The 44,265-nt window shown below is 53.1% G+C and carries 42 protein-coding genes, 2 tRNA genes and 1 pseudogene; 18 read left to right on the forward strand and 27 right to left on the reverse strand.

Going from position 1 to position 44,265, the window contains the following annotated elements:
• The first annotated feature begins 120 nt into the window (after positions 1 to 120).
• Together HMPREF3050_RS00560 and HMPREF3050_RS00565 are read left to right on the forward strand one after the other, a co-directional pair.
• Positions 121 to 1,029, forward strand: a complete 909-nt coding sequence (locus HMPREF3050_RS00560) for a Dyp-type peroxidase (RefSeq protein ID WP_070773108.1) — start codon at positions 121 to 123, stop codon at positions 1,027 to 1,029.
• A gap of 158 nt (positions 1,030 to 1,187) precedes the next feature.
• Positions 1,188 to 3,413 (forward strand): DNA internalization-related competence protein ComEC/Rec2, encoded by a 2,226-nt coding sequence (locus tag HMPREF3050_RS00565; RefSeq protein WP_094113270.1) that lies wholly within the window; start codon positions 1,188 to 1,190, stop codon positions 3,411 to 3,413.
• A gap of 214 nt (positions 3,414 to 3,627) precedes the next feature.
• Here HMPREF3050_RS00565 and HMPREF3050_RS00570 read toward each other — a convergent pair whose 3' ends face one another.
• Together HMPREF3050_RS00570 and HMPREF3050_RS00575 are read right to left on the reverse strand one after the other, a co-directional pair.
• Positions 3,628 to 3,855, reverse strand: coding sequence for a branched-chain amino acid ABC transporter (locus tag HMPREF3050_RS00570; protein ID WP_070603489.1), 228 nt, complete (start codon positions 3,853 to 3,855; stop codon positions 3,628 to 3,630).
• Positions 3,856 to 3,937: 82 nt separating this feature from the next.
• On the reverse strand, positions 3,938 to 4,141 hold the full coding sequence (locus HMPREF3050_RS00575) for a cold-shock protein (protein ID WP_002217533.1): 204 nt from the start codon (positions 4,139 to 4,141) through the stop codon (positions 3,938 to 3,940).
• Positions 4,142 to 4,452: 311 nt separating this feature from the next.
• On the opposite strand from HMPREF3050_RS00575, the gene clpS reads away from it, so the two are divergent.
• Both clpS and clpA read left to right on the forward strand, forming a co-directional pair.
• Positions 4,453 to 4,764 carry an ATP-dependent Clp protease adapter ClpS gene (gene clpS, locus HMPREF3050_RS00580; RefSeq protein WP_003755322.1) on the forward strand — a complete coding sequence of 104 codons (312 nt, stop codon included), beginning with the start codon at positions 4,453 to 4,455 and terminating at the stop codon, positions 4,762 to 4,764.
• A 1-nt stretch (position 4,765) separates the two neighbouring features.
• Positions 4,766 to 7,051: an ATP-dependent Clp protease ATP-binding subunit ClpA gene (gene clpA, locus HMPREF3050_RS00585; RefSeq protein ID WP_009311929.1), complete on the forward strand. Its 2,286-nt coding sequence runs from the start codon at positions 4,766 to 4,768 to the stop codon at positions 7,049 to 7,051.
• A gap of 69 nt (positions 7,052 to 7,120) precedes the next feature.
• Here the strand turns inward: clpA and xerD are convergent, their stop codons facing one another.
• From xerD to HMPREF3050_RS14740, 11 genes and pseudogenes are all read right to left on the reverse strand, one after another.
• On the reverse strand, positions 7,121 to 7,996 hold the full coding sequence (gene xerD, locus HMPREF3050_RS00590) for a site-specific tyrosine recombinase XerD (protein ID WP_070773109.1): 876 nt from the start codon (positions 7,994 to 7,996) through the stop codon (positions 7,121 to 7,123).
• Between the two features lie 170 nt (positions 7,997 to 8,166).
• Positions 8,167 to 8,604, reverse strand: coding sequence for a peroxiredoxin (locus tag HMPREF3050_RS00595; RefSeq protein WP_003742666.1), 438 nt, complete (start codon positions 8,602 to 8,604; stop codon positions 8,167 to 8,169).
• A gap of 108 nt (positions 8,605 to 8,712) precedes the next feature.
• Positions 8,713 to 9,348, reverse strand: a complete 636-nt coding sequence (locus HMPREF3050_RS00600) for a deoxynucleoside kinase (protein WP_070773110.1) — start codon at positions 9,346 to 9,348, stop codon at positions 8,713 to 8,715.
• 221 nt (positions 9,349 to 9,569) lie between these two features.
• Entirely contained in the window at positions 9,570 to 10,064 is a 495-nt protein-coding gene (gene folK, locus HMPREF3050_RS00605) for a 2-amino-4-hydroxy-6-hydroxymethyldihydropteridine diphosphokinase (protein ID WP_070773111.1), read from the reverse strand.
• Between the two features lie 15 nt (positions 10,065 to 10,079).
• A complete protein-coding gene (locus HMPREF3050_RS00610; RefSeq protein ID WP_049226782.1) occupies positions 10,080 to 10,454 on the reverse strand; it encodes a SirB2 family protein in 375 nt (124 codons plus the stop codon).
• A gap of 52 nt (positions 10,455 to 10,506) precedes the next feature.
• Positions 10,507 to 11,076, reverse strand: a complete 570-nt coding sequence (locus HMPREF3050_RS00615) for a tRNA 5-(aminomethyl)-2-thiouridylate-methyltransferase MnmM (protein ID WP_070773112.1) — start codon at positions 11,074 to 11,076, stop codon at positions 10,507 to 10,509.
• Between the two features lie 81 nt (positions 11,077 to 11,157).
• Positions 11,158 to 11,448, reverse strand: coding sequence for an RNA chaperone Hfq (gene hfq, locus HMPREF3050_RS00620; RefSeq protein ID WP_003755341.1), 291 nt, complete (start codon positions 11,446 to 11,448; stop codon positions 11,158 to 11,160).
• A gap of 368 nt (positions 11,449 to 11,816) precedes the next feature.
• The gene (gene der, locus HMPREF3050_RS00625) at positions 11,817 to 13,274 is read right to left on the reverse strand and encodes a ribosome biogenesis GTPase Der (RefSeq protein WP_070773113.1); all 1,458 of its coding nucleotides are present in this window, start codon (positions 13,272 to 13,274) and stop codon (positions 11,817 to 11,819) included.
• Between the two features lie 845 nt (positions 13,275 to 14,119).
• Positions 14,120 to 14,749 carry a YfgM family protein gene (locus HMPREF3050_RS00630; RefSeq protein ID WP_003778117.1) on the reverse strand — a complete coding sequence of 210 codons (630 nt, stop codon included), beginning with the start codon at positions 14,747 to 14,749 and terminating at the stop codon, positions 14,120 to 14,122.
• Positions 14,750 to 16,045: a histidine--tRNA ligase gene (hisS, locus tag HMPREF3050_RS00635; RefSeq protein ID WP_070773114.1), complete on the reverse strand. Its 1,296-nt coding sequence runs from the start codon at positions 16,043 to 16,045 to the stop codon at positions 14,750 to 14,752.
• 288 nt (positions 16,046 to 16,333) lie between these two features.
• Positions 16,334 to 16,396 (reverse strand): annotated as a pseudogene (locus HMPREF3050_RS14740) (transposase); the annotation flags it as partial.
• A 42-nt stretch (positions 16,397 to 16,438) separates the two neighbouring features.
• On the opposite strand from HMPREF3050_RS14740, the gene trkA reads away from it, so the two are divergent.
• Both trkA and HMPREF3050_RS00645 read left to right on the forward strand, forming a co-directional pair.
• Positions 16,439 to 17,851, forward strand: a complete 1,413-nt coding sequence (gene trkA / locus HMPREF3050_RS00640; RefSeq protein WP_070773115.1) for a Trk system potassium transporter TrkA — start codon at positions 16,439 to 16,441, stop codon at positions 17,849 to 17,851.
• Between the two features lie 138 nt (positions 17,852 to 17,989).
• Positions 17,990 to 18,715, forward strand: coding sequence for an SIMPL domain-containing protein (locus HMPREF3050_RS00645; RefSeq protein WP_070773116.1), 726 nt, complete (start codon positions 17,990 to 17,992; stop codon positions 18,713 to 18,715).
• Positions 18,716 to 18,785: 70 nt separating this feature from the next.
• Here HMPREF3050_RS00645 and panC read toward each other — a convergent pair whose 3' ends face one another.
• The 4 genes from panC to HMPREF3050_RS00665 form a co-directional block, all read right to left on the reverse strand.
• Positions 18,786 to 19,622 carry a pantoate--beta-alanine ligase gene (gene panC, locus HMPREF3050_RS00650; RefSeq protein ID WP_070773117.1) on the reverse strand — a complete coding sequence of 279 codons (837 nt, stop codon included), beginning with the start codon at positions 19,620 to 19,622 and terminating at the stop codon, positions 18,786 to 18,788.
• 171 nt (positions 19,623 to 19,793) lie between these two features.
• Positions 19,794 to 20,582, reverse strand: a complete 789-nt coding sequence (panB, locus tag HMPREF3050_RS00655; RefSeq protein WP_039405907.1) for a 3-methyl-2-oxobutanoate hydroxymethyltransferase — start codon at positions 20,580 to 20,582, stop codon at positions 19,794 to 19,796.
• Between the two features lie 132 nt (positions 20,583 to 20,714).
• Positions 20,715 to 20,790: transfer RNA gene (locus HMPREF3050_RS00660), tRNA-Thr, on the reverse strand.
• A gap of 36 nt (positions 20,791 to 20,826) precedes the next feature.
• Positions 20,827 to 20,902 (reverse strand) — tRNA-Thr (locus tag HMPREF3050_RS00665).
• 242 nt (positions 20,903 to 21,144) lie between these two features.
• Here HMPREF3050_RS00665 and HMPREF3050_RS00670 point away from each other — a divergent pair.
• The 11 genes from HMPREF3050_RS00670 to HMPREF3050_RS00720 all read left to right on the forward strand — a co-directional run bounded on the left by HMPREF3050_RS00670 (position 21,145) and on the right by HMPREF3050_RS00720 (position 34,268).
• A complete protein-coding gene (locus HMPREF3050_RS00670; RefSeq protein ID WP_070773118.1) occupies positions 21,145 to 21,936 on the forward strand; it encodes a polyamine aminopropyltransferase in 792 nt (263 codons plus the stop codon).
• A gap of 103 nt (positions 21,937 to 22,039) precedes the next feature.
• A complete protein-coding gene (locus HMPREF3050_RS00675; RefSeq protein ID WP_009311957.1) occupies positions 22,040 to 22,684 on the forward strand; it encodes an alpha/beta hydrolase in 645 nt (214 codons plus the stop codon).
• A 183-nt stretch (positions 22,685 to 22,867) separates the two neighbouring features.
• Entirely contained in the window at positions 22,868 to 24,622 is a 1,755-nt protein-coding gene (locus tag HMPREF3050_RS00680) for a peptidoglycan DD-metalloendopeptidase family protein (RefSeq protein ID WP_070773119.1), read from the forward strand.
• A 400-nt stretch (positions 24,623 to 25,022) separates the two neighbouring features.
• Entirely contained in the window at positions 25,023 to 26,525 is a 1,503-nt protein-coding gene (locus HMPREF3050_RS00685; protein WP_003763010.1) for a S41 family peptidase, read from the forward strand.
• A gap of 93 nt (positions 26,526 to 26,618) precedes the next feature.
• Entirely contained in the window at positions 26,619 to 27,998 is a 1,380-nt protein-coding gene (gene radA / locus HMPREF3050_RS00690; protein WP_003740864.1) for a DNA repair protein RadA, read from the forward strand.
• Between the two features lie 125 nt (positions 27,999 to 28,123).
• The gene (locus tag HMPREF3050_RS00695; RefSeq protein WP_003762913.1) at positions 28,124 to 29,110 is read left to right on the forward strand and encodes a malate dehydrogenase; all 987 of its coding nucleotides are present in this window, start codon (positions 28,124 to 28,126) and stop codon (positions 29,108 to 29,110) included.
• A 66-nt stretch (positions 29,111 to 29,176) separates the two neighbouring features.
• Positions 29,177 to 30,349, forward strand: a complete 1,173-nt coding sequence (locus tag HMPREF3050_RS00700) for an NYN domain-containing protein (protein ID WP_070773120.1) — start codon at positions 29,177 to 29,179, stop codon at positions 30,347 to 30,349.
• Between the two features lie 152 nt (positions 30,350 to 30,501).
• A complete protein-coding gene (locus tag HMPREF3050_RS00705; RefSeq protein ID WP_070773121.1) occupies positions 30,502 to 30,855 on the forward strand; it encodes a DUF5713 family protein in 354 nt (117 codons plus the stop codon).
• An 85-nt stretch (positions 30,856 to 30,940) separates the two neighbouring features.
• The gene (locus HMPREF3050_RS00710; RefSeq protein WP_070773122.1) at positions 30,941 to 32,242 is read left to right on the forward strand and encodes a polyamine export protein PaeA; all 1,302 of its coding nucleotides are present in this window, start codon (positions 30,941 to 30,943) and stop codon (positions 32,240 to 32,242) included.
• Between the two features lie 53 nt (positions 32,243 to 32,295).
• The gene (locus HMPREF3050_RS00715) at positions 32,296 to 33,102 is read left to right on the forward strand and encodes an RNA ligase family protein (RefSeq protein ID WP_070773123.1); all 807 of its coding nucleotides are present in this window, start codon (positions 32,296 to 32,298) and stop codon (positions 33,100 to 33,102) included.
• 32 nt (positions 33,103 to 33,134) lie between these two features.
• Positions 33,135 to 34,268 (forward strand): AAA family ATPase, encoded by a 1,134-nt coding sequence (locus tag HMPREF3050_RS00720; protein WP_070773124.1) that lies wholly within the window; start codon positions 33,135 to 33,137, stop codon positions 34,266 to 34,268.
• 141 nt (positions 34,269 to 34,409) lie between these two features.
• Here the strand turns inward: HMPREF3050_RS00720 and brnQ are convergent, their stop codons facing one another.
• From brnQ to HMPREF3050_RS00745, 5 genes are all read right to left on the reverse strand, one after another.
• Positions 34,410 to 35,747, reverse strand: a complete 1,338-nt coding sequence (gene brnQ, locus HMPREF3050_RS00725) for a branched-chain amino acid transport system II carrier protein (protein ID WP_070773125.1) — start codon at positions 35,745 to 35,747, stop codon at positions 34,410 to 34,412.
• Positions 35,748 to 35,975: 228 nt separating this feature from the next.
• On the reverse strand, positions 35,976 to 36,863 hold the full coding sequence (locus HMPREF3050_RS00730; protein ID WP_003778081.1) for a segregation and condensation protein A: 888 nt from the start codon (positions 36,861 to 36,863) through the stop codon (positions 35,976 to 35,978).
• 105 nt (positions 36,864 to 36,968) lie between these two features.
• On the reverse strand, positions 36,969 to 37,427 hold the full coding sequence (locus HMPREF3050_RS00735) for a hypothetical protein (protein ID WP_003755393.1): 459 nt from the start codon (positions 37,425 to 37,427) through the stop codon (positions 36,969 to 36,971).
• A gap of 52 nt (positions 37,428 to 37,479) precedes the next feature.
• Complete coding sequence (locus tag HMPREF3050_RS00740) at positions 37,480 to 37,950, reverse strand: hypothetical protein (RefSeq protein WP_003741001.1); 471 nt, start codon at positions 37,948 to 37,950, stop codon at positions 37,480 to 37,482.
• Between the two features lies 1 nt (position 37,951).
• Positions 37,952 to 38,728 (reverse strand): tRNA threonylcarbamoyladenosine dehydratase, encoded by a 777-nt coding sequence (locus tag HMPREF3050_RS00745; RefSeq protein WP_070773126.1) that lies wholly within the window; start codon positions 38,726 to 38,728, stop codon positions 37,952 to 37,954.
• 192 nt (positions 38,729 to 38,920) lie between these two features.
• On the opposite strand from HMPREF3050_RS00745, the gene HMPREF3050_RS00750 reads away from it, so the two are divergent.
• On the forward strand, positions 38,921 to 39,385 hold the full coding sequence (locus HMPREF3050_RS00750) for a universal stress protein (protein ID WP_003755397.1): 465 nt from the start codon (positions 38,921 to 38,923) through the stop codon (positions 39,383 to 39,385).
• A gap of 152 nt (positions 39,386 to 39,537) precedes the next feature.
• Here HMPREF3050_RS00750 and HMPREF3050_RS00755 read toward each other — a convergent pair whose 3' ends face one another.
• The 5 genes from HMPREF3050_RS00755 to HMPREF3050_RS00775 all read right to left on the reverse strand — a co-directional run bounded on the left by HMPREF3050_RS00755 (position 39,538) and on the right by HMPREF3050_RS00775 (position 43,835).
• On the reverse strand, positions 39,538 to 40,020 hold the full coding sequence (locus tag HMPREF3050_RS00755; RefSeq protein ID WP_070773127.1) for an acyl-CoA thioesterase: 483 nt from the start codon (positions 40,018 to 40,020) through the stop codon (positions 39,538 to 39,540).
• Positions 40,021 to 40,149: 129 nt separating this feature from the next.
• A complete protein-coding gene (gene corA, locus HMPREF3050_RS00760; RefSeq protein WP_070514324.1) occupies positions 40,150 to 41,220 on the reverse strand; it encodes a magnesium/cobalt transporter CorA in 1,071 nt (356 codons plus the stop codon).
• Between the two features lie 208 nt (positions 41,221 to 41,428).
• On the reverse strand, positions 41,429 to 42,379 hold the full coding sequence (gene trxB, locus HMPREF3050_RS00765) for a thioredoxin-disulfide reductase (RefSeq protein ID WP_070773128.1): 951 nt from the start codon (positions 42,377 to 42,379) through the stop codon (positions 41,429 to 41,431).
• A gap of 272 nt (positions 42,380 to 42,651) precedes the next feature.
• A complete protein-coding gene (locus HMPREF3050_RS00770; RefSeq protein WP_003755407.1) occupies positions 42,652 to 43,206 on the reverse strand; it encodes a hypothetical protein in 555 nt (184 codons plus the stop codon).
• Between the two features lie 125 nt (positions 43,207 to 43,331).
• Entirely contained in the window at positions 43,332 to 43,835 is a 504-nt protein-coding gene (locus tag HMPREF3050_RS00775) for a hypothetical protein (RefSeq protein ID WP_049223289.1), read from the reverse strand.
• Between the last annotated feature and the right edge of the window lie 430 nt (positions 43,836 to 44,265).

The following is a 44,265-nucleotide window of genomic DNA, read 5'->3' on the forward strand; positions in this document are numbered from 1 at the left end:
CCTTGTCCTGATTTAAATTTAATCCACTATATCATATCCGCCCTTTCAGACGAGGTCGTCTGAAAACCTTAAATGCTATAATACCGCCTGAAAAATCCAATAAACCGAAAAGGAAAGACAATGAACCGCCCGCAAACCGCCATCATCCCCGATCACGCCCAAGCCGGCATATTCATCGAAGCCGACATCCGCGACGGTCGCTACGACGACATCAAAACCGCCTGCAAAACTTCGCTTGAAGCCTTGGCGAAGCTGAAAACCCGCTTTCCCAAAGATATTTTAGGCATGACCATCGCCTTCGGCAGCGAAGCATGGAAAGCGTTCGGACATGCAGAAGAAGGCAGCGAAATCAAGCCCTTCCCCGTGATGGGCAACGGTCTTGCACCCTCAACCCAACACGATATCTACATCCACATCCAAGCCTGCCGCCAAAAAGCCGCCTTCGCACTCGCCCAATCCGTCTTTGCCGCATTCGGCGACAGCATCAGCATCGCCACCGAAGAACACGGTCTGCGCCTGTATGAAGACCGCGGACTGGACGGCTTCGTCGATGGCACCGAAAACCCGCAAGGCGATGAAAACGTCCGCAATGTCGCCATTATTCCCGAAGGCCGACCCGATGCCGGCGGCAGCTACGTCCTGCTGCAAAAATACCTGCACGACCTGAAAAAATGGGATGCCGTCCCCGTTGCCGAACAAGAAGCCAGCGTCGGCCGCAGCAAAGAAACCAACGAAGAATTCAGCAAAGACGTTCGCCTGCCTGATTCGCATTTGGGCCGCGTCAACCTGAAAGAAAACGGCGTGGGTCTGAAAATCGTCCGCCGCAGCCTCCCCTTCGGCAAACTCAGCGGCGAACACGGCCTGATGTTCACCGCCTACTGCCACACCCTGCACAACATCGAAGTACAGCTTTTACATATGTTCGGCGATGCCGACGGCAAAACCGACCTGCTGCTCAAGCATCTTTCCACCGCCGTGTCCGGCGCATATTACTACGCCCCTTCGGTCGAGCGTTTGCAGAATTTGTAAAACCGCGTTGCCGATGTGAAATATTGAAGCCCTAAGACAAAAGGTCGTCTGAAAACTTGAGATTCAGGTTTTCAGACGACCTTTTTCATGACGTTTGTAGGAAATTCAATTATTATCCCCACCTAATTTCAAAACTAATAATAAAAAGGGAAACAGTTTTGCTGAAATATTATGGATTGCCGTTTTGGACAGTCGGCGTCATCGCCTCGTTCGCTTTGCCGTCCATACCGCATTGGGCTGCGTGGCTGGCGGCGGCATTGGTTTTGCTGGCGGCTTCGCGGCGGTTTGCGGTGGCGGGAATGATGCTGTGTGTCCTGCTCGGTGCGGCTTACGGCGTGTTTCGGACGGAAGCGGCTTTGTCGGCGCAATGGCCGCTGAACGGGGCTTCGGAGTCAGTGTTGACGGTTGAAGTCGCGGATATGCCGCGCGGCGACGGGCGGCGGGTGCAGTTTGCGGCGAAGGCGTGTACGGAGGATGGGCAGCAGTTTGATTTATTGCTGTCGGATTATCAGAAACGCGATTGGGCGGTGGGCAGCCGCTGGAAGGTGTCGGCACGGCTCAAGCCGGTTATCGGCGAAGTGAACCTGCGCGGGCTGAACCGCGAGGCTTGGGCGTTGGCAAACGGTTTGGATGGTGCGGGTACGCTGGGCAAAGGCAGGAGCTTGGTTCGCGAGGGCGGCGGTGTCGGCTTGGCGGTGTGGCGCGATGCGGTCAGCCGCCGTTGGCAGGCTGTCGGGGCGGACAGTCCGGATTTTTCGGACGGTATCGGTCTGATGCGGGCTTTGAGCATAGGCGAACAATCGGCGTTGAGACCCGAACTGTGGCAGGCGTTCCGACCTTTGGGCTTGACGCACTTGGTCAGTATTTCGGGGCTGCACGTTACGATGGTGGCAGTTTTGGCGGGTTGGCTGGTCAAACTGATTTTCAGACGACTGCCTTGGATACCGGCAAAACCGCGCGTGTGGATTTTGGCGGGCGGCGCGGCAGGGGCTTTGTTTTATGCGCTGCTGGCGGGTTTTTCTGTGCCGACGCAGCGAAGCGTCTTGATGTTGGCAGCGTTTGCCTGGGCTTGGTGGCGCGGCAGTCTGTCTTCGGGCTGGACGGCGTGGTGGCAGGCTTTGGCGGTGGTGTTGCTGCTCGATCCATTGGCAGTTTTGGGCGTGGGTACTTGGCTGTCGTTCGGCTTGGTTGCCGCCTTGATTTGGGCTTCGGCAGGTCGTCTGAAAGAACGCGGCTGGCGTTTGGCTGTACGCGGACAATGGGCGGCGACGGTGTTGTCGGTGGTATTGTTGGGCTATATTTTTGCGTCGTTGCCCATCATCAGCCCTTTGGTCAATGCGGCGATGATTCCTTGGTTTTCTTGGGTATTGACGCCTTTGGCGCTGCTGGGGTCGGTGTTGCCGTTCGCGCCTTTGCAATGGGCGGCGGCTGGTTTGGCGGAATACACTTTGCGCGGCTTGGTTTGGCTGGCGGAGGTGTCGCCTGAATTTGCCGTAGTCGCCGCGCCTGTGCCGCTGTTGATTTTGGCTTTTGCGGCAGCCTTGCTGTGGCTGTTGCCGCGCGGTCTGGGTTTGCGGCCTTGGGCGTGTTTGGTGTTGGCTGGATTTGTGTTTTACCGCCCCGACCGCTTGGACGACGGGTTGGCGCGAATTACCGTGATGGATGCGGGACAGGGTTTGTCGGTGTTGGTACAAACGCGCAACCGCAATCTGTTGTTTGACACGGGTACGGCGCAGGCGGCGCAAACGGGTATCGTGCCAAGCCTGAACGCCATGGGCGTGCGCCGTTTGGACACGCTGATTCTGTCGCATCACGACAGCGACCACGACGGCGGTTTGGACGCCGTTTCCGATATTGAAATCGGCGAAACGCTGGCGGGACAGCCTGAGTTTTATCCGACCGCAAAATTTTGCGCCGAAGCGCAATGGCAATGGGACGGCGTGGATTTCGAGTTATTGAGGTCGTCTGAAAACCCGGTCAGTGAAGACAATGACCGAAGCTGCGTCTTGCGCATCGTTTCCGACGGGCAGGCATTGCTGGTTACGGGCGATTTGGGCGTCAAAGGCGAAGCGGGGCTGGTAGAACGCTACGGCAGCTCACTGTATAGCCAGGTTTTGATATTGGGACACCACGGCAGCAATACGGCTTCATCCGGCGGTTTCCTCAACACAGTCGCGCCCAAATACGCCGTTGCCTCCAGCGGCTACGCCAATGCTTACAAACACCCCACTCCCGCTGTCCAAAACCGCGTCCGCGCACACGGCGCGACTTTGTTGCGGACGGATTTGTCGGGTGCATTGGTATTTGAGCTGGGCGGAGATGAAATCTTCAAAGGTCGTCTGAAAAAGGATAAGTTTTATTGGCAGAAAAAGCCGTTTGAGTAAATGTGTTCGCTGTATGGAAGAATTGGCTTTTCAGACGACCCCAAAGCCTCTATGCCGTAAAAATATAGTTATCCTTGCTTTATGTGAATCCAGTTGTGGATATATCGGATTAACAGTTGATACTAAAAGGAAAAATAAGACTGCCCAAAAAACAGGCAGGGGCGAAATAGAGATTTCAGACGACCTTCATCACGCGTTTGTGCATTATCCGTCTTCATTTACCGTCGCCCAAATGGCGGCGGTAAAACCGGTCAATATCCGCTATCGCTTTTTCATCATTCGGCCTCAAATCGATTTTCAAATCGGCAAGCCGTATCAGCATCAGGTCTTCTTGTTCCGCCACCGCGCAGCTGACTTCCTCGCTGCTGCGCAGATGCGCGATGAGTTCGTCCAACTGCCGCAGGGCGTTTTCGTAGGCGGCGTTTTGTTTGTCTTCTGCCATGTGGATTCCGTTTCTTATAGACAATAAAAAATGGCGGGGAATCAATCCCGCCATTATTCTACGGCATACGCCGCACGTTTAATTAAGCAGCCTGAATGTTAGCAGCTTGTTTGCCTTTAGGGCCGGTGGTTACGTCGAAAGACACGCGTTGGCCTTCTTTCAGGGTTTTGAAACCTTCCATGTTGATCGCTGAGAAGTGAGCGAACAGATCTTCGCCGCCTTCGTCAGGAGTGATGAAACCAAAACCTTTAGCGTCGTTAAACCATTTTACGATACCGGTTGCCATTAGAAACTTCCTATACTTAAAAATTAACAAAATCAGCAAAATAAGGCATACAGCAAACTTAAACGTTCAGCGTTTCTCCCTAGCTTTATATACTTGGTCGAGTGCCAGCTTCTGCTTAACCGTCTTTTTACATTTGTTAAGCCAAAACGTCAAGCCATACAAGGGAAAAAGTGCGAAAATGGCGGAAACCGACCAAAATACAACAGAAATCGAAATAAACCTTATAATCACTATATTTATAGATTCATTTGATATCAAACCTTTCACAAGGTCGTCTGAAAACAAACCCTCTTCCACAAAGCCAAAAAATTATGAACAACCCAAACACACATCACGAATCCGATACACTTTTAAGCGACCAAAAAACCGCCCCGCCGAAACGTTACGGCGTATTTTTGCTGAACGACGATTACACCACGATGGAATTTGTCGTCGAAATCCTGACCGAAATCTTCATGCTCGGACAGGAGCAGGCGGTGGCGGTAATGCTCTTGGTTCATCACGAAGGCAAAGGCTTGTGCGGCACTTACACACGGGACATCGCCCAAACCAAGCAGCAGCAGGTCATGCAGCGGGCAAAAGCCGAAGGGCATCCGCTGCAATGTATTGTCGAGGAGATTTAATATGCTTTCACCCGAATTGGAACAGATTTTGCAGCAGCTTTACCGCGAGGCGCGTAAGGCTCATTATGAATTTATCAGCCTCGAGCATCTGCTTTTGGTGTTAATCGAAGAAGACGCCTCCGTCCCCAACGTCCTCAAGCTCTGCGGCGCGGATTTGAAAGTGTTGTCCGAACAGCTCGCCGCCAGCGTTGCCGAAAATACCCCGCAGATTCCCGACCACCTTTTGGACACGGTCGAAACCCAGCCCACGCTCGGCTTCCAACGCGTCATCCAGCGGGCGATGGTGCATACCCAATCCGCAGGCAAAGGCTTGGTCGAGCCTTTGGACGTTTTGGTGGCGCTGATGAGCGAAACTGACAGCCATGCCGTCTATTTCCTCAAACTGCAATCGGTTACGCGTTTTGAAGTTTTGCGCTGCATTGCCCACGGCGCAACCGAAGACGACGAACACAAAGGCTTTTCAGACGACCCCGACAATGATTCAGACGACCCCGTCGAATCGAAAAGCGGCTCGTTGTCAGACTACACCGTCAACCTCAACGCCGAAGTCAAAGCCGGCCGCATCGACCCCTTAATCGGCAGAAAACACGAAATGGAACGGCTGGTACAAATCCTGTGCCGCCGCCGCAAAAACAATCCGCTTTTGGTCGGCGAAGCAGGCGTGGGCAAAACCGCGCTGGCAGAAGGCTTGGCGCATCAAATCGTCAACGGCGACATTCCCGACGCGCTCAAAGATGCCGAAGTGTACGCGCTGGATATGGGTTCGCTTTTGGCGGGTACGAAATACCGCGGCGACTTTGAAGCGCGGGTCAAATCCGTCTTGAAACAGCTCGAAAAAATCCCACACGCCATTTTGTTTATCGACGAAATCCACACCATCATCGGCGCGGGCAGCACCAGCGGCGGCACGATGGACGCGTCCAACCTGCTCAAACCCGCGCTGGCGAAAGGCTCGCTGCGCTGCATCGGCGCGACCACCTACGACGAATACCGTACCATTTTCGATAAAGACCACGCCTTAAGCCGCCGCTTCCAAAAAATCGACGTGGTCGAACCCACCGTCGCCGAAACCGTGCAAATCCTGCGCGGCTTGAAACCAATGTTCGAAGGCTTCCACCAAGTGCGCTACACGCAAGGCGCACTCGAAGCCGCCGCCGAACTCTCCGCCCGCTACATCAACGAGCGTTTCCTGCCCGACAAAGCCATCGACGTGATGGATGAAGCAGGCGCGGCGCAACGGATTTTGCCCAAATCCAAACAGAAAAAAGTCATCGGCAAAGCGCAAATCGAAACCGTCATCGCCAAAGTCGCGCGGATTCCCGAAAAAACCGTGTCGCACGACGACAAACAAGTGCTGCAATTCCTCGGCCGTGATTTGAAAAACATGGTTTACGGTCAGGAAAACGCCATCGACGCGCTGGTTGCCGCCGTCAAAATGTCGCGTTCCGGTCTCGCCCTGCCCGACAAACCCATAGGCAGCTTCCTCTTCTCCGGCCCGACCGGCGTCGGCAAAACCGAAGTCGCCAAACAGCTTGCCTACTCGATGGGCGTACCGCTGCAACGCTTCGACATGTCCGAATACATGGAGCCCCACGCCGTATCGCGCCTTATCGGTGCGCCGCCGGGCTACGTCGGCTTCGACCAAGGCGGCCTTTTGACCGAAGCCGCCAACAAACATCCGCACTGCGTATTGCTCTTGGACGAAATCGAAAAAGCCCACCCCGACATTTTCAACGTCCTCCTGCAAGTTATGGATGCAGGCAAACTGACCGACAACAACGGCAAGAGCGCGGATTTCCGCAACGTCATCCTGATCATGACCACCAACGCAGGCGCGGAAAGCCTCAGCCGCCCCAGCCTCGGCTTTACCGCCAAGCGCGAACGCGGCGACGAAATGCAGGCGATCAATAAACTCTTCACGCCCGAGTTCCGCAACCGCTTGGACGCGATTATCCCATTTGCGCCCTTGTCCGAACCCGTCATCGCCAAAGTCGTGGACAAATTCCTGCTCCAGCTCGAACACCAGCTCCTCGACAAAAAAGTCGAAGCCGAATTCACGCCGGCATTGCGCAAATATCTGGCGGAAAAAGGTTTCGACCCGCAAATGGGCGCGCGCCCGATGCACCGCCTGATTCAGGAAAAAATCCGCAAACCGCTCGCCGACGAACTCCTGTTCGGCAAACTCGCCGACGGCGGCTTCGTGCGGATAGACTGGGATGCGGCGAAAGAAGAAGCCGTGTTGAAATTCAAGAAAAACAAAGCCAAACCTGAAGCAGCCGCGGTTTGACGGATAAAGGCAAAAGGTCGTCTGAAAACGAGATTTCTGTTTTCAGACGACCTTTTTCAATGGAATCGTTTAATTCCGCGAATGGTGTTCGTCGACGATGTTTTTCAGTCGGATGTTGGCGACGTGGGTGTAGATTTGGGTGGTGTTGATGTTGGCGTGTCCGAGCATGAGCTGTACGGCGCGCAAATCGACGCCATGGTTGACGAGATGGGTGGCGAAAGCGTGGCGCAGGCCGTGCGGGCTGAGTGAGGTAATGCCGGCGGCGTCTGCATAATTTTTGACAATCATCCATGCGAGTTGGCGGGAGATGCCGCTGCGTTTTTGGCTGACGAAGACTTCGTCGCAGATTTTGTTTTTGAGCAGTAGCGGGCGCGATTCGGCGCAATAGCGTTCGACCCAGTAAACGGCTTCTTCGCCCATAGGCACGATGCGCAGTTTATCGCCTTTGCCTATGGTGCGGATGCAGCCGCGGTTGAGGTCGAGGTCGCCCAGTTGGAGCTTGACGGCTTCGGTTACGCGCAAACCTGTGGCGTACATGACTTCAAGCAGGGCTTTGTCGCGCAAGCCGTGCGGCGTGTCGGTATCGGGCGCGGCGAGCAGGTTTTCGATTTGCGCTTCGGTAATCAGGGTGGGCAGCTTTTGCGTCTGTTTCGGGGCTTTGAGGAAACGGGTCGGGTTGTCCGTCCGACGCTCGGTTTCTTCCATCCAGGCGTATAGGCGTTTGCAGGCAGACAGGGCGCGCGCCTGCGAGCTATGTTTTTCGTCCGCCGCATAGACGGCATCTGCCAAATCGGCGGCTTCGGCATCCAACCAAGTATGCCCGCCCGCTTCCAAACGCACGGCGATTTTTTCCAGATCACGGCGGTAGCCTTGCAAGGTGTTATGGCTGAGACGGTCTTGCAGCCACAGCGATTCGAGCAGTTTGTCTATGAGTTCGTCGGTCATGGGGTTTTACGGGCAGTCCGAAGATGGTGTGTATCGTGGATTTAATATGAATCAGGACAAGCCAACCCTGCCCTGACTGACATCTATTATAAAAGGTCGTCTGAAAATAGAAACCTGCTGGGCAGAGCCTGCCATGTTCGTTTTCAGACGACCTTTTGCTGCATTACGGTTTATCGGGACAGTGTTTCCAATACTTCCTGCGCGTGTCCGGCGACTTTGACTTTGCGCCATTCGTGGATGATTTCGCCGTTTGCGTCCAATACGAATGTGCTGCGTTCAATACCCAAAGACTCTTTGCCGTAGAGCTTTTTCAACTTGATCACGTCAAACATTTTACACACGGTTTCATCTTTGTCGCTCAACAATTCAAAATTGAAACCTTGTTTGGCGCAGAAATTCTGATGCGATTTCACGCCGTCGCGCGAGATGCCGACGACGGTATAGCCGAGTTCTTTGAATTGCGGCAAACGGGCGTTGAAATCCAAGCCTTCGGTGGTGCAGCCGGGCGTGCTGTCTTTGGGGTAGAAATAGACAATCAGCGGCAGATGTTCGGCAGAATCAAAGTCGTTGCCGCTGCTTGAGGGCAAAGTGAATCGGTATTGGGTCATGATGTCTCCTTTCAGACGACCTAAGACGGAAACGTAGAAGCGGGCAAGGAATAAAATGAATCCCCAACATAGCCGCTTCGGCGTTTCACCACAATCTTACAAACTGCGTCAGCCTTCGCTCAAATTCAGATAATTGCGCGTTCCCTGCAAATCGTTCAGCGCATTGAGCAACAGTTGGAAATGTTCGTCATTGCCTTGCAAGTCCAACTCGTCGGCATTGACGGTCAGCAGCGGGGAATTTTGATAAAGGTGGAAAAACTGGCTGTATCCCTCGTGTATCCGCCCCAAATAGCCTTCGGGGAAAAGATTGATGATGCCGTCGCCGCGTTTTTGCAGGCGTTTGCGGTTGCCGTCCACAGCGGTTTGCAGGTAGATCACCAAATCGGGCGCGGGATACTGCGGCAGGATTTTTTGTTTCAAATCGGCAAAGAGCTGCTGCTCGTCTTCATTCAACACGACCGGCGTGAAAATCCGGTCTTTTTCCAACAGGAAATCGGCGACCACCATGCCGCCTTGTGCGTATTCGTTTTTGATGATGTCCACGCTTTCGGCGCGGCGCATCAGGAAAAAAAGCTCGGTTGCCAAGCCGTGATGGGAGGCGTTGGCGTAAAACTTCATGAGGAAGGGGTTGTGTTCGGGGTTTTCCGCCAGCGACAGCGCGCTGAAATGTTCTGCAAGGCGGCGGCTCAAGGCGTTTTTCCCGCTGCCGATGGAGCCTTCGACGACAATATAACGGTAGTTCATGGTTTGATGGATGATTTTGTTTTGATATTTTGGAAAGGTGGCATTTTATCAGACCGACGGAGTTTGCCCAAACCTGCCGCCGTCCTTCTTGAAAGGTCGTCTGAAAAAGGAAACTGCCAAGCCATTTCCCTTTTCAGACGACCTCTTGAACCTAGTTGCTTCAAATATAAACTTTGACACGCGATTGAAGCAAACAGATGTTTTTATTTCACCGTCTTGCTTCAAACGGCTTCTAACAGGCGTATCCCTTCCTCGCCCAAAGCAGCCGCCAAATCCGCCGCCCGTCCGTGTCCGCTCAAAACAAAATCGGGCAGGATTTCAGCCAGCGGCTTCATCACAAAGCTGCGTTCGTGCGCGCGCGGATGCGGCAGGGTCAGATGCGGGTCGTTGCTGGAAATGCCGTCAAAATCGATGATGTCCAGATCCAATGTGCGCGGGGCGTTTCGGAACGTGCGTTCCCGCCCGAAATCCGCCTCGATACGGTTCAACACGGCAAGCAGCGAAACGCCGTCCAATGAAGTGCGGACGGAACAGACGGCGTTGACGAAATCAGGCTGATTGTCGTAGCCGACCGGCGCGGTTACATACAGCGAGGAAGTTTTTTCGATTTGAATCTGCGGATGCGCCTCTAACGCAGACAAGGCAGCGCGGACTTGGCGGGCAGGTTCGGCAAGGTTGCTGCCCAAGGCGATGACGGCAAAATGGGTTTGCGGCATTTTCAGACGACCTTTTTAAAACGGCAGCGTTTTGGTTTTGGCAAGATAGACGATGCAACCGACGCAAGCCATTGCCAAAACATAAACGGTATAAAACTTCGGCGAACGCGGACGGGCGCGCATCATGACCATGCCCAAGCCGATGTAAACCAGCAGCAGCAGGATTTTGCTGCCGAGCCAAGGCGCATTGAAAGGCGAAAAATGGGTAATCTTCATCAGCCACAAGCCGGTAAAGAGCAGCATGGTGTCGTTCAGGTGGGGAAGGGCTTTCCAGATGCCCGCCAAAGGTTTGTCGGGATGCCGCCAAAGCAGGAAGAAGCGGATATTGAACACCAAAATGGTGATGGTGACGAAAATCTGATGGCTGTATTTTACAAACAGATATTGCATAGCGGTCGCACGTTATTGTTTTTGAAAGAAGCGCCTATTCTACCCCAAACATTCATTCTTGACGTAACTTTTCAAACGCCAACAAATACGGCGGGCGGTTGCGGCGGTTGATAAAACCATAACGCAAAACGGCAAATTCATCCTGCAGCAGCTGCCGCGCCCAATCTTCGATTGCCTGCGCTTCATGCAGCCCCGCCTCATGCCCGGGATACAGGACGGCAACCGCCAGCCCGCCCGTTTTCAGCAGCGACAAGGCGGATGCCAACGCACGGATACTGGTTGCCGCTTCTGTCGTACAGCTTTTATCGCCGCCGGGCAGCCAGCCGAAATTGAATACCGCCGCGTCCAACGGTTCGCGGATGTGGGTGGCTAGATTTTCATGTCCGTCCAATATCAATTCCACCCTATCCGCCATGCCCGCTTCTTCCAAGCGCATTCGGGTGTTTGCCAATGCCTGCTCTTGAACGTCAAACGCCCACACTTTCCCACCGCTGCCGACCGAACGCGCCAGCATCAGCGTATCGTTGCCGTTTCCCGCCGTACCGTCCAAAGCGCGGGCATCGGGTTTTAAGGCTTGTTTGAGAAGCGAGTGTGCAAAAGGGAGGATGTTTTCGAGCTGCATAAAATTAAAGGTCGTCTGAAAATAAAAATACCTTACCGGCCAAGCGGTAAGGTATCAGAATCGATTAATGCGTTACATACATTATTCGGCAGGTTGTTGCACGGTCTCAACTTGAACCGGGGCAGCCGCGGCGGCTTGGGGTTTGTTCTCGTGTTGCAGGCTTACGGCACGGGCAGGAACAATTGTTGAGATGGCGTGTTTATAAACCATTTGGGTAACGGAAGTATTACGCAGCAGAACGACGTATTGGTCAAACGACTCGACTTGGCCTTGCAGTTTGATACCGTTGACCAGATAAATCGAAACCGGAACGTGCTCTTTACGCAACGCATTCAAAAAAGGATCTTGTAACATTTGTCCTTTAGCTGTCATATTCTAAGCTCCATTATTATGATTTTGAAATCGTTTTGAAAACGAACATGAGTCGGATTGTAGACCCGAACGAGAAAAATTACCAACTATTTTTCCGTAAGAATATGCAAACATCTATCAAACAACGGGCTTCTCAACGATTTTCTACCCCAATGTATTAAAAATTCATTTCAATACAAACAATTTTTGCAATCAGACATACGGCGGAGAATTTGGATTTTCAGACGACCTTGCCATCAAACAAAATCTTTTTATTACAAAATCTTAGCCAACCAACTCCAAAAAGGATTCACCTCCAACCGCCCTATTCGTCCCGACAGCAATCTAAAAGGGGCAAGCCTCGCGGTGTACCCCTTGTTCCGTCAGATTTATTTGCTGTGCTGTTTTTTCACGCTGACTTTGGTTTTCTTTTTAAAACGGTTTTTCTCTTCCTTGCGGCCCTCGCGTTTCTCGATGCGGTTGCTCAGGCTGACGCGGCGCAGCGGTTTTTTCTTCGGTTTGTCTTCCGCATTTTCATACGGGTTTTCCGAAACATTGTATTGAATCCGCAGCGGCGTGCCTTGCAGGTTGAAGGCTTTGCGGAACGTCTGGGTCAGGTAGCGCGTATAGCTGTCGGAAATCGCGTGCAGCGAATTGCCGTGTACCACAATCACGGGCGGGTTCATGCCGCCTTGGTGGGCATAACGCATTTTCGGGCGCACCAAACCTGCGCGCGGCGGCTGTTGGCGTTCGATGGCGCTTTGCAGGACACGGGTGATTTTCGGCGTCGGCATCTTAATCATGGCGGCGTTGTAGGCGGCCTGAATGCTGTCGAACAATCCGTCGATACCGCGTTCTTTCAATGCGGAAATGAAGTGGAACTTGGCAAAATCGAGGAAATACAGTTTGCGGGAAATGTCGCGTTTAATCTGCTCGCGCCGCTCTTCGCTGATACCGTCCCATTTATTGACGGCAACCACCAGCGCGCGCCCTGCTTCCAAGGCGAAACCGGCAATCGTGGCATCTTGGTCGGCGATGTCCTGCTGCGCGTCCAATACCAAAACGGCAACGTTTGCCGCCTCAACCGCCTGCATCGCTTTGATAACGGAGAACTTTTCCACAGCCTCATCGACTTTGCCGCGACGGCGCACGCCTGCGGTATCGATGATGGTAAACGGTTTGCCTTCGCGTTCAAAATCAATGTGGATGCTGTCGCGCGTCGTGCCTGCCATATCGAAGGCAATCACGCGCTCTTCACCGAGAATGGCGTTAACCAGCGTGGATTTGCCGACGTTCGGACGACCGATAACGGCAAAAACGGGATGTTTAACGTCGGCTTCTTCGGCTTCAGGGTCAGGGAATTTTTCTAAAATTTCTTCAATCAGGTAATACACACCGTCGCCGTGTGCGCCGGAAATAACGTGCGGTTCGCCCAATGCCAGCTCGTAAAACTCGGCGGCAAGCACGGCTCTGTTGCCGCCCTCGCCTTTGTTTACCGCCAGATAAACGGGGCGCGGGCTTTGGCGCAGACGGTCGGCGATGATTTTGTCTTGCGGGGTCAGACCTGTGCGGCCGTCCACCAAGAACACGACGGCGTCGGCTTCATCAACAGCCTGCAAAGTCTGCTTCGCCATTTCGTGCAAAATGCCGCTGTCCACAACCGGCTCAAAACCGCCGGTATCGATGACGAGATAAGGTTTGCTGCCGATTTTGCCGTGTCCGTAATGGCGGTCGCGGGTCAAGCCGGGCAGGTCATGCACAAGCGCGTCTTTGGTGCGCGTCAGGCGGTTGAACAAGGTGGATTTGCCGACGTTCGGGCGGCCGACAAGGGCGATGGTGGGTTTCATGATGGGGTCTTTCTGTGTCAAGTGTCGGTTCGGAAGCGAACCAGCAACACGAGCAGGTGTTTTCAAAACACGGTAGGTTAAAAAGGATAAGGGGTCGTCTGAAAAATAGATTCAACAGCAACAATGGCTTGAGCTGGAATATCCATCCTGTACAGCCATCTTCGACTTGGTGAACTTGTCTGCGTCCATCAACTTCAAATACGGTATGGCAAGTTTCATCCGGTCATAATTAATGGATTTTACACAATGAAAAAGATCATCTTAACATCACTATTCATTTTTCTCCCTGTGAATTTCGGGATTGGCTTATTGTTCGGCGTTTATCAAACAGACCAACCACTCAAAATCATAGTCTCATTAATTATCAGCACGCTCTTTTATATCGTACCTATGTATATTCTACTCAAACGCAAAGCCAAATAATCTGCCTTTTCAGACGACCTGTTCGGCGAATCTTGTCTCTGCATGATACGTCTTCAAACAAAAGGTCATCTGAAAATATAGTGGATGGAAATTGCAATGATACGGCGTTGCCAACGCCCTTATGTACTGTGGATTAACTTTAAACCAGTACGGCGTTGCCTCGCCTTAGCTCAAAGAGAACGATTCTCTAAGGTGCTGAAGTACCAAGTGAATCGGTTCCGTACTATCTGTACTGTCTGCGGCTTCGTCGCCTTGTCCTGATTTAGAGTTAATCCACTATATTATCTGTACACAGCGTGCGTTGCCGCCTTGTCTCATTTTTATTTTAATCTACTATATAAAATGGAACACAATTAAAACAGACAAGGCTTGCCGGAAAGATTCCGACAAGCCGCATACGTCTTTCAATTTTTCAGACGACCTTATTTTTGCGAATCCAGCTTCATTTGCAGCAATTCGCGTTCGATGGCGTCTTTAGGCAGCTTTTCCAAAGCCTGCTGATAACTTTGCGCGGCTTCTTTGGTTTTGTTTTGCGCGGCATAAACATCGCCTTTCGCTTCCAAAAGCAGCGGCTCGAAATCTGCTTCAACTTTCGTATTCAAGGCTGCAATCGCGGCATCGTATTTTTTCTGCTGCAACAGGACGATGCCCAAACGCTGCGCCGCCAATGCTTGAATCAGCGGGGCTTTTTGGTTTTTCAACACCCAGTTCAGATGACCTTCCGCCACGTCGTAACGGCGGGCATCATACTCGGTCGCAGCCGCCATCAGCGTCGCTTGCGCGGCGGCAATGGAGTCCGGATAATTTTGCTGGAGGTTGGTCAAATCGGCATTCACTTCGGCTTGCGAGGCTTTTGCCTGCATTTTATCGACGATTTTCGCCAATACTTCGGCAGCTTCCTGACTTTGCGAGGCTTTATGGCTCTTATACATGGTATAGCCCAAATAGCCCAACGCCGCCGCAATCAGCAGGGCAAACAGCCATCGGCCGGTACTTTTCCAAAAGTATTTAAAATTGTCTAATTCTTGTTGTTCTTCGAGATGGGCTGCCATTTATGCGTTCTTCCATTGTTGTAAAGTGTGGATTAAATCGTCGGCGGCGACGGTTTGCTGACCGTGTGCGCCGTTCATGTCTTTAAGCGTAACCGTACCGTTCGCCAATTCGTCTTGCGCAACAATCAGAGCAAAGCGCGCGCTGCTGTTGTCGGCTTTTTTCATTTGTGATTTCAGGCTTTGATAGCCGGAATGCTGCATCACGTTGAAACCTTGTGCGCGTAAGGCTTGCGCGTATTTCATCACTTGCAAATCCGCACCCTCGCCCTGATGCATGGCGTACACGTCAGGCGCGGCATTGACTTCCAGCGAACCGTATTCGCTAACCAGCAGCAGCAAACGCTCGATACCCATTGCAAAACCGATGGACGGCGCAGGCGTACCGCCAAGTTCTTCAATCAAACCGTCGTAACGGCCGCCGCCACACACCGTCGCCTGCGCGCCGAGTTTGTCAGTCGTCCATTCAAAAACGGTTTGGTTGTAATAATCCAAGCCTCGCACCAGTCGCGGGTTTTCGACGTATTGAATGCCCAAGCCTTCCAACATGGCTTTGAAACGGCTGTAATGATTGCGCGATTCCTCGCCCAGATAATCGGTCAGATGCGGCGCGGCATTGCAGATTTCCTGCAAATCGGGATTTTTGGAATCCAAAACGCGCAACGGATTGGTTTTCAGACGACGTTTGCTGTCTTCGTCCAATTTGTCTTCATAACGGGTCAGATATTCGACCAAAGCCGCACGGTGCGCCGCACGCTCTTCGCGGTTACCCAAGCTGTTGATTTCCAAAGTCAGGTAATCGCGGATACCCAGCTTGTCCCACAAATCCGCCGACATCGCGATGATTTCGGCGTCGATGTCCGGACCTTCAAAACCCAACGCCTCGATACCGACCTGATGAAACTGGCGGTAGCGTCCTTTTTGCGGACGCTCGCGGCGGAACATCGGCCCCATGTACCACAGCTTTTGCGGGCTGTTGTACAACAGATTGTGTTCGACCACCGCACGCAGGCAGGATGCCGTACCCTCCGGCCGCAGACTCAGGCTCAAAGAATCGTTGGAATCGGAAAAAGTGTACATTTCCTTACCGACCACATCGGTTTCTTCGCCGATGGAGCGGACAAACAAACCCGTCTGCTCGACAATCGGCGTACGGATTTGCTGATAACCATAAGCACGCGTCCAGCGGCCGACCACATCTTCAAATGCCTGCCAAAACGCAGCGGTCAGCTTGAAATCTTTTTGTTCGACGGGCAAAAGGTCGTTCATGCCTTTGACGGATTGGATTTTTTGTGCCATTTCAAATAGGGATACCGTAATCAAAATAGTCGGCAATTATAGCTGATTTTTAAGGAGTTGTGAGGTTTCGGCAATGAAGGATTTGGGCTAAAAGGTCGTCTGAAAACCGGTGCGGCGATTTTTCAGACGACCCCATATATTCCAAGCAGCCGAAATGCGGCAAGGATGGCATTGTAGCCTTTTTATTTTGTTTTATAGTGGATTCACTGTTAAACCAGTACAACGTTGCCTCGCCTTAGCTCAAAGAGAACGATTCTCTAAGGTGCTGAAGTACCAAGTGAATCGGTTCCGTACTATCTGTACTGTCTGCGGCTTCGTCGCCTTGTCCTGATTTAAATTTAATCCACTATATTATACAATCCCATCATCCTTACCCAACCCCCCGCCCAAACCGTGAAAATCCTCATCCTCGGCAGCGGACAGGTCGGCTCGACCGTCGCGCAAAACCTCGCCTCCGTTTCCAGCAACGACGTTACCGTTATCGACATCGACGAAAAAGCCCTGCAACACATCGGCAGCCGCCTCGACGTCCAAACCATACTCGGCAACGGCGCATCCCCGTTTATCCTCGAACAGGCGGGCGCGGCGGATTCCGACCTTCTGCTCGCCCTGACCCGCAGCGACGAAACCAACATCGTCGCCTGCAAAATCGCCGCCGATCTCTTTAATATCCCCAGCCGCATTGCCCGCGTGCGTTCCAGCGAATATCTGGAATACCCCTACCCTGAAAACGACGATACGGAAAACGGCAGCCTTACCGTCTTCGACATTACCGAAACCATCAGTCCCGAACAACTCGTTACCGAACAGCTCGTCGGGCTGCTCAGCTACACCAGTGCGTTGCAGGTATTGCGGTTTGCCGACGACAAAGTCCGCATGGTCATCGTACAGGCGCGTAAAGGCGGGCTGCTCGTCAACCGTGAAATTGCCGACATCAACCAACACCTCCCCGAAGGCGTGGACTGCCAAATCTGCGCCATATACCGCAACAACCGCCTCATCGTCCCCACGCCGCAAACCGTCATTATCGAAGGCGACGAGGTACTTTTTGCCGCCGACATCAGCAGCGTCAACATCATCATGCGCGAACTGCGTCCCAAAGAGGCGCGCACACGCCGCATCATGATTGCCGGCGGCGGCAACATCGGCTACCGCCTCGCCAAGCAGCTCGAATCCAAATACGACATTAAAATTGTCGAATACAACCCCCGCCGCGCCGAGTGGCTCGCCGAAAACCTCGACAACACCCTCGTCCTGCAAGGCAACGCCACCGACGAAACCCTGCTGGACGAAGAATACATCGACGAAATCGACGTATTCTGCGCCCTGACCAACGACGACGAAAACAACATCATGTCCAGCCTGTTGGCGAAAAACCTTGGTGCAAAACGCGTTGTCACCATCGTCAACCGATCCAGCTACGTCGATTTGCTCGAAGGCAACAAAATCGACATCGTCGTGTCACCGCACCTCATCACCATCGGCTCCATCCTCGCACACATCCGCCGAGGCGACATCGTTGCCGTCCACCCCCTCAGACGCGGCACCGCCGAAGCCATCGAAGTCGTCGTCCACGGCGACAAAAACACTTCCGCCATCGTCGGCAGGCGCATCAGCGGCATCAAATGGCCGGGCGACTGCTACATCGCCGCCATCGTTCGTGCCGAAACGGGCGAAGTCATCATGGGGCACCACACCGACACCATTGTCCAAGACGGCGACCACATCATCTTCTTCGTCTCCCGCCGCCGCGTCCTGCCCGAACTTGAAAAACTCATCCAAGTCAAAATGGGCTTTTTCGGCTGACACCGTCAAAGGTCGTCTGAAACCTGTTGCAGCAAAGTCAGAACCTTTTTCAACTTCATTGAAGCTGCACTTTCAGACGACCTGATACAAATTATCCAATACCATTTGTTTCCACACCCGATACCAAAAGGAAAAACCATGTTACGCCCCATCCTTGCCGCCCTCATACTCGCAACCGCCCTGCCCGCCGCAGCCGAAACCGACACCCTTCATTACAACATCGTCGAATTTGCCGAATCCGCCAATCTCGAAATAACCCGCGATACCATGACCGCCTACTTCAGCATTGCTTCCGAAGGCAAAGACCGCGCTACGGCGAACAAAGCGTTTCAGAAAAAATTCAACGACTTCAACAAAGCCGTACAAAACAACAAACTCCAAACCGAAATCCTCAACCGCAGCGCCAGCCCACGCTATGAATACAACAACAACGGCAAACGCATCCAAATAGGCTGGGAAGAAGAAGCCGTGTTCAAAGTCGAAAGCAAAGACTTTGACGCAATCAACCGCCTGATTGACGAAACGCTGCAAACTGCCACACTCAACCGCATCGGCTTCAGCATATCCAAAGAAAAACGCGAAGCCGCCGTCGATCAAGTCAGCAAAGCCGCCATCCTGCGCTTCAAAGACCGCGCGCAAGACTTAGCGAAAACGCTCGGTTTTTCCAACTACAAAATCGTCAAACTCAATTTAGGCCACATCGGCAACCGTTCCATAGACAACGGTTTCGCCCGCGCCAAAATGATGAATACCGAAGCTGCCATGTTCAAGCGTTCGGCAAGCGACGAAAACAACGCTATCCAAACCCCCTCTCCCGGCTCAGAAGAAATCAGCATCACAGTCAACGGCTTGGTGCAGATGTAAAACGCTCCCAAACAAAAAGGTCGTCTGAAACCCAAACCGGTTTTCAGACGACCTTTTTCCATTCCAACAATCAGGCCAAGCTGACTTCCACGTTGTCAATCAGACGCGTCGTTCCCAAGCGGGCGGCGGCGAGAACGACGAGGGCTTTGTCGCCGGTGCGTGCGACGGCGAGGCTTTCAGCATGGCGGATTTCGACGTAATCGACCACCCAGCCCGCTTCGGTCAGGCGGCGGACGGTTTCTGTCTCCAGACCGACGTAATCGAGATTGCCGTTTTTGAGTTCGGCGGCGACGCGCTGCAATTCGCGGTACAGACGCGGGGCTTCGGCGCGTTCGGCTTCGCTGAGGTATTGGTTGCGGCTGGAAAGCGCAAGTCCGTCGGGAGCGCGGCCGGTATCGACGGGAATGATGTCGATATTGAAATTCAGGTCTTCGACAAAGCCTTTGATAATCGCCAACTGCTGATAGTCTTTTTTGCCGAAGCAGGCGGTATCGGGTTGAACGATGTTGAACAGTTTGCTGACGACAGTAGCGACACCGCGGAAATGTCCGGGGCGGAATTTGCCGCACAATTCGTTTTGAAGGTTGGGCGGTTCGACGTTGAAACGTTGCTCGACATGGGGATACAGCTCTTTTTCGTCAGGTGCGAACACGACGGCTACGCCTTCGTTGGCGAGTTTGTCGGCGTCTTGCTGCAAGGTGCGCGGGTATTTGTCGAAATCCTCGCCCTGTCCGAATTGCAGGCGGTTGACGAATATGCTGACGACGACGTTGTCGGCGCGTTTTTTGGCTTCGCGAACGAGGGCGAGATGGCCTTCGTGCAGATTGCCCATAGTCGGTACAAAGGCAACGCTGCCTGCGTTTTTGCGCCATTCGCGTAATTCTTTAATGGTATGAATGATTTGCATGGTGGAAAATGTCCTTTATCTTTTTCGGGATTGCGGCGCGCAGCCGCTGTATTTTGTCAGCCCGAAAATCACGCGCCGATTATACGCTGGGAACACGGACAAACAAAGGTCGTCTGAAATTCGGTTTTCACGATGAAAACCTTTTCAGACGACCTTTTTCAGTTGAGGGTATCAAGCAAACGAATGTTCCGCAGCGGGGAAGGTTTTGGCTTTGACTTCATGGACATAGGCTTCAACGGCGGCCTGAATGCTATCTTTACCCTGCATGAAATTTTTGACGAATTTGGCGGTTTTGCCCGGAAAAATGCCGAGCATATCGTGCATGACCAAAACTTGCCCGTCGCAATCCACACCTGCGCCGATGCCTATGGTCGGGCAAGAGACGGTTTCGGTTACTTTTTTCGCCAACTCCGCCGGCACGCATTCCATCAGTACGATGGCGGCACCCGCTTGGTCGTGTGCTTTCGCATCTGCCAACAAGGCTTCCGCCTTATCGCCCCGCCCCTGCACTTTATATCCGCCAAACGCAAACACGGACTGCGGGGTCAAGCCGATATGGGCGCAGACGGGAATGCCGCGCATTTGCAGGAATTCGGTGGTTTCCGCCATCCAAACGCCGCCTTCGAGTTTGACCATATGCGCGCCTGCCGCCATCAGTTCGGCAGCGGCGGCAAACGCCTGTTCTTTACTCTGTTGATACGCACCAAAAGGCAAGTCGCTGACAATCATCGCGTTTTCCGTACCGCGCGCGACGTTTTCAGTGTGGTAACACATATCGCGCAGGCTGACAGGCAGCGTGGATTTGCGCCCCTGCACGGTCATGCCCAAGGAATCGCCCACCAGCAAGACATCGACTCCGGCGTTATCCATCAACGCGGCAAAGCTGGATTCATAGGCGGTCAGCATGGCGATTTTTTCGCCTTCTGCCTTCATCTTTTGCAGTGTGTTCACAGTAATCATTAGAATGTATTCCGCCTTTTTCAGACGACCTTTTAGATTAAAACGGGCTATTATAGTGAAATGCCCGCTGCCCTGCCACCCGAACGGCAAACGCAAAACAGCCCGACTGCTTCCACAATCGGGCTGTTTGATTGGTGCCGGCACCAAGAGTCGAACTCGGGACCCCCTGATTACAAGTCAGGTGCTCTACCAACTGAGCTATACCGGCTTACTGAAATACCTTGCGGCACCTTCAGCGATAAACTGGTGCCGGCACCAAGAGTCGAACTCGGGACCCCCTGATTACAAGTCAGGTGCTCTACCAACTGAGCTATACCGGCAAAGAAGCCGAATTATGCCGTTAACTGCCCCGCTTGGCAAGAGCCTGTCGCCCACAAAGTAAATTTTTATAAAAAATATCTGATTTAAAAAGAAATTTATTTCAGACGTAATGATTACCCCATATATAAACCAAGCCGCTCAGGCATATAGCCGAAAGGTCGTCTGAAAAACAACCGCACAAAAAGCATTTCAGACGACACTCTGATAAAATACTCCCCTTTCCCCTCCATCCGTCCACATCATGCCACGACACCCCTACCGCCGCCTGCGCCCCGCCAAGTCCGACCTGCCCGAAGTCGGCATTTCCGAAGAAGGCAACATCCGCTCGTTGCATTTGGGCAGCGACACCATCCAAAGCTCGATGAACCTCGACCATCCCGCCGAACTGGTTTTGTCGTACAGCCGCGCGATGATGGGCTGGCTTCTGTTTGCGGAAGAAACGCCGAAACACATCACCCAAATCGGCTTGGGCGGCGGCTCGTTCGCGCGCTGGATAGACAGCTACCTGCCCGACACCAAGCAAACCGCCGTGGACATCAACCCTCAGGTCATCGCCGTCGCCCGCAGCCTGTTCGAGCTGCCGTTTGAAGGGGAAAACTTTGAAATCGTTGAAGCGGACGGCGCGGAATACATCAAAGTGTTCCGCCACAATACCGACGTGATTTTAGTGGACGGCTTCGACGGCGAACAAATCATCGACGCGCTGGTGGAAGAACCCTTCTTCCAAGACTGCCGCCACGCCCTCTCGCCCGACGGTGTGTTCGTCACCAACTGGTGGAGCGGTGACAAACGCTACCAACGCTTTATCGAACGCCTGCTCAACGTCTTCGAAGGCCGCGTGCTGGAACTGCCCGCCGAAAGCCACGGCAATATGGCGGTCATGGCGTTTCAAAGCAGCCCGAAAGAGCAAAACCTGGACAAGCTGAAAAAACGCGCGAAAAAGCTAAGCGGACAATACGGCTTGGATTTCAAGCGGATGTTGAACGATTTGAAAGCAAGCAACCCCAACAACGGCAAACATTTTTATCTGTGAGATGAGCAGGTCGTCTGAAAACCCAAATACAGATTGGGCGACGGCAACACCTGATAAAGCAATAACCCCGCCCTCACAGCACACACAAAATAAAGGAAAACCCATGTTGAAACCTGACATCATCCAAATATCCGGCCCTGTCGGCCTGCTCGAAACCATCTTCCTGCCTGCCGCGCAAACACCTGCACGCGGTGTGGCAGTCATCAACCATCCCAACCCGCTGCAAGGTGGCACGAACACCAACAAAGTCATCCAAACCGCCGCCAAAGCCTTATCGCAACTCGGTTTCCACTGCTACCTGCCAAACCTGCGCGGCGTAGGCAACAGTGAAGGCACACACGATTACGGACGCGGCGAAACGCAAGACTGCATCGCCGTCATCGACTATGCCCGCGCGCAACACCCCGAAGCCGAACTGTTCGCATTGGCAGGTTTCTCCTTCGGCGGCTATGTCGCCACCTTCGCCGCCCAAGAGCGCGAACCGGATTTGCTGTTGCTCATCGGCGCGGCAGTACACCACTACACCGACCGTCCCGAGCCTTCAGCCGTCCCTGACATTACCAAAACCCTGATGATTCATGGCGCAGAAGACGAAGTCGTTGAAATCAGCAAGGCTTGGACATGGGCGGAACCGCAAGGTTTGCCCGTCATCACCATCGCCGGCTCATCCCACTTCTTCCACGGCAAACTCATCGTCCTGCGCGATACCATCGCCCGATTCGTGCCGTCGGTTTTACAACAAAAATAAACGGAGCATCATATTAAATATTATGATGCCAAACCTTGCCGTGCAGCTTGTCCATACTGAATTCAATATGACAAACAACACAGCATGACCGCCGTTTTAATTGCCTAAACAATATTTTCAGACGACCCCGCTGACTATATAATTCCGCCTATTGCCTTTATTTTAACGATCCAGAATCCAATCATGCGTTACAAACCTCTTTTACTCGCCCTGCTCATCGGTTTCGCTTCGCCTTCTTTCGCCGCCAAAGATGCGCCCAAGGAAAAGGCTACACCTGTCAAAAAAAGCGTCAAGGAGAAAAAAGACGCCGAACCTGCTAAAAAAGAAGCTGCCAAAGACAAAGCCAAACCTGCCGCGAAAAACGCTAAGGACAAGGCAGATGACAAGCCCGTAGCCAAAAGCAAAAAGGAAACTGCCGAAGCGGCGAAAAACGAGCGTACCAAAGAACGCAAAAACGACAAAGAAACCAAAAAGCAAGATAAAACCGATAAAACCAAAAAAGGTGAAGCCAAAGCGGAAGAGAAGGCAGGCAAAGCCGTTCCCGCAAAAACCGAGCCTGTAAAAGGCAAAGACAAAGCGGCAGACAAACCCGCAGCCAAAAATAATGTAAAGGCAAAAAAAGAAGCCGCCGAGTTGCCTAAAAAAGACGAAGCAGCGGCAAAACAGGACAAAAAAACCGTCGAGAAAAAAACGGACAAAGCTGATAAGAAAACCGCTGCCGCCGATTCAGACGACTTCAAAGCCGCAGTAACCGCCGCCGCCAATGATTTGGAAAGCAAAAAATCGCTGCGCAGCCGCAACGAAGGTTTCATCATTCACGTTAATACCACGTTGAAACAGTTGCAGCAAAGCCGTATCAACTTATCCGCCATCAACCGCCAACAGCGCGACGCATGGGACAAGTTTCAAAAACTCAATGCTGATTTGAACTACCTGAAAACTCAGGTTTCCAACACGCGCGCGCAAATTTCCCGTTTCGTTTCAGGCAACTATAAAAACAGCCAGCCTAACGCCGTTGCCCTGTTCCTGAAAAATGCCGAGCCGGGTCAGAAAACCCGCTTCCTGCGTTACACCCGCTATATCAACACCGCCAACGATCAAGTCATCAAAGACCTTGAGAAGCAGCAAAAAGAGCTGGCAGCGCAAGAGCAGAAAATCAACAACGAGCTGGCATACCTGAAAAAACTTCAGGTCAACATTCAGTCCTCGCTGCGCCGCCAAGGTGTAACCAACACTGCCGAACAGGCTGAAAGCCGCCGCCAAAACGCGCAGATGGCAAAAGAGGCGCAGAAAAAAATCAACCACAAAGAAAACGAACAACGCCTGAACAATCTGTTGAAAGACTTGGAAAAGCGTAAAGCCGAGCAACGCCGCCAGGAAGCCGAAGCGCGAAAAAAAGCCGCCGAAGCCCGTCTTGCCGCCGCTGAAAAAGCGCGCAAAGACCGCGCCGCCGCCGCGCAAAAATCCGCCGACGAACGCGCCGCCATGTCCAACCTGACCGCAGAAGACATGAACATCCGCGCGCCTTCCTACGTCAGAATCAGCAATGCCAACAGCTTCAGCCGCATGCAGGGTCGTCTGAAAAAACCGGTCAGCGGCACGCTTGCCGGACTCTTCGGACAAGACCGCGGCGACGGTGAAGTTTGGAAAGGCGTGTTCTACCAAACGACTCCGGCAATCGTCAGCAGCATCGCCGGCGGTACGGTTACCTACGCCGATGAATTGGAAGGTTTCGGCAAAGTCATCGTCATCGATCACGGCGACGGCTATATCAGCATCTATTCAGGCTTAAGCGAAATCGAAGTCGCCAAAGGCTACGCCGTAGCCGCAGGCAACCGCCTGGGCATCAGCGGAACCCTGCCTTCGGGCATGGAGGGCCTGTATCTGGAAGTCCGCTACAACGGGCAGGCAATGAACCCGCTCTCCTGGATAAGCTGACCTGCAAACCGGTTTGACATTTTCAGACGACCTTTTGCCGTATCACGGGGTCGTCTGAAATTTAACAACCCGACCCGACGGCCCTATATTCAAAAGCTTTTACACCCGCGCAGATATTTTTTACGCTAACCCTGTTGTTTACCAAGCGTAAATCGCATACAGTCTTGCGAATGTATATTCAGGTCGTCTGAAGCAATATTTCCCACCCCGTTTCACAGTCATTACGGTCTGAAATGAAATAATATAGTGGATTAAATTTAAATCAGGACAAGGCGGAAGCCGCAGATACAGTACAGATAGTACGGCAAGGCGAGGCAACGCCGTACTGGTTTAAAGTTAGGCGAGGTAACGCCGTCCTGGTTTAAAGTTAATCCACTATATAAAAAGAAAGCCATTCATAATGTCAACATCCACTTTGAAAAAAGTCGCACTCTACACACTCGGCGCATTCAGCGGTGTCGCCCTCAGCTTGAGCGTTCAAAGCTTTGCCGCCGAAAAAGACAAAAAAGACAACGAAACCCTACCCGTACAATCCATCCGCAACATGGCGGAAGTCTACGGGCAAATCAAAGCCAATTATTACCAAGACAAATCCGACGCCGACCTCTTTGAAGGCGCGATGAAAGGCATGGTATCCGACCTCGATCCGCATTCCGAGTATATGGATAAAAAAGGCTATGCCGACATGAAAGAATCCACCAGCGGCGAATTCGGCGGCTTGGGTATGGAAATCGGTCAGGAAGACGGCTTTATCAAAGTCATCGCCCCGATTGAAGATACGCCCGCCGAGCGTGCAGGCGTGAAAAGCGGCGACTTCATCGCCAAAATCGACAACGTCTCCACACGCGGCCTGACCACCAGCGAAGCCGTGAAAAAAATGCGCGGCAAACCGGGCACCAAAATCACCCTGACCCTTTCGCGCAAAAACGTGGACAAGCCCATCGTCGTCAACCTGACCCGCGCCATCATCAAAGTCAAAAGCGTCCGCCACCACCTGCTTGAGCCGAACTACGGCTACATCCGTGTATCCCAATTCCAAGAGCGCACCGTAGCGGGCATCAACGAAGCCGCCAAAGCCCTGATTAAGGCAAACAAAGGCGCACCGCTCAAAGGCATCATCCTTGACCTGCGCGACGACCCGGGCGGTCTGCTTGACGGTGCGGTCGGTGTCTCTGCCGCCTTCCTGCCCGCAGACGCAAAAGTCGTCAGCACCAAAGGACGCGACGGCAAAGAGGGCATGGTATTGAAAGCCCGTCCCGAAGACTACATCCGCACGAGCGGCAGAGACCCGCTGGCAGATCTGCCCGCCGAGTTGAAAACCATTCCGATGACCGTGTTGATTAACTCAGGCTCCGCTTCCGCTTCCGAAATCGTCGCAGGCGCGCTGCAAGACCACAAACGCGCCGTCGTCGTCGGTACGCAAAGTTTCGGTAAAGGCTCGGTTCAAACCCTGATTCCGCTGTCCAACGGCAGCGCAGTCAAACTGACCACCGCGCTGTACTACACGCCGAACGACCGCTCGATTCAAGCGCAAGGCATCGTCCCCGACGTCGAAGTCAAAGACAAAGACCGCGCCTTTGAAAGCCGCGAAGCCGACCTCGCCGGACACATCGGCAACCCGCTCGGCGGCGAAGACGTCAACAGCAGCAACGAAATCAGCACGCCTGATTCAAACGAAGCCGCCAAAGCCGACGAAAACGCCAAGTCCAAAAAAGGCAAGGACAAAGAGAAAGACGAAGACCTCTCCAGCCGTCGTATTCCTAATCCTGCCAAAGACGACCAGCTCCGCAAAGCCTTGGATTTAGTCAAAAATCCAGCCGAATGGCAGAAGTCTTTAGGTTTGGCGGCGAAAAAACCGGCTCCGAAAAAAGACAAGAAAGACGGTAAAGACGAAAGCAAATAAGCCCAGTCCGAATCCTTGAAAAAAGGTCGTCTGAAAACGCTATCAGTTTTCAGACGACCTTTTCACACTTCAAAAACCCATAGGGAAAACATCATGGCAAAAGCCCCCAAAACCATCTACCAATGTACCGAATGCGGCGGCACTTCCCCGAAATGGCAAGGCAAATGCCCGCATTGTGGCGAGTGGAACACGCTTCAAGAAAGCCTGGCCGCGCCCGAACCGAAAAACGCCCGCTTCCAATCTTGGGCGGCGGACACATCGACCGTCCAATCCCTATCTGCCGTGACCGCCACCGAAGTGCCGCGTAATCCGACCGGCATGGGCGAACTCGACCGCGTATTGGGCGGCGGCCTGGTCGATGGCGCGGTCATTCTGCTTGGCGGCGACCCCGGCATCGGCAAATCCACGCTGCTGTTGCAGACCATCGCCAAAATGGCGCAAAGCCGCAAAGTGCTGTACGTTTCCGGCGAAGAATCCGCCCAACAGGTCGCCCTGCGCGCGCAACGTTTGGAACTGCCCACCGAAGGCGTAAACCTGCTTGCCGAAATCCGCATGGAAGCCATTCAAGCGGCGTTGAAACAGCATCAGCCCGAAGTCGTCGTCATCGACTCCATCCAAACCATGTATTCCGACCAAATCACCTCCGCCCCCGGCTCCGTGTCGCAGGTGCGCGAATGCGCCGCCCAACTGACGCGTATGGCGAAACAGATGGGCATCGCCATGATACTGGTCGGACACGTTACCAAAGACGGCGCGATTGCTGGCCCGCGCGTGCTGGAACACATGGTCGATACCGTGCTGTATTTCGAGGGCGACCAACATTCCAACTACCGCATGATCCGCGCCATCAAAAACCGCTTCGGCGCGGCAAACGAATTGGGCGTATTCGCCATGACAGAAAACGGTTTGAAAGGCGTGTCCAACCCGTCCGCCATCTTCCTCGCCAGCTACCGCGACGACACGCCCGGCTCGTGTGTTTTGGTCACGCAGGAAGGCAGCCGCCCGCTTTTGGTCGAAATTCAGGCATTGGTTGATGATGCGCACGGCTTCACCCCCAAACGCCTCACCGTCGGCCTCGAACAAAACCGCCTCGCCATGCTGCTCGCCGTCCTCAACCGCCACGGCGGCATCGCCTGTTTTGACCAAGACGTGTTCCTCAACGCCGTCGGCGGCGTCAAAATCGGCGAACCCGCCGCCGACCTCGCCGTCATCCTCGCCATGCTCTCCAGCTTCCGCAACCGCCCGCTGCCCGAAAAAATGGTTGCCTTCGGCGAAATCGGCCTCAGCGGCGAAGTCCGCCCCGTCGCACGCGGACAAGAGCGGCTCAAAGAAGCGGAAAAACTCGGCTTCAAACGCGCCATCGTCCCCAAAGCCAATATGCCGCGCAACGAAAAAGAGTTTCCGAATCTAAAAATCTTCGGCGTTTCCAGCCTTCAGGAAGCCATCGAAATCTGCCGCGATGCGGAAAATTGACAGACAGCAATCGAAAAGGTCGTCTGAAAACCTATTCCCAGTTTCAGACGACCTTTTCATTCTCTAATACTCAATGCTGTTATAATCCGCAAACCAAGTAAAACAACGACTTCAAAAGGAAAAACATGACACTCAAGCCTCCCGTCCGCATCGCCGTTACCGGCGCAGCAGGGCAAATTGCCTATGCGACCCTGTTCCGTATCGCCGGCGGCATTATGCTCGGACGCGACCAACCCGTTATCCTGCAATTGCTCGACCTGCCACAGGCGCAGCAGGCATTGCGCGGCGTGATTATGGAAATGCAGGATTGCGCTTTCCCGCTTCTTGCCGACATCTTCGCCACAGACGACCCCGAAGTCGCCTTCAAAGATGCCGACATCGCCCTCTTAATCGGTGCGCGCCCGCGTACGCAAGGCATGGAACGCGCCGACCTGCTGCACGCCAACGCCGAAATTTTCAAAGTACAAGGCGCGGCGTTGAACAAAGTTGCCCATCGCGACGTCAAAGTCCTCGTCGTCGGCAACCCCGCCAACACCAACGCCTACATCGCCATGAAATCCGCGCCCGACATCCCGCCGGAAAACTTCACCGCCCTGATGCGTCTCGACCACCACCGCGCCGTCAGCCAAGTCGCCGAGAAAATCAACCGCCCGATTCCTTCCATCGAGCAAATGTGCGTCTGGGGCAACCACAGCCCGACCATGTACGCCGACTACCGCTACGCCACCAGCAACGGCGAGTCCGTCAAAGACATGATTACCGAACCCGATTGGAACACCGAAGTCTTCATGCCGAAAATCGCCGGACGCGGTGCCGCCATCATCGCCGCGCGCGGTTCGTCGTCCGCCGCCTCCGCCGCGAATGCCGCCATCTACCACCTGCGCGACTGGCTGCTCGGCAGCAGCGGCAAATGGATAACGATGGGCGTCCCCTCCGACGGCTCTTACGGCATCCCCGAAGGTTTGATTTTCGGTTTCCCCGTCATTTGCGACGCAGGCAGCTACCGCATCGTCCAAGGCTTGGACTTGTCGGATGAGTTCAGCCGCCAACGCATCGCCGCGACACTGGCGGAGCTGGAAGAAGAACGCGCCGCCATACAAGATATGCTTTAAAAATCGAGGTCGTCTGAAAACCGGTTTTCAGACGACCTCGACTGACATGAATACCACGGAGTCCCCATGACCACATTGGCCAACAAAAAACTCGCCGTCCTCATCGACGCCGACAACGCCCCCGCCGACATTATCGACCGCCTGCTCGAAGAAGTTGCAAAATACGGCATCGCCAGCGTCAAACGCATCTACGGCGACTGGAGCCACGGCCTTTCCAAATGGAAAGCCGCCCTCCTGCCCCACGCCATCATCCCCGTCCAACAATTCGCCTACACCAAAGGTAAAAACGCCACCGATATGGCGCTGGTCATCGACGCGATGGATTTGCTATACAGCGGCAATTTCGACGGCTTCTGCATCGTATCCAGCGATTCCGACTTCACCCGCCTGGCAAGCCGCCTGCGCGAAAGCGGGCTGACCGTTTACGGTTTCGGCGAAAAGAAAACGCCCGAAGCCTTCCGCAAAGCCTGCGACAAATTCATCTACACCGAAATCTTCCGTCCCGAAAAACAACGCCAAGAAAAAGAGAAGAACAGCGGCAAAAACACCCCCGCCGCCGCCCCAGACGCGCTGTCCCTGCTCAAACGCGCCGTGCGCGAAAACGCCGACGACCTCGGCTGGGCAAACCTCGGCCCCATCGGCAGCTACATCAGCAAAATCAATCCCGATTTCGACTCAAGGCTTTACGGCTACGGCAAACTCTCCGACCTCATCAAATCCTTCGACATCTTCGAACACCGCACCGACAACAACCAACTCCAAGTCCGCCGCCGCAAATCCGCCGACAAGCCGACAGAGAGGTCGTCTGAAAACCCAGTGGCAACCCATCAGGCAGAAGAAACCGTTTCAGACGACCCCAACGCCGCGCAAAAACGCAAAACGCGCAGCAAAAAAACCAACCCAACCAAAAACGAAAATACCGCACCAAGCCCTGCGGCAGACACCGCGCAACCAACACCCGTCAAACCCGAACCCGCCGCCAAAAGCAGCAAACTGCCCGTTACCCGCGTTATCCCTGCCGTACAGCAGGCAGTCGATACCCACGCCGACGAACAAGGCTGGGCACGTTTGAGCGACGTATCGAAGCAACTCGCCGCACAAGGCACCGACCCGCAGCAATACGGCTTTGAAACCATAAACCACCTCATCCACGCCATCTACACCGACTGGCTGGAAATCAAAAAAGCCGGCCGCGGCGAACGCCTGCGCGTCAACAAACGCTTTACCGCCAAAAGTTAAGCCATATGTTTGAAGGAAAAAGCTAATCTGTCGCCCACAATCCACAGAGGTCGTCTGAAAATCTCAAAACCGTTTTAACTTCGTTGAAGCTGCGCTTTCAGACGACCTTTTCAAAATCTATCTTCTAAACTAAAAATAGAAAAGGAGAATCCATGACTAACCGTCATCCATTGAACAACACCGAATTGGCAAACCACACCTTTTTGCAGGATATGTACGACGACGATTATTTCCCGCACAAACTCGTGCAAAAAGGAGAAAACATCCTGGTTGAACTGTGCCGCCAAATCGAAACCGAACAGCCCGAAAATCTCGACGCCCTATACGAACTAACCCACGCAGCTACCGAACGCTTCAACGAATTGGCTGAAGAGTTTGATGAAAACGACAGCGAAATCGAGACCGTCGCTAGAGACACGATTGCCACCGATATGGAATACATCGCCCAAAGCTACGGCTTTGAAGATGCGGACATCGAAGAACTGGTTGCCCCGCGCGATTGGTAAGTATGACTGGCAAAAAGGTCGTCTGAATTTTTCAGACGACCTTTAATGCTAAAATGTCTTCTGTTTACCACACACACCGTTTTTCATGAATATTCTCGAAGCCTTATTATTATTGGTCCTGCTGATTGTTATCAGCGCATTCGTTTCCTGTTCCGAACTCGCGCTCGCCTCGGCGCGCAAAATCAAATTGCAAGTGATGGCAAAAGACGGCGGCGACACGCGCGCGCTGGATGTACTCAACATGCAGCAGCAGCCGGGCAGTTTCATCACCGTCGTCCAAATCGGTTTGAACGCCGTTGCCATTCTCGCCGGTATCGTCGGCGAAGCGGCGGTGCGCCCTTATTTTGGCGGTTTGTTGGCAAACGCGGGCAGTTGGGGCAGTACGGCCGCGTCGCTGCTGACGTTCGCGCTGGTTACGGGCAGCTTCATCCTGATTGCCGACCTGATGCCCAAACGCATAGCGATGACCCATCCCGAAGCAGTGGCGGTGCGCATCGTGCGGCCGATGATGTTTTTGATTTTTATCCTAAAGCCTTTCGTTTGGACATTTGACGGACTGGCGAACGCGATATTCAAACTTTTCAAAATTTCCACCGTCCGCCAAGAGCAACTGACTTCGGAAGACATTTACGCCGTCGTCGATGCGGGCGCGCAGGCTGGCGTATTGAAAGAGCAGGAACACTACCTGATTGAAAATATCTTCGACATGCAGGCGCGCACGGTGACTTCCACCATGAGCACGCGCGAATACATCGCCTATTTCGATAAAAACGACGGCAGCGATACCGTGTTGGAAATCATGTCGGAAAAACCGCACAACAAATTCTTGGTGTGCGACGGCGATTTGGAGCGCGTCATCGGCTACATCGAATCGCACACGCTATTGACCTTGTTTTTAAAAGAAAAAGACGTCCGCCTGACCGACAAGCGCGTGTTGCGCAAAGCCTTGTTCATCCCCGACACGCTGTCGCTTTACGATGTCTTGGAAACCTTCAAAACTTCCGGCGAAGACTTTGCCGTGGTGGTGAACGAATACGCGCTGGTGGTCGGCGTGGTGACGTTGAAAGACGTGATGAGCATCGTCATGGGCGAGTTGGTCAATACCGAAGAAGAGCCGCAAATCATCCGCCGCACCGAAGATACCTGGCTGGTGGACGGCGCGACCCCGCTCGCCGACGTCATGCGCGCGTTGGACATTGAGGAATTTCCCCATTCGGAAAACTACGAAACCATCGCCGGCTTTATGATGTATTCCCTGCGCAAAATCCCGAAACGCACCGATTTTTTGGTTTACGCGGGCTATAAATTTGAAATCATCGACACCGAAAATCTGAAAGTCGACCAGCTTTTGGTGTCCAAACAAAGCGATACGGTAGAAAAAATATAATCAGCCGCAGAAACCATCCGAAAAACTTAAAAAATAAATTTCAAGGACAAATCATGATGGCGAACACCGAACCACAAAAATACGCCCGCAGCCTGCACGCACCCATCAGCTTGGGCACAACTTCAGACGACCGCTTTATGCCTCGCGGCTACCTCGCGCATTTCGCTACTCTGCCGCAATTGGTATTGACCGAAAAGCTGGACGGGCAAAACAACTGCTTCGCCGCCCACGGTCTTTATGCCCGCAGCCATGCCGCCCCCACCCAACATCCGTGGGACAAACCGCTGCTGCAACGCTGGCAGCACATCAAAGACGACTTGGGTGACCTCGAACTTTTCGGCGAAAACATGTACGGTATCCACTCCATCGCCTATTCGCAGTTGGAAAGCTATTTTTACCTGTTTGCCGTCCGTCGCGGCGGACATTGGCTGTCGTGGGAAGAAGTTAAATTCTATGCCCAGCTGTTCGATTTCCCCACAGTCCCCGAACTTCCCATCGTGCATCCGCTTGCCGACTTCACCCAAAAATACACCGACGAAGACACCGCTTTGGAGCAATGGCTGCTCGCCAATTTAGGTGCAACATGGACAGACAGCGTGCAAACCGCAGGCAAACTCGGCGGCTACGACCCGAAAACAGGCGAAGCATGCAGTGAAGGCTTCGTCATCCGCAATACTGCTGATTTTGCCACTAACAACGGTAACCTGCCCGTACAGTCCAACGAGTTTGACAACCTCTTTAAACTTGTTCGCGCCAAACACGTTAAAACCGATGTGCATTGGACAAAAACTTGGAAGCCCGCCCGCCTTATCGATTATGATAAATACCATTGGCAAAGCTGGCAGTTTCAGACGGCCTGAAGTCAAGTCATCCAATAATAAGAAAGACGACCATGTGGACATTCCCCCATTACACACCCGGCAAATTTCCCGACTGGCAAGCCTTGGAACACCGTTTCAGCTGGTTTGCCGACATGAAAAACGTGCCGCAGGATCCTGAATGGCACGCTGAAGGCGATGTATTCGTCCATACCAAAATGGTGTGCGAAGCCCTGCTGCAACTGCCCGAATTCCAAGCACTCAGCGAGCAGGAGCAACATATCTTGTTTGCCGCCGCTATGCTGCATGATGTAGAAAAACGCAGCACCACTAAAAGTGAGATCCAAGACGGCAAAGAGCGGATTGTGTCGCCGAACCATGCCAAAAAAGGCGAATACACCGCCCGCACCCTGCTTTATACCGAACTTGCCGCGCCGTTTGCCGTGCGCGAAGCGATAGCCAAACTCGTGCGCCTGCACGGACTGCCGTTGTGGGCAATCGACAAACCGAGTCCGGAACGCGCCGTCATTGCCGCTTCTTTGCAGGTCAATACCGCTCACCTCGCCATGCTTGCCAAAGCCGACGTTCTAGGTCGCATCTGCCGCGACCAACAGGATATCCTGCTGCGCATCGACTTGTTCCGCGAGCTGTGCGAAGAAAACGGTTGCTGGGGCAAAGCACGTAATTTCGCCAGCGATTACGGCCGCTATCTTTACCTTAACGGCCGCAGCGAAATGCCCGATTACCAGCCGTTTGACGACAGAACCTTTGACGTGTACGCCATGTGCGCCATAGCAGGCAGCGGCAAAGACAGCTATATCCGGCGACACCTCACCCATCTGCCCATGCTGTCGCTGGACGACATCCGCCGCGAGCGCAAACTCGACCCCGCCAACCCGAAACACACCGCCGAAGCCGTGCGTTTGGGTAAAGAGCAGGCAAAAGAATACCTGCGCGCCCGCACGTCATTTGTCTTCAACGCCACCAACCTCAACCGCGACCTGCGCAGCAAGTGGCTGCCGATGTTCGCCGACTACGGCGCGCGGGTACACCTGATTTATTTGGAAGTGCTTTACACGCAATTGCTGTCGCAAAACCGTAACCGCGAACATTCCGTGCCGAATGATGTGATACACCGTATGATCAACAAACTGGAAATCCCCGATTACAGCGAAGCGCATACGGTGGATTTTGTGGTTTCCGGTTAACCGGCCCGCATCCGAAGTGCGGTTGTCAACCATAAAGGTCAGGCAGCCTGCGAAAATGGGCATCCACCAAATTTCTGGATTTATCCGGAATTGAATGGAAAAGGTCGTCTGAAAAATTTCAGACGACCTTTGTTTTGTGATTTAAGCCTTATGTTTTTTCTTGATCGCGGCATTCAGGATGCACCCTAAAATAAAGCCGACGGTTGCGGGCAGCAGCCAACCCAGTCCGACGTTGTAAAGCGGCAGTGCGCCGTTGATATCGGCGGCGACTTCTTCGCTGAAACCGAATGCGGCTTTATAGGCATCGAGCAAACCGATTGCCAGCGTTGCCATCATGGTGCAGAAATAGACGATGCGGCTGCCGCCGAACAGTTTGTGCAGGAAGACCAGTAGGATGATGACGATGGTCAGCGGGTACAGCAGCATCAGTATCGGGATGGAGAAAGTCAGGATGGAGGACAGGCCTTTGTTCGCCAACGCCATAGACACGACCGTATTGATGACGACGAACATTTTGTAAGGAATGCCGGGACACAGGCGGTTGAAATATTCGGAACATGATGTAATCAGTCCGACGGCGGTACTCAAGCAGGCGAGCAGGACGATGACGCCCAAGAGGATGTTTCCGGGGACGCCGAAGTAGAAATTCGCGGTTTTCGACAACACTTCCGCGCCGTTTTCCTGAAGTCCCAAGCCTGACACGCTGGTTGCGCCCATATAGCCGATGAAGAGGTACACCAAAGCCAGACAAGATGCGGCGACGATGCCTGAAACGGCGGTCGTCCGCAGCAGCTCGGAGCGGTTGTCCACGCCCATCGCGCGCACGGCGTCAATGACGATAATGGAGAACACCAGCGAAGCGAGTGCGTCCATTGTGCCGTAGCCTTCCAAAATGCCTTTTATGAACGGACGAAGGGCAAAATCGCCTTGCGCCGCGGCGGGAACGCCCATCGGATTCAGCGCGGCATAGCCGACCAAAACGGCAATCGTCAAAAGCAATACGGGCGTCAGGATTTTACCGATGCGGTCCACCAGTTTGCCCGGCGACATCGACAGCCAATACGCCACGCCGAAAAACGCCACGCTGAACGCCGCCAGCCCGACTGTTTTCTGGCTTTCACTTAAAAACGGCGCAACGGCAATCTCAAACGACACCGTCGCCGTACGCGGCATGGCAAACAACGGCCCGATGGACAAATACAGTGCGACGGCAAACGCCACGCCGTACCAGGGCGCAACCCTGGATGCCAGCGCCTGCACGTCGCGCGAATCGGAATAGCCGATGGCAATCACGCCCAACAGCGGCAGACCCGCACCGGTCAACAGGAAACCCGTCATCGCAGAGAACCAGCTTTCCCCCGCCTGTTGTCCGAGATAAGCAGGGAAAATCAGATTGCCCGCACCGAAAAACAAAGCGAACAACATCAAACCGACCGCCCACAGCGAGGCTTTACGGTTTAGCAGGGAAACACTGTTCATAAATTCGTACCTGTTTGTTTATAGTGGATTAACTTTAAACCGGTACGGCGTGTTGCCTCGCCTTAGGCTCAAAGAGAACGATTCTCTAAGGTGCTGAAGTACCAAGTGAATCGGTTCCGTACTATCTGTACTGTCTGCGGCTTCGTCGCCTTGTCCTGATTTAAAGTTAATCCACTATATAAAGGGCAGTTGATGGAAATGGGTATGGGTTTGCCAAGCGTGAAATCATCATGCCGTTTCGCCTTCAATGTCGGCGGCGGGGTCGTCTGAAACGCCCTCTTCCGCTTCCGGGCGTTCTAAATTTTCCTGTTTCAGGCTGATTTCGATTTCGCCGTAGCTGTCCGGCTGGACGATGCGGACCAAACCTTCTTTGGCAAGCTCCAAGAGCGCGATGAAATTGACGACCACATACGCCGCGCCCTGCTCCGGTTTGAACAAATCGCTGAATTTGCATATCCCGCTCTCGTTCAGACGACGTAAAACCGCCGTCATCTGTGCGCGCACGGAAATGGTTTCCTGAATCACTTCATGGCTGCGCGTATGTTTCGCCCGCGACAAAATGCCCAGCCAAGCCTGCGTCAAATCGGCGACATACACCTCCGGCAGCTTCGCCTCGACCGCGATTTCCAACGGTAGATACGCCCAAGCAAAATCCCGTCCCGCGCGCGGCAACGCATCCAAACCCTGCGCCGCCAGCTTCATCTGTTCGTAAGCCAAAAGGCGGCGCACCAGCTCGGCACGCGGATCCGCCTCTTCATCCTCGACCTCTTCGGGACGCGGCAGCAGCAGGCGCGATTTGATTTCAATCAGCATCGCCGCCATCAAGAGATATTCCGCCGCCAAATCAAACTGATACGCTTCCATTTGGGCGATATAGTGCAGATATTGCTCGGTAATCTTCACCATCGGAATATCGAGAACGTCGATATTTTGTTTGCGGATCAGGTAAAGCAGCAAATCCAACGGCCCTTGGAAGCTGCTTAAGACAACCTTCAAAGCATCGGGCGGAATAAACAAATCCTGCGGCAAATCGGTTACGGGTTGACCGAATACCCACGCGACAGTGTGTTCAGACGACGTTGCCGCAGCGGAAGGAATAAGGTGTTCTGAAGGCATGTTTAGAGGAGCTTTTTCTTATTAGGTTCGATGGGTGGTTAATCAATAACGGGGTCGTCTGAAAACGCAGCGTGTTTCGCCAAAACGAGTGCGGCAAAACAAAAATCAGCCTTTTTTGCGTTGGCTTTTCAAAGAAGCGATGGCAATGGCTAGCGTTTGCGCCAACGCCATGCCCAGCAGCGGCAAAACGGCGAAAAACGAGCCTGTCAGCACCGTAACGGCATCGCGGGAAAACACAAAGCCATCGCGTGCCAGCATCGCGATTATCCAAACCGACAATAGCAGCCATTCGCAGCCGACCAAAAACCAAATCATCCCGACCGAGCAGCGTTTGCGCCACTTCATGATGGCAGCGTGCAAAAGGCTGAATATCGGAACGGACAGGAAAGGATAAAGGAAATTGGTAAACGGCCGCGGAGAGCCGTCCTGAAAACACAAATAATCGCCCGACTGCATGTCGCATCCCATTGCGCCAAACATCGGATCGACGGCATACATCAACACGCCGAACCACACCGCATAAATCAGGCTGGCGATAAAATAGGCTTTGAAAAATCGGTTCATAGGCAAAAAAAGGTCGTCTGAAAAAATAAATTTCAAAAGGCTTAAACCCACATCAAATTTTCTGATTGGCATTTGCAGAAGAGCGCAACACACTCAGGGCTTGAACTGCTGCCATGCCATAAACAGGCAATCCCAAAAAAAGAAGTCCTCCTATTGACATCCAACTATCCAGACTACTCCATTCCCACAGTAAAAAAACGAACCAAACAATCAACCATTCGACAATAGGCAAAGCAAGAGTCATCGAAGTTGTACAGCGTTTGGTCCACTTCATAATGCCGGCATTGAGTAGGGACAATAACATTACAGATAAAAACGGAAAGAAGAAAACCTTCAAAGACACTTTCTCAAAAGCCGACATTTCAGCAGCTCGTGAACAATACTGTAGACGCTGTTCATTTTCAGGTGCAATATCAAAACATTCGGATCCTGAAAACAGCAAACCGTCACCGTACATCAGCAAACCGAAGACAACCGCATAAATCAAGCTGGCGATAAAATAGGCTTTAAAAAATCGATTCATCTCATTTCCGTCCTGCAATATGTTCCACCGCCGCCTGTGCGCAATACAGCCCAAAAGAAGCCGTCACCAGCATACTCGCGCCATAGCCCGCGCAGGACAGCCCTTGCGGCGCGGTATCGGTCGAACACGCTTCGCCCGATTGCGGCGGCGTAATGTTCTCAGTCGAGAACACGCACGGCACACGCATTTTTTCTTTGGTATCGCGGCTGAAGCCGTAGCGTTTGCGCAAGGTGTAGCGCAGGTTGGCAAGCAGCGGGTCGTGGGTAACGCGGCTCAAATCGGCGGTTTGAATCAATGCCGGATTTTTCTGTCCGCCCGCGCCGCCGCTGAGGATAAACGGCTGTTTGTGTTGCACAAAATAAGCTGCCATCGCCGCCTTGACACGCACTTGGTCTATCGCGTCGATCACAAAATCGAAAGGTCGTCTGAAAAGCGTTTCCAGATTGTCTTCCGTCACAAAATCCTCGATTTCCTCCACTTCGCATTGCGGATTGATTTGAGCAATGCGTTCGCGCAACGCCGTTACCTTCGCCTTGCCGAAATCGTCGGTCAGCGCATGAAGCTGGCGGTTGACATTGGACTCGGCGACGTTGTCCAAATCAATCAAGGTCAAACGACCGATGCCCGTCCGCGCCAAAGCCTCCACCGCCCAAGAGCCTACCCCGCCCACGCCGACCACGCAGACGTGCGCGCGCGAAAACCGCGCCAGTGCTTCATCTCCGTAGAGTCTGGCAATACCGCCGAAACGGCGCGAAGGAAGAAAAACGGTGTCGTTCATACCCAACCTTGTGATATATCAATAAATGAATGAAAATCAACGCAAAACGCTGCAGACGAGTCCGACACATATTATACTGGAAAGCAGACGGGCTGTTGCAGCAGCCCGAAAGAGTCTATAATCGTTTCATATCGGACCCTTCCCAACCGCATGAAACAAAGTGCCGCCTGCGGCGCAAAAGGAGAATGAACTATGTACAAACATCTGGTTGTAGCCGTTGACGGCAGCGAAACTTCCCTCAACGCCCTGAAACACGCCGCCGAGTTGGCAAGCGTCAACAACGCCCGCCTGACTTTGGTACACGTCGCCAACCCCGCCGAATACATGGCGCTCGCCCCCGAATTCCTGCAACACGAAAGCTACGAGGCTGCTGCCGTCGCCCAAGGCAACGAAGTCTTGGACTTCGCTGAAAAAACCGCCCGCGAAAACGGCGTGGAAAACATTGTCAAACACCTGCTGGTCGCCAACAAAGGCGCGCGCGAAATGGCGCAGGATTTGGTCGATTACGCCGATGAAAACGGCGCCGACCTGCTGGTACTCGGCACACACGGCCGCACCGGCCTGATGCACCTCCTGATGGGCAGCTTCGCCGAAACCGTTATGCGCCAAAGCCACCTGCCGCTTCTGATTATCCGCAGCAAAGCGGAAGAAGCGTAAGGGGCTGCCCTACTGAAGAAGGTCGTCTGAAACTGCTTCGACAGACGCAGTTTCGATAATGTCCTTATCCGTCAAATAAAAAGGTCGTCTGAAAACCTGAAACTTGGTTTTCAGACGACCTTTGTCTTGTAATCCGTTTTATCCGTCCGTTTTCAGCATCCGCAAGAAGCCTCGTCCGATGCCTGGAGGCTCAAGGCTTTGCGTTTTTTGGCTTTTTCATAGCGGCAGCGTTGGCGCTCGGTGGTAATTTCCAACGGCGGGACGGGAACAGGTTTGCCGTCTTCGACCGCGACCATGGTGAAGTAGCAGCTGTTGGTATGGCGCACTTCGCCGGTGCGGATGTTTTGCGCTTCGACACGGATGCCGATTTCCATGGAAGTTCTGCCCGTGTAGTTGACGCTGGCGTAGAAGGTTACCAAGTCGCCGACATGTATCGGCTCTTTAAACAAAACCTTATCGACAGACAGTGTAACGCAATAATTACCGCTGTAACGGCTGGCGCAGGAATAAGCGACTTGGTCGAGCAGGCGCAAAAGTTCGCCGCCGTGGACATTGCCGCTGAAATTGGCGGTGTCGGGCATCATCAGTTCGGACATGATGAGTTCGTGTGCAGGGAGTTGGCGGGTTTGATCCATGGTGTTCCTCTTTTAAAAATGAATGTTTGTGTTAAACAGGCGGCCGTTCAGTGGTTGGGATGGTTTTCAGACGACCTTACTGATTGTATTTAATATATGAATATACGGAAATTGGATTTTTTTATGGGTTTATAACCATTTTCTGCGCGAGAAGAAAATCAGCAGCCCGACGATGATGCACAGCATCAAACCTAAAACGATAAAATAGCCGTAATGCCAATGCAGCTCGGGCATGTTGTCGAAGTTCATGCCGTAGATGCCGGTGATGACGGTCAGCGGCATGAAGATGATGGTGATGACGGTCAGGACGCGCATCTGCTGGTTCATGCGGTTGGACTGGAAGGAAAGGTAGATGTCCATCATGCTCAACACCATGTCGCGCGAGGCGTCGAGCGATTCGAGAAGCTGCATGTTGTGGTCGTACACGTCGCGCAGATAGACGGTGGACTCGCCTTTGAAAATGGTGAAATCGACGCGCACGGCAAGTTGATAGAACACGTCGCGTAAAGGCAAGAGCGTGCGGCGAAGGCGGACGGCATCGCGCTTGAGGCGGTGGATTTTGCCGAGGATGTCGCTGTTTTCATCTTTAAACAGGGATTTGTCTATGGCTTCGACGCGGTTGTTGTACTCTTCCAAAACGATGAAATAGTCGTCCACGATGCGGTCGAGCAGGCAATAAGCGAGGAAGGCGGTGTTTTTGCCGAGGATGCCGCGCGGGTTTTCGCTCATTTGGCGGCGCAGCTGGCTGAACAGCCCCAGCGGTTTTTGCTGGAACGACAACACGAAATCCTTGCCGATAATCAGATACACTTGGTCGGAATTCAGTTTGCCGGCGGCGGTGTAGTGGTAAACCTGCGCGGCGATAAACAGATAATTGTCGTAGTCTTCGATTTTGGGGCGCTGTTTGCGGCTGAGGATGTCTTCGATGACCAGCTCGTGGATGCCGTAAGGCTCCAGCGTGTGTTTGAGCAGAGCGGCGTCGTTGATGCCGACGAAATGCAGCCAGTTGGTCTGCCCCGCTTGCGGGCGGGCGATGTCGGGCAGTTTTTTACCCGCGAGATAATCGTGTTGTGCAAACGTATCGGCGGAATAAAGCGTCTGATGGATGGCGGAACGCGGCGCGTTGTCGGTATTGCTGCGCGGGACGGTTTGGTCTTGCGGGATTTCGGCTGGATCTGCGCTGTTGGGCTGTTTGCTCATAAAATCGGATAAGGCAGGATGGATAATGTGTTTTTCTGTTATATAGTGGATTAAAATAAAAATGAGACAAGGCGGCAACGCCCGCCGTGTACGGGTAGTACATAAGGGCGTTGGCAACACCGTATCATTGCAATTTTAATCCACTATAAAACAGGTCGTCTGAAAGGTTCAGACGACCTTTATGCTTGAGAAAACCGTTTCGGGTGTTTTACAACCCTTGGCGGTCGAGCCAGCGTTCGGCATCCAGTGCGGCTTGGCAGCCGGAAGCCGCGCTGGTGATGGCTTGACGGTAGGTGTGGTCTTTGACATCGCCTGCCGCCCATACGCCTTCGATATTGGTCGCGCCGACGTTGTCGCCCGTACCACCTTTGGTTTTCAGGTAGCCGGTTTCGTCCATATCGAGCTGGCCTTTGAAAATGTCGGTGTTTGGCTTATGGCCGATGGCGATGAAAACGCCTTTGACGGCGATGTCTTCGGTAGTGCCGTCATTGTGTTTCAGACGAGCACCGGTGACGCCGCCTTCGTCACCCAAGACTTCATCCAGATTGCTGTTGAGTTTGAGGATGATTTTGCCTTCTTCAACGCGCTGCATGAGTTTGTCCACCATGATTTTTTCGGCGCGGAAGCTGTCGCGGCGGTGGATCAGGGTAACGGTGTTGGCGATGTTGGCGAGGTAAAGGGCTTCTTCTACGGCAGTATTGCCGCCGCCGACCACGGCTACGTCTTGTTTTTTATAGAAAAATCCGTCGCAGGTCGCGCAGGCGGAAACGCCTTTGCCGGCGAAGGCTTCTTCGCTGGGCAGTCCCAGATATTTGGCGGATGCGCCGGTGGCGACGATCAGGGCGTCGCAGGTGTATTCGCCCATGTCGCCTTTGAGGGTGAAGGGGCGGTTTTGCAAATCGACGGTGTGGATTTGGTCGAAAATCATTTCGGTGCCGAAGCGTTCGGCATGGGCAAGGAAGCGCGCCATCAGTTCCGGGCCTTGTACGCCTTCGGCGTCGGCGGGCCAGTTGTCGACTTCGGTGGTGGTCATCAGTTGTCCGCCCTGCTCGACACCGGTGATGATGACGGGCTTGAGGTTGGCGCGGGCGGCATAAACGGCGGCGGTGTAGCCGGCGGGGCCTGAGCCGAGGATGATGAGTTTGTGATGGTTGCTCATGATGTTTTCCTTACTGAGAGATTGAGTGTGTTTCAGACGAGGTAGATTTTACTTGAAACTCAGGTCGTCTGAAAATGCAGATGCGCCCGCATCCCCTTTTTCTTTTGATAAAGGGTATTGACTAAAGGCATCTTGCATTTTATGGCGATGCATAAACAAAGGTCGTCTGAATTTTCAGACGACCTTCATCTGTTTTAATCGGCAAATACGTTGTCTTTCCTAATAACCATTCTTTGCCGAATCGGAAACCTGTTTAAAACAATCAAATGGCTTTAGCGGCGGCGGCCAAAACCGCGACTCATTGGGCGGCGATAATTGGACGGCTGTTGGGTTGTTTGGCGGTAACGTTGTTGTTGCGCTGCCTGTTGTTGCGCAGGCAGGCTACGGGTATTGAGTTGCTGGCTGGTACGGCTGTTGGGACGGGCCGTTTGATAATAATGGGCGCGTGCGCGTTGGGCAATCGGGCTGTTTTGATTGCGCGCTTGTGTGAATTTGTTTGCCAACGCGTTACCGATGAATGCACCTGCCGCCGTACCGACCAAGCTTTGCAGCAGCCAGCTGCCAGTGGATTGGTCGTAAATATATTGTTGTCCGTCTGTTCCGGTCACAGGCTGACCATTGTTGCCGTTGGCTTGTGCTTCGGCAGGAATGGTATCTTTCACACCTTCCGGCGTGAGTTGGTAAATCGTATTGTCTTGTTGTTGGGCAAGTTGCTGCTGAAGCGCTTCAATCTGTTTTTGCTGCTGCTCAAGCTGGGCTTGGGTATTGTCTTTGCAGGCAGCGAGAGCAAGTGAGGAAAGTGCGGCTAAGGCAATGAGTTTTTTCATTTTTTTATCCTTTTTGAAGTGGTATTGTCTAAGCCGAGCGTTATCGGCAAACTGCGCGTCAATATACTGCGCCTTGCCGTGGAATATGGTGCAAATTTGATTTTTATCAAGTGCGTCAATATGGTTTACAAAGGCAGGCGGGGAAGTTTGGCTGCGAAAGCAAGGCTGTTGGCAATCAGGCTGCCATGATTTTCCATTTCGTGTTCGGTTTCGACAATCAGCAAGTTGTCAGGACGGCGGGCATGTAGGCTCATATGCATTTGGGCGGGGGTAAATGGGAGATGGTGGCGTTTGGCAAACGCTTGGGCGCGTTGGTTGGCGGTTTTCAGCATAGGCAACAGCGTGATATCCAGATGGAAACGGTGTACCCCCAATACCAAGATGCGTGCGGCAAAAAAGTCGGCTTCCTCCGTAAAGACAGCAGGACTGTCTGCTTCAAAATCGTGCCTTTCGCCTGCAATCAAAGTGGCAACCATACGGATTTGCGGAATCAATGCCTCGCTAATCAGCGTATCTGCACTGCCCGGCAAGGCTTGGGAAGCTGTTGTGTGATGGCTGTTGCCGTCAACAATCATTTGGCAGCGGTGTAAAGGAAGGTTTTTTGTTTGGGCGTGTATGGAGGGGGTCATGGCTGTAATCCTGATTCAGTTGTGTTTTATTTCATATTTCAATTGATGCGGCCATGTATAGGTAACAAAAAAGCCGCTCAAATTAGGCGGCTCTGATTTGCGTATCCCTATCTCTAATCTGTTTCAGACAAGCGCAAAAAAGTACCGCACGTTTGTGTGGTACCAATAGAAGAAAGCAGATGAATGATGCGCTGTTTGCATGACAGAATACATAAATAATGGAATAGGTAATGTGTGCAGTTTAAAACAAAAATTCTAAATGTTTCAAGAGCAGCAAGGGAAATAATACAAAAATATTTATAACTTATTATTATTCATATAATTTTATTTCAGTTTAAAACCACACATTCCGCATATTCACTTCTTAACAAAGCAGGGAACCGTCTCTTTTACTGACAAAGTATAGTGGATTAACTTTAAACCAGTACGG

Origin of the sequence: Neisseria sp. HMSC065D04 (assembly GCF_001815675.1) — a bacterium.
In the GTDB taxonomy this organism is placed as follows: Bacteria; Pseudomonadota; Gammaproteobacteria; order Burkholderiales; family Neisseriaceae; genus Neisseria.

Coding starts and splice junctions, on each gene's coding strand:
- HMPREF3050_RS00740 (WP_003741001.1), bottom strand. CDS start 37,950: ATGAATCGATTTTTTAAAGCCTATTTTATCGCCAGCTTGATTTATGCG.
- HMPREF3050_RS00705 (WP_070773121.1), top strand. CDS start 30,502: ATGACTAACCGTCATCCATTGAACAACACCGAATTGGCAAACCACACC.
- brnQ (WP_070773125.1), bottom strand. CDS start 35,747: ATGAACAGTGTTTCCCTGCTAAACCGTAAAGCCTCGCTGTGGGCGGTC.
- folK (WP_070773111.1), bottom strand. CDS start 10,064: ATGCCGCAAACCCATTTTGCCGTCATCGCCTTGGGCAGCAACCTTGCC.
- HMPREF3050_RS00615 (WP_070773112.1), bottom strand. CDS start 11,076: ATGCAGCTCGAAAACATCCTCCCTTTTGCACACTCGCTTCTCAAACAA.
- HMPREF3050_RS00675 (WP_009311957.1), top strand. CDS start 22,040: ATGTTGAAACCTGACATCATCCAAATATCCGGCCCTGTCGGCCTGCTC.
- clpA (WP_009311929.1), top strand. CDS start 4,766: ATGCTTTCACCCGAATTGGAACAGATTTTGCAGCAGCTTTACCGCGAG.
- HMPREF3050_RS00720 (WP_070773124.1), top strand. CDS start 33,135: ATGTGGACATTCCCCCATTACACACCCGGCAAATTTCCCGACTGGCAA.
- radA (WP_003740864.1), top strand. CDS start 26,619: ATGGCAAAAGCCCCCAAAACCATCTACCAATGTACCGAATGCGGCGGC.
- HMPREF3050_RS00735 (WP_003755393.1), bottom strand. CDS start 37,427: ATGAACCGATTTTTCAAAGCCTATTTTATCGCCAGCCTGATTTATGCG.
- HMPREF3050_RS00560 (WP_070773108.1), top strand. CDS start 121: ATGAACCGCCCGCAAACCGCCATCATCCCCGATCACGCCCAAGCCGGC.
- HMPREF3050_RS00715 (WP_070773123.1), top strand. CDS start 32,296: ATGATGGCGAACACCGAACCACAAAAATACGCCCGCAGCCTGCACGCA.
- der (WP_070773113.1), bottom strand. CDS start 13,274: ATGAAACCCACCATCGCCCTTGTCGGCCGCCCGAACGTCGGCAAATCC.
- HMPREF3050_RS00755 (WP_070773127.1), bottom strand. CDS start 40,020: ATGGATCAAACCCGCCAACTCCCTGCACACGAACTCATCATGTCCGAA.
- HMPREF3050_RS00695 (WP_003762913.1), top strand. CDS start 28,124: ATGACACTCAAGCCTCCCGTCCGCATCGCCGTTACCGGCGCAGCAGGG.
- HMPREF3050_RS00680 (WP_070773119.1), top strand. CDS start 22,868: ATGCGTTACAAACCTCTTTTACTCGCCCTGCTCATCGGTTTCGCTTCG.
- HMPREF3050_RS00575 (WP_002217533.1), bottom strand. CDS start 4,141: ATGGCAACCGGTATCGTAAAATGGTTTAACGACGCTAAAGGTTTTGGT.
- clpS (WP_003755322.1), top strand. CDS start 4,453: ATGAACAACCCAAACACACATCACGAATCCGATACACTTTTAAGCGAC.
- trxB (WP_070773128.1), bottom strand. CDS start 42,379: ATGAGCAACCATCACAAACTCATCATCCTCGGCTCAGGCCCCGCCGGC.
- HMPREF3050_RS00570 (WP_070603489.1), bottom strand. CDS start 3,855: ATGGCAGAAGACAAACAAAACGCCGCCTACGAAAACGCCCTGCGGCAG.
- HMPREF3050_RS00630 (WP_003778117.1), bottom strand. CDS start 14,749: ATGGCAGCCCATCTCGAAGAACAACAAGAATTAGACAATTTTAAATAC.
- HMPREF3050_RS00730 (WP_003778081.1), bottom strand. CDS start 36,863: ATGCCTTCAGAACACCTTATTCCTTCCGCTGCGGCAACGTCGTCTGAA.
- panC (WP_070773117.1), bottom strand. CDS start 19,622: ATGCAAATCATTCATACCATTAAAGAATTACGCGAATGGCGCAAAAAC.
- xerD (WP_070773109.1), bottom strand. CDS start 7,996: ATGACCGACGAACTCATAGACAAACTGCTCGAATCGCTGTGGCTGCAA.
- hisS (WP_070773114.1), bottom strand. CDS start 16,045: ATGGCACAAAAAATCCAATCCGTCAAAGGCATGAACGACCTTTTGCCC.
- HMPREF3050_RS00645 (WP_070773116.1), top strand. CDS start 17,990: ATGTTACGCCCCATCCTTGCCGCCCTCATACTCGCAACCGCCCTGCCC.
- HMPREF3050_RS00710 (WP_070773122.1), top strand. CDS start 30,941: ATGAATATTCTCGAAGCCTTATTATTATTGGTCCTGCTGATTGTTATC.
- HMPREF3050_RS00610 (WP_049226782.1), bottom strand. CDS start 10,454: ATGCAATATCTGTTTGTAAAATACAGCCATCAGATTTTCGTCACCATC.
- HMPREF3050_RS00700 (WP_070773120.1), top strand. CDS start 29,177: ATGACCACATTGGCCAACAAAAAACTCGCCGTCCTCATCGACGCCGAC.
- HMPREF3050_RS00670 (WP_070773118.1), top strand. CDS start 21,145: ATGCCACGACACCCCTACCGCCGCCTGCGCCCCGCCAAGTCCGACCTG.
- HMPREF3050_RS00595 (WP_003742666.1), bottom strand. CDS start 8,604: ATGACCCAATACCGATTCACTTTGCCCTCAAGCAGCGGCAACGACTTT.
- HMPREF3050_RS00745 (WP_070773126.1), bottom strand. CDS start 38,728: ATGAACGACACCGTTTTTCTTCCTTCGCGCCGTTTCGGCGGTATTGCC.
- HMPREF3050_RS00775 (WP_049223289.1), bottom strand. CDS start 43,835: ATGACCCCCTCCATACACGCCCAAACAAAAAACCTTCCTTTACACCGC.
- corA (WP_070514324.1), bottom strand. CDS start 41,220: ATGAGCAAACAGCCCAACAGCGCAGATCCAGCCGAAATCCCGCAAGAC.
- panB (WP_039405907.1), bottom strand. CDS start 20,582: ATGATTACTGTGAACACACTGCAAAAGATGAAGGCAGAAGGCGAAAAA.
- HMPREF3050_RS00770 (WP_003755407.1), bottom strand. CDS start 43,206: ATGAAAAAACTCATTGCCTTAGCCGCACTTTCCTCACTTGCTCTCGCT.
- HMPREF3050_RS00750 (WP_003755397.1), top strand. CDS start 38,921: ATGTACAAACATCTGGTTGTAGCCGTTGACGGCAGCGAAACTTCCCTC.
- hfq (WP_003755341.1), bottom strand. CDS start 11,448: ATGACAGCTAAAGGACAAATGTTACAAGATCCTTTTTTGAATGCGTTG.
- HMPREF3050_RS00600 (WP_070773110.1), bottom strand. CDS start 9,348: ATGAACTACCGTTATATTGTCGTCGAAGGCTCCATCGGCAGCGGGAAA.
- HMPREF3050_RS00685 (WP_003763010.1), top strand. CDS start 25,023: ATGTCAACATCCACTTTGAAAAAAGTCGCACTCTACACACTCGGCGCA.